General features: G+C 73.0%; 55 protein-coding genes (2 of these 55 cut by a window edge). 26 read left to right on the top strand and 29 right to left on the bottom strand.

The features are described from left to right. The 4 genes from SVTN_RS43065 to SVTN_RS04405 all read left to right on the top strand — a co-directional run. A protein-coding gene (locus SVTN_RS43065) for a serine/threonine-protein kinase (RefSeq protein ID WP_099055159.1) crosses the window boundary here: on the top strand, window positions 1–894 show its 3' portion. The gene continues 711 nt to the left of window position 1, outside the view; the window shows 894 of its 1,605 coding nt (coding positions 712–1,605); the start codon falls outside the window, past its left edge; it ends in the stop codon at window positions 892–894. A 91-nt stretch (window positions 895–985) separates the two neighbouring features. Beyond that, window positions 986–1,294, top strand: coding sequence for an agmatine deiminase family protein (locus tag SVTN_RS04415; protein WP_052498962.1), 309 nt, complete (start codon window positions 986–988; stop codon window positions 1,292–1,294). An 88-nt stretch (window positions 1,295–1,382) separates the two neighbouring features. Beyond that, window positions 1,383–2,768: a sensor histidine kinase gene (locus tag SVTN_RS04410; protein ID WP_159026415.1), complete on the top strand. Its 1,386-nt coding sequence runs from the start codon at window positions 1,383–1,385 to the stop codon at window positions 2,766–2,768. A 10-nt stretch (window positions 2,769–2,778) separates the two neighbouring features. Beyond that, window positions 2,779–3,438 carry a response regulator gene (locus SVTN_RS04405; protein ID WP_041127872.1) on the top strand — a complete coding sequence of 220 codons (660 nt, stop codon included), beginning with the start codon at window positions 2,779–2,781 and terminating at the stop codon, window positions 3,436–3,438. Window positions 3,439–3,616: 178 nt separating this feature from the next. On the opposite strand, the gene SVTN_RS04400 is transcribed toward SVTN_RS04405, so the two are convergent. Together SVTN_RS04400 and SVTN_RS04395 are read right to left on the bottom strand one after the other, a co-directional pair. Further along, entirely contained in the window at window positions 3,617–4,480 is an 864-nt protein-coding gene (locus tag SVTN_RS04400) for a sugar-transfer associated ATP-grasp domain-containing protein (protein ID WP_041127871.1), read from the bottom strand. Further along, complete coding sequence (locus tag SVTN_RS04395) at window positions 4,477–5,667, bottom strand: 7TM domain-containing protein (protein ID WP_041127870.1); 1,191 nt, start codon at window positions 5,665–5,667, stop codon at window positions 4,477–4,479. Before SVTN_RS04395 ends, SVTN_RS04400 begins: the two co-directional genes overlap by 4 nt. Window positions 5,668–5,818: 151 nt before the next feature. On the opposite strand from SVTN_RS04395, the gene SVTN_RS04390 reads away from it, so the two are divergent. Beyond that, on the top strand, window positions 5,819–6,400 hold the full coding sequence (locus SVTN_RS04390) for a TetR/AcrR family transcriptional regulator (protein WP_041127869.1): 582 nt from the start codon (window positions 5,819–5,821) through the stop codon (window positions 6,398–6,400). A gap of 858 nt (window positions 6,401–7,258) precedes the next feature. On the opposite strand, the gene SVTN_RS04385 is transcribed toward SVTN_RS04390, so the two are convergent. From SVTN_RS04385 to SVTN_RS04375, 3 genes are all read right to left on the bottom strand, one after another. Then, window positions 7,259–7,552 (bottom strand): hypothetical protein, encoded by a 294-nt coding sequence (locus tag SVTN_RS04385; protein WP_041127868.1) that lies wholly within the window; start codon window positions 7,550–7,552, stop codon window positions 7,259–7,261. Between the two features lie 38 nt (window positions 7,553–7,590). Then, window positions 7,591–8,052 carry a hypothetical protein gene (locus SVTN_RS41805; protein WP_052498959.1) on the bottom strand — a complete coding sequence of 154 codons (462 nt, stop codon included), beginning with the start codon at window positions 8,050–8,052 and terminating at the stop codon, window positions 7,591–7,593. Window positions 8,053–8,387: 335 nt separating this feature from the next. Further along, the gene (locus SVTN_RS04375; protein WP_041127867.1) at window positions 8,388–9,548 is read right to left on the bottom strand and encodes an agmatine deiminase family protein; all 1,161 of its coding nucleotides are present in this window, start codon (window positions 9,546–9,548) and stop codon (window positions 8,388–8,390) included. 387 nt (window positions 9,549–9,935) lie between these two features. Between SVTN_RS04375 and SVTN_RS04370 the strand changes: the two genes are divergently transcribed. The 8 genes from SVTN_RS04370 (at window position 9,936) to SVTN_RS04335 (ending at window position 19,081) form a co-directional block, all read left to right on the top strand. Further along, the gene (locus tag SVTN_RS04370) at window positions 9,936–11,282 is read left to right on the top strand and encodes a lysine N(6)-hydroxylase/L-ornithine N(5)-oxygenase family protein (protein WP_078908199.1); all 1,347 of its coding nucleotides are present in this window, start codon (window positions 9,936–9,938) and stop codon (window positions 11,280–11,282) included. Beyond that, window positions 11,275–11,616 (top strand): cupin domain-containing protein, encoded by a 342-nt coding sequence (locus tag SVTN_RS04365; protein WP_052498957.1) that lies wholly within the window; start codon window positions 11,275–11,277, stop codon window positions 11,614–11,616. Before SVTN_RS04370 ends, SVTN_RS04365 begins: the two co-directional genes overlap by 8 nt. Beyond that, entirely contained in the window at window positions 11,613–12,905 is a 1,293-nt protein-coding gene (locus tag SVTN_RS04360; RefSeq protein ID WP_159026414.1) for an ATP-grasp domain-containing protein, read from the top strand. The genes SVTN_RS04365 and SVTN_RS04360 overlap by 4 nt, the downstream gene beginning before the upstream one ends. Beyond that, window positions 12,902–13,732 (top strand): SAM-dependent methyltransferase, encoded by an 831-nt coding sequence (locus SVTN_RS40880; RefSeq protein ID WP_052498955.1) that lies wholly within the window; start codon window positions 12,902–12,904, stop codon window positions 13,730–13,732. Before SVTN_RS04360 ends, SVTN_RS40880 begins: the two co-directional genes overlap by 4 nt. Then, complete coding sequence (locus SVTN_RS04350; protein ID WP_041127866.1) at window positions 13,722–14,870, top strand: FAD-dependent oxidoreductase; 1,149 nt, start codon at window positions 13,722–13,724, stop codon at window positions 14,868–14,870. Before SVTN_RS40880 ends, SVTN_RS04350 begins: the two co-directional genes overlap by 11 nt. Before the next feature lie 71 nt (window positions 14,871–14,941). Next, window positions 14,942–16,537 (top strand): class I tRNA ligase family protein, encoded by a 1,596-nt coding sequence (locus SVTN_RS04345; protein ID WP_041127865.1) that lies wholly within the window; start codon window positions 14,942–14,944, stop codon window positions 16,535–16,537. 71 nt (window positions 16,538–16,608) lie between these two features. Continuing rightward, the gene (locus SVTN_RS04340) at window positions 16,609–17,889 is read left to right on the top strand and encodes an ATP-grasp domain-containing protein (RefSeq protein ID WP_078908195.1); all 1,281 of its coding nucleotides are present in this window, start codon (window positions 16,609–16,611) and stop codon (window positions 17,887–17,889) included. After that, a complete protein-coding gene (locus SVTN_RS04335) occupies window positions 17,879–19,081 on the top strand; it encodes an MFS transporter (protein WP_041127864.1) in 1,203 nt (400 codons plus the stop codon). Before SVTN_RS04340 ends, SVTN_RS04335 begins: the two co-directional genes overlap by 11 nt. Here SVTN_RS04335 and SVTN_RS04330 read toward each other — a convergent pair. Further along, window positions 19,058–19,540 carry a glycerate kinase gene (locus tag SVTN_RS04330; RefSeq protein WP_052498953.1) on the bottom strand — a complete coding sequence of 161 codons (483 nt, stop codon included), beginning with the start codon at window positions 19,538–19,540 and terminating at the stop codon, window positions 19,058–19,060. The genes SVTN_RS04335 and SVTN_RS04330 overlap by 24 nt on opposite strands. On the opposite strand from SVTN_RS04330, the gene SVTN_RS44145 reads away from it, so the two are divergent. Continuing rightward, a complete protein-coding gene (locus tag SVTN_RS44145) occupies window positions 19,541–19,741 on the top strand; it encodes a hypothetical protein (RefSeq protein WP_041127863.1) in 201 nt (66 codons plus the stop codon). It begins immediately after the preceding gene. 9 nt (window positions 19,742–19,750) lie between these two features. Here the strand turns inward: SVTN_RS44145 and SVTN_RS04320 are convergent, their stop codons facing one another. The 7 genes from SVTN_RS04320 to SVTN_RS46550 form a co-directional block, all read right to left on the bottom strand. Then, window positions 19,751–20,971 carry a metallophosphoesterase gene (locus tag SVTN_RS04320; protein ID WP_041127862.1) on the bottom strand — a complete coding sequence of 407 codons (1,221 nt, stop codon included), beginning with the start codon at window positions 20,969–20,971 and terminating at the stop codon, window positions 19,751–19,753. A 59-nt stretch (window positions 20,972–21,030) separates the two neighbouring features. Beyond that, window positions 21,031–21,804 (bottom strand): alpha/beta fold hydrolase, encoded by a 774-nt coding sequence (locus SVTN_RS04315; protein ID WP_041127861.1) that lies wholly within the window; start codon window positions 21,802–21,804, stop codon window positions 21,031–21,033. 101 nt (window positions 21,805–21,905) lie between these two features. Next, complete coding sequence (locus SVTN_RS04310) at window positions 21,906–23,096, bottom strand: MFS transporter (protein WP_041127860.1); 1,191 nt, start codon at window positions 23,094–23,096, stop codon at window positions 21,906–21,908. 56 nt (window positions 23,097–23,152) lie between these two features. Next, entirely contained in the window at window positions 23,153–23,698 is a 546-nt protein-coding gene (locus SVTN_RS04305) for an SgcJ/EcaC family oxidoreductase (RefSeq protein WP_041127859.1), read from the bottom strand. A gap of 163 nt (window positions 23,699–23,861) precedes the next feature. Continuing rightward, complete coding sequence (locus SVTN_RS04300) at window positions 23,862–24,515, bottom strand: hydrolase (RefSeq protein ID WP_052498952.1); 654 nt, start codon at window positions 24,513–24,515, stop codon at window positions 23,862–23,864. Between the two features lie 288 nt (window positions 24,516–24,803). Then, window positions 24,804–27,698, bottom strand: coding sequence for a LuxR family transcriptional regulator (locus SVTN_RS04295; protein ID WP_281192296.1), 2,895 nt, complete (start codon window positions 27,696–27,698; stop codon window positions 24,804–24,806). Between the two features lie 106 nt (window positions 27,699–27,804). After that, on the bottom strand, window positions 27,805–29,502 hold the full coding sequence (locus tag SVTN_RS46550; RefSeq protein ID WP_425428944.1) for an HIT family protein: 1,698 nt from the start codon (window positions 29,500–29,502) through the stop codon (window positions 27,805–27,807). Between the two features lie 22 nt (window positions 29,503–29,524). On the opposite strand from SVTN_RS46550, the gene SVTN_RS46545 reads away from it, so the two are divergent. Then, on the top strand, window positions 29,525–29,908 hold the full coding sequence (locus SVTN_RS46545; RefSeq protein ID WP_425429042.1) for a DUF4232 domain-containing protein: 384 nt from the start codon (window positions 29,525–29,527) through the stop codon (window positions 29,906–29,908). Here the strand turns inward: SVTN_RS46545 and SVTN_RS46540 are convergent. Then, complete coding sequence (locus SVTN_RS46540) at window positions 29,815–30,114, bottom strand: hypothetical protein (RefSeq protein ID WP_078908192.1); 300 nt, start codon at window positions 30,112–30,114, stop codon at window positions 29,815–29,817. The two genes, SVTN_RS46545 and SVTN_RS46540, sit on opposite strands and share 94 nt — an antisense overlap. Before the next feature lie 343 nt (window positions 30,115–30,457). On the opposite strand from SVTN_RS46540, the gene SVTN_RS04280 reads away from it, so the two are divergent. The 3 genes from SVTN_RS04280 to SVTN_RS04270 are packed head-to-tail and all read left to right on the top strand — an operon-like array spanning window position 30,458 to window position 34,257. Then, entirely contained in the window at window positions 30,458–31,762 is a 1,305-nt protein-coding gene (locus SVTN_RS04280; RefSeq protein WP_245727438.1) for an esterase/lipase family protein, read from the top strand. 15 nt (window positions 31,763–31,777) lie between these two features. Continuing rightward, complete coding sequence (locus SVTN_RS04275) at window positions 31,778–32,803, top strand: alpha/beta hydrolase (protein WP_041127856.1); 1,026 nt, start codon at window positions 31,778–31,780, stop codon at window positions 32,801–32,803. Beyond that, window positions 32,800–34,257, top strand: a complete 1,458-nt coding sequence (locus SVTN_RS04270; RefSeq protein WP_041127855.1) for a carboxylesterase/lipase family protein — start codon at window positions 32,800–32,802, stop codon at window positions 34,255–34,257. The genes SVTN_RS04275 and SVTN_RS04270 overlap by 4 nt, the downstream gene beginning before the upstream one ends. 20 nt (window positions 34,258–34,277) lie before the next feature. Here SVTN_RS04270 and SVTN_RS04265 read toward each other — a convergent pair whose 3' ends face one another. Both SVTN_RS04265 and SVTN_RS04260 read right to left on the bottom strand, forming a co-directional pair. Beyond that, window positions 34,278–34,859: a DUF1707 SHOCT-like domain-containing protein gene (locus SVTN_RS04265; RefSeq protein ID WP_041127854.1), complete on the bottom strand. Its 582-nt coding sequence runs from the start codon at window positions 34,857–34,859 to the stop codon at window positions 34,278–34,280. Beyond that, entirely contained in the window at window positions 34,856–35,485 is a 630-nt protein-coding gene (locus SVTN_RS04260) for a TetR/AcrR family transcriptional regulator (RefSeq protein ID WP_041127853.1), read from the bottom strand. The genes SVTN_RS04265 and SVTN_RS04260 overlap by 4 nt, the downstream gene beginning before the upstream one ends. Window positions 35,486–35,645: 160 nt before the next feature. On the opposite strand from SVTN_RS04260, the gene SVTN_RS04255 reads away from it, so the two are divergent. Beyond that, on the top strand, window positions 35,646–36,425 hold the full coding sequence (locus tag SVTN_RS04255) for a class I SAM-dependent methyltransferase (RefSeq protein ID WP_041127852.1): 780 nt from the start codon (window positions 35,646–35,648) through the stop codon (window positions 36,423–36,425). Window positions 36,426–36,497: 72 nt separating this feature from the next. On the opposite strand, the gene SVTN_RS04250 is transcribed toward SVTN_RS04255, so the two are convergent. The 3 genes from SVTN_RS04250 to pdxR form a co-directional block, all read right to left on the bottom strand. Continuing rightward, window positions 36,498–36,899 (bottom strand): hypothetical protein, encoded by a 402-nt coding sequence (locus tag SVTN_RS04250; RefSeq protein ID WP_342669651.1) that lies wholly within the window; start codon window positions 36,897–36,899, stop codon window positions 36,498–36,500. Next, entirely contained in the window at window positions 36,890–37,495 is a 606-nt protein-coding gene (locus tag SVTN_RS04245) for an RNA polymerase sigma factor (RefSeq protein WP_078908191.1), read from the bottom strand. The genes SVTN_RS04250 and SVTN_RS04245 overlap by 10 nt, the downstream gene beginning before the upstream one ends. Window positions 37,496–37,761: 266 nt before the next feature. After that, window positions 37,762–39,174, bottom strand: coding sequence for a MocR-like pyridoxine biosynthesis transcription factor PdxR (pdxR, locus tag SVTN_RS04240; protein ID WP_041127851.1), 1,413 nt, complete (start codon window positions 39,172–39,174; stop codon window positions 37,762–37,764). 55 nt (window positions 39,175–39,229) lie between these two features. On the opposite strand from pdxR, the gene SVTN_RS04235 reads away from it, so the two are divergent. Next, window positions 39,230–40,411, top strand: coding sequence for an MFS transporter (locus tag SVTN_RS04235; protein ID WP_041133559.1), 1,182 nt, complete (start codon window positions 39,230–39,232; stop codon window positions 40,409–40,411). A gap of 47 nt (window positions 40,412–40,458) precedes the next feature. Here SVTN_RS04235 and SVTN_RS04230 read toward each other — a convergent pair whose 3' ends face one another. Then, window positions 40,459–40,812, bottom strand: coding sequence for a PRC-barrel domain-containing protein (locus SVTN_RS04230; RefSeq protein ID WP_041127850.1), 354 nt, complete (start codon window positions 40,810–40,812; stop codon window positions 40,459–40,461). A 144-nt stretch (window positions 40,813–40,956) separates the two neighbouring features. Between SVTN_RS04230 and SVTN_RS04225 the strand changes: the two genes are divergently transcribed. From SVTN_RS04225 to SVTN_RS04210, 4 genes are all read left to right on the top strand, one after another. Further along, window positions 40,957–41,361: a hypothetical protein gene (locus SVTN_RS04225; RefSeq protein ID WP_041127849.1), complete on the top strand. Its 405-nt coding sequence runs from the start codon at window positions 40,957–40,959 to the stop codon at window positions 41,359–41,361. A gap of 81 nt (window positions 41,362–41,442) precedes the next feature. Beyond that, entirely contained in the window at window positions 41,443–42,138 is a 696-nt protein-coding gene (locus SVTN_RS04220; RefSeq protein ID WP_041127848.1) for a DUF6766 family protein, read from the top strand. Window positions 42,139–42,249: 111 nt separating this feature from the next. Then, window positions 42,250–43,119 carry a YhjD/YihY/BrkB family envelope integrity protein gene (locus tag SVTN_RS04215; RefSeq protein WP_052498950.1) on the top strand — a complete coding sequence of 290 codons (870 nt, stop codon included), beginning with the start codon at window positions 42,250–42,252 and terminating at the stop codon, window positions 43,117–43,119. 101 nt (window positions 43,120–43,220) lie between these two features. Next, window positions 43,221–44,642: an amidase gene (locus tag SVTN_RS04210; protein WP_041127847.1), complete on the top strand. Its 1,422-nt coding sequence runs from the start codon at window positions 43,221–43,223 to the stop codon at window positions 44,640–44,642. Here the strand turns inward: SVTN_RS04210 and SVTN_RS04205 are convergent. From SVTN_RS04205 to SVTN_RS04180, 6 genes are all read right to left on the bottom strand, one after another. Further along, on the bottom strand, window positions 44,593–45,102 hold the full coding sequence (locus tag SVTN_RS04205) for a hypothetical protein (RefSeq protein ID WP_245727437.1): 510 nt from the start codon (window positions 45,100–45,102) through the stop codon (window positions 44,593–44,595). The genes SVTN_RS04210 and SVTN_RS04205 overlap by 50 nt on opposite strands. Continuing rightward, complete coding sequence (locus tag SVTN_RS04200; RefSeq protein WP_052498949.1) at window positions 45,099–45,620, bottom strand: RNA polymerase sigma factor; 522 nt, start codon at window positions 45,618–45,620, stop codon at window positions 45,099–45,101. The genes SVTN_RS04205 and SVTN_RS04200 overlap by 4 nt, the downstream gene beginning before the upstream one ends. Continuing rightward, complete coding sequence (locus SVTN_RS04195) at window positions 45,607–46,047, bottom strand: DUF3995 domain-containing protein (RefSeq protein WP_052498948.1); 441 nt, start codon at window positions 46,045–46,047, stop codon at window positions 45,607–45,609. Before SVTN_RS04195 ends, SVTN_RS04200 begins: the two co-directional genes overlap by 14 nt. Window positions 46,048–46,204: 157 nt before the next feature. Continuing rightward, the gene (locus SVTN_RS04190; RefSeq protein ID WP_041127846.1) at window positions 46,205–47,452 is read right to left on the bottom strand and encodes a vWA domain-containing protein; all 1,248 of its coding nucleotides are present in this window, start codon (window positions 47,450–47,452) and stop codon (window positions 46,205–46,207) included. Continuing rightward, window positions 47,449–48,696, bottom strand: coding sequence for an AAA family ATPase (locus SVTN_RS04185; protein WP_041127845.1), 1,248 nt, complete (start codon window positions 48,694–48,696; stop codon window positions 47,449–47,451). The genes SVTN_RS04190 and SVTN_RS04185 overlap by 4 nt, the downstream gene beginning before the upstream one ends. An 81-nt stretch (window positions 48,697–48,777) precedes the next feature. Further along, complete coding sequence (locus SVTN_RS04180; protein WP_041127844.1) at window positions 48,778–50,229, bottom strand: hypothetical protein; 1,452 nt, start codon at window positions 50,227–50,229, stop codon at window positions 48,778–48,780. 214 nt (window positions 50,230–50,443) lie between these two features. Between SVTN_RS04180 and SVTN_RS46345 the strand changes: the two genes are divergently transcribed. Further along, window positions 50,444–53,008: an MFS transporter gene (locus SVTN_RS46345; RefSeq protein ID WP_052498947.1), complete on the top strand. Its 2,565-nt coding sequence runs from the start codon at window positions 50,444–50,446 to the stop codon at window positions 53,006–53,008. A 114-nt stretch (window positions 53,009–53,122) separates the two neighbouring features. Continuing rightward, complete coding sequence (locus SVTN_RS04165) at window positions 53,123–53,731, top strand: hypothetical protein (protein WP_041127843.1); 609 nt, start codon at window positions 53,123–53,125, stop codon at window positions 53,729–53,731. Window positions 53,732–53,833: 102 nt separating this feature from the next. Here the strand turns inward: SVTN_RS04165 and SVTN_RS04160 are convergent, their stop codons facing one another. The 3 genes from SVTN_RS04160 to SVTN_RS04150 all read right to left on the bottom strand — a co-directional run. Continuing rightward, window positions 53,834–55,210, bottom strand: coding sequence for a DEAD/DEAH box helicase (locus tag SVTN_RS04160; RefSeq protein WP_052498946.1), 1,377 nt, complete (start codon window positions 55,208–55,210; stop codon window positions 53,834–53,836). A gap of 112 nt (window positions 55,211–55,322) precedes the next feature. Further along, window positions 55,323–55,526 carry a cold-shock protein gene (locus tag SVTN_RS04155; protein ID WP_015031667.1) on the bottom strand — a complete coding sequence of 68 codons (204 nt, stop codon included), beginning with the start codon at window positions 55,524–55,526 and terminating at the stop codon, window positions 55,323–55,325. 144 nt (window positions 55,527–55,670) lie between these two features. Then, on the bottom strand, window positions 55,671–55,861 hold the 3' portion of the coding sequence (locus tag SVTN_RS04150; RefSeq protein ID WP_078908189.1) for a DUF817 domain-containing protein. Its footprint extends 625 nt past the window's final position; 191 of the gene's 816 nt are visible here — the last part of the coding sequence; its start codon lies beyond the right edge, outside the window — the gene reads right to left on this strand; its stop codon occupies window positions 55,671–55,673.

Below are 55,861 nucleotides of genomic sequence, written 5' to 3'. Positions count from 1 at the left end.
GTCCATGAGCAGCCCGACCTCGCCCGCGTACCGCACGACCTGCGCGATCTGCTGGCCTGGTGCCTGGCCAAGCGGCCGGAGGACCGCCCCACGACGGCGGACCTGATCGCCGCCGTCCACGCCCATCCCCTGGTGGGGGGCCGCCCGGAGTTCGCCGAGGGCTGGCTGCCCCAGACGGTCAGCAGCGAGGTGGCGGGAAGGGGGGCGCGCCCGGCACCCGTCCACGCGCAGCCCACTCTCGCGTCCCCGGCCGCGGTCTCGACCCCCACCCCATTCCCGGCCGCGGCCGCGGTCTCGACGCCGGCCCCATTCCCGGCCCCGGCGCCTCCGTCTCCGCGGTCTGGTGCCGCCGACGCTCCGGTCGAGCCCTCGCGGCGCCGGGCGCGGAAGGGGCGGCGGCGCCTGATCGTGGCGGTTCTCGCCGTGCTCGCGGTCCTCGGGGCGGCCGGAGGCGTCGTCCGTTTCCTCGGTGCCCGGGCCGACGACGCCGGCTACGGCCCCTCGTATCCCCCGGCGGACTCCTACGTGTCCGGCGGCAAGGAGGTGGAGCTGACCCTGCCCGACGACACCTACGAGTTCGACTTGAAGTCCGGGAAGGTCGTTCCCGCGGACACCGCCGCCTGGTACCTGGCGCGCGACCGGTCGGAGTTCGTCCTCCCGGAGGACAGCGACGCCTTCGTCTCCCCGTCGGAGGAGCTCAGCCCCGCCGACTGCGTGCGGGGCATCGACACGGACCCGGCCACCCGGATCGCCTTCGCGGACCTGGCCGACGAGCGGCCCTTCTGTGTCCGCAGCTCCGACGGGAAGGGGCTCGTCGTCGTGCGGCTGATAGAAGCCCAGGCCGATGGCGGGCGGGTCACGGCGGCCTTCGAGCGCTACCGCAGTGATCAGTAGGGGGCATGGTCCCGAAGTGATCATTGACTGAATTTTCAGTCTGCGACATTCTGCGTGCAACACCCGCCCCCTCCTCCCAGGCAGGAGTCCCATGGACACGCCCACGACGTCCCGCCGCCTGACCGTCACCGAACTGCCCGGCCCGGACCGCAAGCGCATCCGCGGCAAGGACAGGGGCAGCGCCTTCCTGTCCAGCTACACCAACTACTACACCGCCAACGGCGCCGTCCTCGTCCCCCAGTTCGGCGACAGCGCCGCCGACACCGTGGCCTCCGACATCCTCGCGGCCGCCTACCCCGGCCGGACCATCGTCCAGCTCGACATCGACAACATCGCGACCGGCGGCGGCGGCATCCACTGCGCCACCCAGTCCCAGCCGGTCGTTCCCCCGGCCGTCTGACCGGACGACACCGGACGAACCACCGGTCGCCGCCCACCGGCGGCGACCGGCCCTCTTGGAGAGTGGAATGCGGAACCGGGTGTTTCCGTTGATCGCCGATCTTGTACTGATCGCCGTGACCGCGGCGACGGTCGCGGCCCTGTTGGACTGGGACAGCTGGAGCTCCGAGCAGAGCGCGCTCCTGGGAACAGCGGGCCAGCTCACCGCGGCGGCGGGGGCGGTGTCGGCGGTGCTCGTCCGTCGGCGATGGACCGCGACGGCACTGGTCTCCGCCGCCGTGATCGTGGCATTCGAGCCGCTGACCGGCGGAGCCCTGACCGCCGTGGCCTACACGGCCGGCCTGAGCTGGGCCCGTCTCCACCACCGCGTCCTCCTCCTGACCGTGTCCGTGACGGTGCCGGTGGTGGTCACGGCGGCCAACTCGGCCGCGGAGCCGGCGCCGATCCTCGAGTACGACGTGATGGTCGTTCTCGTCACGGCCATCGTGTGCGGGGTTCTGCCCGGCCTCGCCGGTGCGCTCGCGGGGCAGCGCGAGCGGTTGGTCCAGGCCCTGGAGGAGCGCAACGCCTTCCTGGAGAGTGCCCACCGCTCGGCGGAGGAGCAGGCCAGATCGCGCGAACGTTCGCGGATCGCGGGCGAGATGCATGATCTGCTCGGCCACCGGCTGAGTCTCATCGCCCTGCACTCCGGCGGCCTTGAGATGGCCAGCGAGACGGGTGACCCCGAGGTGCACCGCAGCGCGCGCCTGGTGCACAGCACGGTGCGTCAGGCGATGGCCGAGCTGCGGGACGTCCTGGGGGTTCTGCGTGCGGGGGATCCGCCGTCAGGCACGTCGGAGCCGCTGACCGCGAATACGGGCACCCACGCCGAGGTCGCCGCGCTGGTCGCCCAGTCCCGTACCGCCGGGATCGCCGTACGCCTTGAGTGGAGCGGCGAGGACCTGACGGGGGAGAGCCCGACCGCGCGGCGCGCCGTGGACAGGGTGATCCGCGAGGCCCTGACCAACGTGCACAAGCACGCGGCCGCGGCGGACGTGCAGGTCGTCGTACGCAGAGAAGCCCGGCAGGTGCGGGTCGATGTGCGCAACGGGCCCGAAAGGCAGGCCGCACGGGCGGCCAGGCTGCCGGGCGGCGACCTCGGACTCGTCGGCCTCCACGAGCGGATCCGTCTGCTCGGCGGCACCCTGCGCGCCGCACCCGCGAACGACGGCGGGTACGCGGTCGACGCCCACATCCCTCTGGGCGCCGGCCCCGCTGTGGCGAGCACGCCCGCCCCGGCCGGACGGCACGTCGTGGCGGTGGCGCGGACATGGCCGCACCGGCTCGTGAGCGCTGCCGCCATGGCCCTCGGTGTGGTGGGTGTGGTCGTCCTGCAGTTCGTCACCCTCGCGTTCGTCCCGTACCCGGAGGTGGACGAGATCTCCGACATCGACGGGGCCGCCGTTTCCATGACCTTCCTCCACTCCCCGACGTGAGGCTTCCGCCGTGATCCGTGTTCTCCTCGCCGACGACCAGGAACTGGTTCGCGCCGGCATCAGACTGGTGCTCAAGCACGCCGACGACATCGAGGTGGTGGCCGAGGCGTCGGACGGGCACGAGGCATTGCTGCTCGCCGCCCGGCACGAGGTGGACGTCGCGATGCTCGACATCCAGATGGAGGGCATCGACGGACTCCTGGCGGCGGAACGGATCGCCGAGCAGACCCCTTCGGTCCGTGTGGTCATGCTCACGACCTTCGGCGAACACGCCTACGTGGAGCGCGCTCTGAAGGCGGGGGTGACGGGATTCCTCCTCAAGGACAGCACCCCGCAGGAACTCATCCAGGCTGTCCGCAGGGTCGCCTCCGGCGCGCCGGTCGTGTCCCCCCAGATCACCCGGCACCTCATCGACCGCTACCTCGACAGCGACGAGGAACCGGCCGATCCGCGCCTGGACCGAATCGCCGAACTCACCAGCCGAGAGCGCGAGGTGCTCGCGATGGTGAGCACCGGCGCCTCCAACGCGGAGATCGGCAGGGAGCTGCATCTGGGGGAGGGGACGGTCAAGGGCTACGTGAGCCGCATGCTGACGAAGCTGCGCTGCTCCAACCGAGTCCAGGCGGCCATTCTGGCCCACGACGCCCGACTCCTTCAGGGCGAGCGGTGACCGGCTGTCGGTGAAGGACTCGGAAGGGGAGCGGTGGGGCGCCCGTCCGCCGGCACCTCTCTGCCGGGGTCCGCGTCGGAAGCCTGCCGTGGCGGCTGTACGCCCGCGGCACTGACCGCGAGGAAGGCTCCGGCCGTCCCGGCGACGACGAACTTGGATACGAGTGCGGTCCAGCGCATCAGGGACTCCCCGGGTGGGTGGTGGCGGTCATCAGGCCCTGACCGGTGACGTTCTGGATCTGGAGCCCCGGTCGTGCGTTGACCTCCAGGATCAGCGGCCCCCGGTCGGCGTCGACCACGATGTCCGCGCCCAGGTAGTGCAGGCCGGTCGCCGCCGCGCACCGGCTCGCCGCGTCGAGTACCTCCGCCCAGTGCGGAACGATCGAGCCGATCAGCCGCGCGCCGGTGTCCGGGTGGGTCTCGGTCGGCTCCTTCCCGACGAGGGCGTGGGTGATCCGGCCGGTGGCCAGATCGACGGCGGCGCCGATGGCCTTCTGGTGCAGGTTGGCCCGCCCGCCGCTGAACCGGGTGGGCAGCCGTAGCATCGCCAGCCGGGGCCTGTCCCGGTCGCAGATCACCCGGATGTCCGGCAGCCCCTGGTGGGACAGCCGGGCCAGGCCGGGGTGGGCCCGGATCAGGGGTTCGAACATGGCCCAGTCGGTGGGGCGCGGGGAGAAGTCGCCGTCCAGGATGCGGCGCAGCTGGTCGGCGACCACGTCCCTGGTGATCCGTTTGCCGGAGGAGGACGTCCAGTTCCGGTGACTCCGGCCGAAGGCCAGCAGGATGCCGTTGCCCCCCAGGCTCTGGTTCGGCTTGAGCGCCCAGCAGTCGGGCAGACCGTCCCAGTCCAGGGAGGCGATCTCCCGGCGCGAGCGCAGCAGGGCCAGGGTGGGGGAGGTGGGGGCGCCGACCTCGGCGAGCGCCTCCTTGGTGGCGTACTTGTCGTTGACGAGCCGGATGGCGGCCGAGGAGTTGTGCCGGGAGATCCGGGCGTTGCGCAGGTTCATGCCCATGACCGGGTCCCAGCCGCGAAGCCGTATCACGCCTTCGCCCCCTGTGCCTTCGCCGCCGGCGCGAATCGGAAGAGCTCGCTCAGCCGCAGCCCGCGGTACGTTCCCACGATCGACGTCCAGACCGCGCACACGAGCGCGAGTTGGAGGGGCACCGCCTCGGCGACCTCGCGCACGTACGGTGTCAGGAGGAGCAGCGCCACCAGGACGGCCGTGCCCATGGTCAGGGCGGCCCCCGTGGCGGCGGCCCTGACGCCGTCGAGATCCCATGCCTCCCACAGGCGCTCGGTGACGATCGCCGTGACGACGACCGGCAGCGACATCCCCCACGAGTCGGAGAGTCCGAAACTGCCCAGGGCGAGCTGGGCGCCGATCAGGCCCGACGTGACCACCCCGATCAGTACGCCGAGCCGGGCGACCCGCGGGAGGTGCAGTCGGCGCAGCAGGGGCTGCAGGGCGAACCCGAGCGCGAACATCACGAGCGTCAGCGGTACGCCGAGGGGAAGGCCGGCCTGCGCGTACGCCAGGGCCAGCAGCACCGGGCTGAACGTGCCCAGCGTGTTCAGCCCGACGACCACCCGGAGCACCACGATCAGCAGGGCCGCCAAGGGCAGCAGCGCCATCATCGACACGGGGTCGATCGCCGGTGCCTTGGCGAACAGGATGCGCAGGGCCGACGGCGCGGCGGTCGAATCGGGCTGCGTGAGCAGCCTCTTGCCCACCGCCACCTGAAGACCCTGCACCTCCTGCCGGCCGAGCAGGACGGGGGTCTCGCGCTTGGAGCGGTTGTTGACGCTGAGCTTGGCGACGAACGACCGGCCGGCCAGCCGCACGGTGCTGTCGACCACCGGGCGCCTCTCACGGCCGAGCGCCGAACCCACGGTGATCCTGGGCGCCGCGTCGAGGTCGAAACCGAGCTCCTTCGCCAGCGACGTGTCCACCGACGACGCAGACGCACCGGTGTCGATCAGGGCGAGGACCTCGACACTCCGTCCCGCCGGCCCGCTGATGCGCACCATCTCCCGTTCCCCGATGACCTCGGACGACCCGCTCAGGGGCCGGTCGGGGGAACCGAGCACCCCCATCAGCAGGAAGCCCAGACAGGCCACGGCCGCCAGGACCTTCACGAACACGGGTACCCCCGTGCGTCCCGCGCGACGGGCGTCGGCCGCCCGGTCCGCGCTGTCCGCACTCTCTTCGTACTTCTGCAGGTCATGCATGGGAAAAGCCTTGGACAGGGGACCGGCTGCCAGTAGTACCGATCGGCCCGAAGAGGGCAACGAAAGTTACCCACGCACCGCCACCGATCCCGCCCTTCCCCTCGGCAGGGCCGTGATCCCGCCGACCCATGGGCCCGGTAAGGTTCGGGTCATGGCGTCTCGCAGCACTCAGCTCCTCGAAGCCGCTGCCCGGGTGATCGCCCGGCGCGGGGTCCGCGGCCTGCGCGTGGAGGAGCTCGCCGCCGAGGCGGGCGTGTCCACCGCGCTGATCTACTACCACTTCAAGGACCGCGCCGGGATCCTGAGCAAGACGCTGGAGTTCATCAGCGACCGCGCCGAGCGCTACACGACCCACCGCGACCCGGACGCCGAACCGCTCGGCCCGCGTGAGGAACTGGACCAGACGCTCCTCCTCGAACTCCAGGACTCGACCGAGGTCAGGGAGAACAGCACCGCCTGGGGCGAGTTGAGGGCGAGCGCCGTCTTCGACGACCTCCTGCGCGAGGACCTGGCGCGCGCCACCCAGGTCTGGATCCAGGAGGTGGCGGCCCTGTTGGGGCAGGTCCGGCCGATGGCCTCGGCAGCTGCTCTGGACGCGGCCGCGGAGCGGCTCACCGCCCTCCTGGAGGGCCTGAGCATGCGCTGGCTCAGCGGCACGCTCCAGATCGCCCACGCCCGGACCCTGATGAGCGAGGCCATCGACGCGGAGACCGAACGGCTGGGCAACCCGTGATGCGGTTCCTGCCGGTGCGCCTGCGCGCCGAAGCGGGGGTTCACCGGTTGAAACCCACTGCCCGACAGGTGCCGCGTCCGGGCAGCACCGTGAGGAGCACCTTCGTCTGATCGCCGCGGTCGACGGGCAACTTGAGCAGGTTCCGGTGGACGATGATGCGTCGGGCCTGCCTGTCGCCTCGATCGAGCCGCTGGGCTCGTCGTGTCCGAGTGCGTGGGCGGTGGTCGGCGTCGGCCCGGCGGGGCGGTGGCCGACCGCCGGCGGCTCGGGGGAGAGACCGGGCCGGAGAAGGTGGCATGCCGCCGAGCTGCGGGGAACGGTGGGCGAGCCCCGCTTCCGGTCCGCCGAGCCGGAACGAACTGCCGTCCACAGTGCTGCACCCGCGCGGAAGCGGGGTTCCTCGTTGAAGATGCTCGACCAGTGGTGCCGCAGGATGATCGGCACGTTGTCCAAGCTCGCGAGCCTTCCGCCGCCATGAGCTCGGGGGTAGGCGTTCGCGCCATGCGCGTCGGCGACGAGCGTGAACTCCTCGTCCGTCGAGGTAGTCGCCATGACGCCCGCCCGGGAGGCCGCACGGTGGAGAGGACCGTGTCGTGCCCACCTGCTTTGAGGCTCTTGAGAAAAATTCTCACGGAACGTGATGATCTCCGACTTCCGCCGACCGGGTCACGGGCCGGTCGTGCCGCCAGGCACGTCGCCGCCTGCGCCGATCGACCGGACCTGCCGAGTGCGGACATTCGCCGCCGCATACACCGTGCCGCGGTACCGGGCACCGGGTGAGTCCGTCGAGGAGGTCCAGCCGCAGATCTGCGCGCGATGTGCGGCCCCGAAGACGCTGGTCATGTGCAGGTGACCTCGTCACCCGGTCGCGCGTTCGTCGACGCGAAACCCATGGGGCCAGTGGCCCTCTCCCACGGTGTACTCGTGCACGCAGAACCCCTCTGGAGTGCTCCTGAAGCCAGGAAGGGACCGTGCTCGCTCGATGCGTTCCTCGGCCAGCTTCCTACTGGAATACAGCCCCAGGACTTTGATGTTGTCCTCGCTGTCGTCCCAGAAGAGCGGTTCACCGTCTTCCATGAAATCAGCGGCGCCGTCTTCGGGGTCGAGGGAAAAGTGATGTCTGTGCACCAGGAGATACAAGGTCTGGTTCATCGCATGCCCTTTGCCGTGCAGGTTCGGCCCGTGTCGATTCAGTCCTGCTGTCGTCCGTCCGGGTACACGGTGACGTACCCGTCGACCCACTCGTCCTGATCGATCACCATGGGGGAGATGTCGAAGCAGTGGGGCTCGTCCCGAAATCCCGGAAGCCGGATCACAGCCTCTTTCCGCGCCTCGGCCGCCGCCCTGTCGGCGTAGACGCCGACGATTCTCCATTCCTCCTCATCCAGATGCATCTCACCGTCCGGATCCCGGTGGATCGTTCGGCCGTCCTCCTCCAGAACGAGATGTCGGGCATGCCACAGTACGAACACCTCGTTTTCCCCGGCATAGGTCCGTGCCCCGCCTTCCGCCCCGGCGATGGCCTGGTCCCTCGAGACGGCGTGCCGCAGAGTCAGGCGCTCCTCGTAGGGTGTGCCCTCCCAGGCATCCCACCGGAACACGCAGCGAGCCGCGTACCAGGACTTCTCGTCCGGCATGTCCGCATTGGCCATGGTGATCTCCTTGGATGACACACCGCGCTGGGCACGGTCGACCGGGTGTCCAGGACAACGAAACCCGGTTGGCCCGGGACGCTGAGGGAACGACTGGTCGCGCGTCCCGACCCGCGCTGCCGTCGAGGCCGCCGGCGCTTCCTGCCGGGTGTGCTGCCGGTGGCCGTCTCGACGGTACGGGCCGGTGCGCGTTCCTCACCCGCGATCGGGCAGTGGGCTGCCGTCCCTCCCACCACGTACTGGTCCGCCCCGGCGACTCGCGGCGCTGTACGGGGTGAGTGGGTGGTCACAGCAGAGGGTCCCGGTCACCACCCACGTCGTCTTGCGTCCGGGGGTCAGACCGCCGCGGGTACGACCGGCTGGGACTGGGTGGAGCAGTGGATGCCACCGCCGCCGCTGGCGATGTTGTCGATCTTGACCTGGACGACGGTCCGGCCGGGGTACGCGGTCCGCAGGATGCCGTAGGCCACGTCGTCGGCGTAGCTGTCGCCGAACTGGGGCACGAGAACCGCGCCGTTCACGGTGTAGTAGTTGGTGTAGCTGGACAGGAAGTCCGTGCCCCTTCCTCGGATGTACCGCCGGTCCGGTCCGGGGAGTTCCGTGATGTCCAGTCGGCGTCCCTGGGCGTCGGTCGCGCTCTGCAGGACCTTCTTGGTCTCGTTGTAGACGGCGACCCACTTGCTGCTCGTGCCGGGGCCGGGCTGGTCGAGGATCACCTTGCCGGGTGCGACGAAGCGGGCGAGGCAGTCGATGTGGCAGTCCGTGATGTCCTGGCCGGCCAGGCCGGGGACCCAGATCACCTTGTCGATGCCGAGGGCCCACTTCAGCGACTGCTCCACCTGGTTCTGGGTCATGCCCGGGTTCCGGTTGCTGTTCACCAGGGAGCTGACCGTGGCGAGCAGAGTGCCCTGACCGTCGGTCTCCAGCGAACCGCCCTCTCCGACGAACGGAGCCTGGATCCTGTTGACCCCGTACCGACCCAGCAGCGTCGTGGCCGCCACGGCATCGTTGGCGTAGGGCTGGTAGTAGCTTGTGCCGGTCTTGCCCCAGCCGTTGAAGTTGGTGTCCACACCGGCGATGGCGCCGGGGGCGACGACGAAGGTGGGGCCGAAGTCGCGGATCCAGAGGTCGTCGTTGGCTATCTCGACGACTTCGATGCCGTGGTACGCACCGGGGCCGCAGATGTACCGGGCATCGGCGGCCTGAGAGGGGCGCGCCAGGACGACGACCGGCTCGAATCGGGAGATGGCGTAGGCAACCCGCGCGATGTCGTCGCGGACGCCGTTGAGCTGCGTCGACCAGACCGACGAGAGCGCGGGCCAGGCCATGAAGGTACGGACGTGAGGGTCGGTCTCCGCGGGGATCCGCAGAGTGGCCCCCGATCCGGCAGTGGCGGCGACGGCGGGCGTGGGCATCGCGGACCCGAGGGCGGCGAGGGGCACGGCGGTCGCACCGAGCTGGAGAAGCCGGCGTCGGGACGTGAGGGGGGTGGTCATGGGACTTCCTTGGTGAGGGACGGGAGGACGTCGCGCCCATCCTGGCCCGGACTGAAAATTCAGTCAAGATCCTTGAGCGCCGTGCCGTGCCGTGCCGTGTCGGGGCGCGGTGTCGGTGCGGCCGGCGGCCGGGCGGTTGAGTCTCGGGCGGTCTGCGCCCACGTGACCCGACGGCAATCTTCTCCGGCATCGGTCAATGCGCCTTTCTGTCAGGAATTCGTGCGCGGTGCTCCGAACCGGCAGGGGCGGCGCGCTGGATGATCTCTGTTGACTGTGCCTCCACGCCGCAGCGCGGCAATCGCCGTGGTGACAAGGACACCCGTATGTCCAGGGGGAGTTGACTGACGTGCGCACAATCGCTGCAAGGACCCGCGAGAAGGGGGTTCGGTGAAAGGACAATTGACGGATCATCACTGTGAGCATCGCGATCTGGTCGGTATCGGCATCGGGCCGGCCAACCTGGGACTGTCAGCCCTTCTCGATCCCGAACTTGGTCTCACCACAAGGTTTTTCGAGCGTCGGTCCCGCTTCACGTGGCACGACGGGGCGATGCTTCCCGAGGCTGGTCTTCAGGTGTCACCCCTGAAGGATCTGGTCACTCTCGTCGACCCGACATCCCGATTCTCTTTTCTGAACTTCCTCGCCGAACACGGCCGTCTCTACCGGCACTTGATCGCCTCACGCAGCGGGACCCCGCGGGAGGAGTTCGAGCAGTACTACCGCTGGGCCGCCGGTCTGATGCCTCAGCTGACGTTCGGATCCGAGATCACCGAAGTCCGTCCGGACGGAGACGCGTTAGTCGTTCGGGGCGTGACCGGACCCCTCGCGAGAACCCGGAACCTGGTGCTGGGCAGCGGTCGGGCTCCGTACGTGCCGGGGTGCGTCACGGCCCGCGGCGAGGGTGTCGTGCACTCCGCGGAGATCATGCGTCGACCGCCCGATACGCTCGGCAGACGAGTGGTCGTCATCGGCGGAGGCCAGTCCGGTGCGGAGATCGTCCACTGGCTGCTCGGCGACAAGGACATGCTTCCCTCCTCCCTGGTCTGGTCGACCCGGAGGGACGGCTTCCTGCCCTTGGACGATTCCGCCTTCAGCAACGAGTGGTACTTCCCGGGCTACGTCCGTCACTTCACCCGTCTCTCCGCCGAGCGACGCGCCGAGCTGCTCCGCAGGCAGCGGATGACCAGCGACGGCGTGTCGGGTGAACTCCTCGACGCGATCCACGCTCAGCTCTACCGCCTCGACGCCCTGCGGCCCGGCAGCTGCGCGTACCGTCTGAGCCCGGGACAGGAGCTCCTCGCCGTCGACGGAGCGCCCGACGACGGCCCCCTCAGCGTCGTGACCCGGGACATGGACACCGACAGCGTCCGGCGGGAACGCGCCGACGTCGTCATCCTGGCCACCGGCTACCGCAACCGCATCCCGGCCTACCTCGGTCCCCTCCGGGACCTCATACCGCTCGACGACACCGGGGCCTTCCGGGTGCGGCCCGACTACGCGATCGAGTTCGACGGGCCGCCCGGCTGCCGGATCTTCGTGCAGGGCGCGGCCGGCAGCACTCACGGGGTGGCCGACGCCAACCTCAGCCTCATGGCGTGGCGCAACGCGGTCATCGCCAATGCGGTGGCGGGCCGTGAGCTGTACCGGACGGAGCAGGACACCACCACGGTCGCGTGGTCCCGGGAACCGGCACCGTACACCCCCACCCCTCAGGAAAGGATCACCCATGCCTGACCCGAACGCCCGCAGCGGCGGACCGGTGACATGCCTCCCGGACCTGCCGGGACCCGACGGGATCGTGCTGAGCGAGCACGACCTCTCCGGCATCCCGGCGCCCTTCTCCTCCTCCGTCTTCGTCCTTCCGCCCGGCACGTCGACCGACGTCGACCTCCACGACGTGGTGGAGACGTGGTTCGTCGGATCCGGCGAGGGGCGTCTGGAACACGAGGGCAAGGCCCACCTGGTGGTCACGGGCGACTCGTTCCATTTCGCGAGCCGCGAGCCGCACCGGGTCCACAACACCGGATCCACCCCGCTGACCGTCTTCTCGGTGTGGTGGTCGGCGTGAGCACGGTACTGATCCTGGGCGGCGCCGCCCCTGCCGGCGCCGGACACGGACGCGACCTGAGCCTGCGCGCCCTGACCCAGTTCAAGGCGCGGGGCAGCCGGATCGTCGTCACGGACACGGCCGAAGCGCTCGCCGCAGCCCCGGAGTACGCCTTCCTCGCGGACGAGACGCACGCCGTCGACTACACCGACCCCGAGGCCTGCGTGGCCTGGGCCCTCGCATACGCCGAGCGTCACCCGGTGGACGCGGTGACGGGCTTCCGCGAGTACTCGGTCGTGGCCGTCGCCGAGGTGGCCGCCGCCCTCGGACTCGCGGGCAACCGGCCGGAACTCGTACGTACCGTGCGGACCAAGGATCTGTGCCGCCTCGCGCTGAACGACCTCGGCTTCCGGCAGCCGGCCGTCTCCCTCTGCTCGTCCACCGCGGACATCGAGGACTTCCTGGCCCGGCACGGTGGCCCCGCCGTGGTCAAGCCGAGGGACGCGGCGGGCAGTGAAGGCGTCGTCCGCGTGGACGGCCCCGGCGAAGCGGCGGCCGCGCTGGCCCTGGCCGGCGGGGGCGGGGACAGCGGCCCCGTGCTCGTCGAGGAGTTCGTCACCGGTCCCGAATTCAGCGTGGAGGGCGTCTTCGCCGGCGGCACACCGTACGCCCTGGCCGTGACCGGGAAGATTCTCGCCCCCGGCACCTTCGTCGAGGCCGGGCACGTCACGCCCGTCGAACTCGCCGACGGACGCCACGAGGAGATCACCCACGAGGCCACTCGGGCCCTGAAGGCGCTCGGGCTGACCCACGGGATCTTCCATGTCGAGTGCTGGCTCACGGCCGAAGGCCCGGTTCTGGGCGAGGTCCATGTACGGCCCGGAGGGGACTGGCTCCACGCGATGGTCGAGTGGGCCCATCCCGGTCTCGAACTGCTCGGCTGCCTCCACGACGACCTGCTCGGCCTTGCGGTGTCCCTCCCGGGCAGGCCGGTGCGGGGCGCCGCCGTCCGGTTCGTCCTGCCCGAAGCGGGCGTCGTCACGGCCATCGACGGATGGGAAACGGTCGCCGCCCATGACGGACTCATCCACGCCGAACTCGCCTTGGCACCCGGCGACACCGTCGTCACCGCCGCGTCGTCCGGCGACCGGGTCGGCACGGTGTGCCTGGGAGCCGAGAGCACTCGTGCGGCGGCGGACCGCGTCGAGGCGCTGCTCGCCGGCCTGAGGGTCCGCACCGTACGTATCGGAGGCTGGGACGACGACACGGACCGGCCCGCGGAAGACTTCGAAGAAGAGGACAAGCGATGACCAGCGGAACGCCCACCGGCTCCTCCTTCGCGGCGATCGCCGAGGAGTGGGACTCCTATCAGGAGATCCCGGCCATCGACGCGGCCTACGAGGAGGCCCTCGGCGACCAGTTCGCCGGGCAGTTCAGCGGCGCCACCCCGGACTACCTGGAGCGGCTCGCGACCCGGCTCGGCTGGTCGCCGCTCACCCGGGTGCTGGACGCCGGCTGCGGAACCGGCGGGCTCACCGCGGCGCTCGCGGCCCGCACCGGCTGCGAGGCCGTCGGCCTGGACGCCAGCCCGGCCGCCGTGGGCGTGGCGCGTGCCCGGCTGGCCGGACGCGAGGAGGCCGGTCGCGTGACCTACGCGGTGGGGGACATGGCGGACCCCGGATTCCCCGCTCGCTCGTTCGACGCGGTCCTGTCGATCGGATCCGGGTACTGGTCGGACCCCGTGACCACCACGCGGCGCTGGCGGGAACTGCTGCGCGGTGAGCATCCGGCAGTGGTTCTCGTGATCAGCCGCGTGCTGCGGCCGCAGTCCCCCCGCGACGTCGAACTGACCCTTCAGAAGGGGCTGTTCACGCCATGCCCGGATTGGGAGGGTGCCCTGAGCGCGGCGGGCTTCGACATCGAGACGACGGATCTGACGGAGTCGGACGCCGACTGCGTGGAACGCCTGCACGGCGCGCTCGCCCGCCGACTGCCGGAGCTGCGGACGCAGATGGGGGAGGAGGCCGGCGAGCGGTACCTGGCCGAGGTGGAGGTGCTGCGCGACGAGCACCGGGCGGGGCGCATGCGGCGCACGGAGATCGTGGCCGTACTCCACGGCGGTCGCGATGCCGGCTGACCGGACCGGACGCGGCCGTGCCACGGACGCGGATCTGGCGGTGGTCGGCGGCGGGATCGTGGGCGCCGCCATCGCCTTCGGGGCGCTCACCGACCGTCCCGGCGGGCGCGTCGTGATTCTCGACCAGGGCGTGCGGGACACGGCCACCCGGTGGTCGCTGGGCGTCCTGGCGCCTTGGGCGGCCACGCCCGGGCAGAGGGCGCTGCTGGAGCGTGGTGCGGCCCGCCGTCACGACCCCGCCGTCCTCCGGCTGATCCGCCCGCATCTGCGTCAGGTGCCGGTTCTGGTGGTCGCGGCCGCCGACACCCTGGAGGGGCTGGCCCGCTCCACGGTGGGAGCGGCCATGGAGCCCGCGTCCCCCGCACTGGTGGAGACGGCCCGCGACGCCTGCGGCGAACCGGCCCTCAGGCCGGGAGACGGGCTGGCGACCGTACGCGGCGGAATGGCGGTGATGGACACCCCGGCGGCGACCGCCTCCCTGAAGGACGCGGTGGCCGGCACGGGCGGGAGCGTGCTGAGCGACGCGCGGGTGGTCCGGGTCGAGGCCCACCCCGCAGGCGGACAGCGCCTGACGCTGACCGACGGGACGGTGATCACAGCGAACAGCACGGCACTGGCCACCGGCCCGTGGCCGGGCCCGGAGGTGACCCCCGGCCATGCCTCCGCAGGCCCGGACGTCGTGCACGGGCCCGGAGCCGACGGGCGGGGACGGCAGGCCTGGCGAACCAAGCGGATGGCGGCGCTCCATGTCGATCGGGACCTCCCGCCCCACGCGCCGATGGTCTGCTTTCCCGACGACGACCTCTTCCTGCTGCCCGCGGGTGCCGGCGCGGGCCTCCCGGGCGGCGCCTGGGCGAGCTTCCGGAGCGACCGGTGGGACCTCGCACCCGACGACGGCGGGGCCGCCTTCGACGACCACACGCTCGACGAGGGGCTTCGCGTACTGCGTCGTCGCCTGCCGGGGCTGGGGGCGAGTGCGCGGGCGGGCCGGCTGGGGATCGACGGCTACACACCCGACCGCACACCGCTCATCGACCGACCGGCCCCGGGCGTCGTGCGCGCGACGGCCGCGTCCGGCGGCGGCGCCCGCTTCTGCTGGGGCATGGCGGACCAGGCGCTCGAAATCCTCTCCCGCTGACCCCCGGGCGTGCCACCGCTCCTCCTTCGCCAACCCCTCTTCCCCCTCTCGAATGGATGCACGGATTTCGCATGACCGATCATCTGATTCTGGCCGCCCTGCCCACCCCCAACGGCGAACTCCATCTCGGGCACCTCGGCGGCCCCTTCCTGGCGGCCGACGCACTCGCCCGCCACCTGCGCGCCGAGGGACACCGCGTCACCACCTTCTCCGCCACCGACGGCTGGGAGTCGTACGTGCTCGACGCCGCCCGCCGTGAGGCCCGAAGCCCCGAGGACACCGCTCGCGACCACCACAGCAGGATCGAGGCGGCGCTGACCGCGACCTCGTGCCGACCCGACGTGTTCCTCGACGTCCACGAGGAGGAGGTGGCGTCGGACCACCGCGACTGGCATCACGGGCTCGCCGAGAGGCTGGTCGAACGGGGACGGGTCGAGATACGCCGGGAACGCCTCCTCACGGACGCCGACACCGGAGAGGAGCTCGTCGCCTGTTGGCTCGCCGGGCGCTGCCCCGACTGCGGTGAAGAGGTCGCCGGGTACACCTGCGAGGCCTGCGGCATGTGGTTCCAGCCCGCGCATCTGCGCGACCCGCGCCCCCGGCACCCGCGCGGCGGTGTCGCTGTGACCGAGACCGCCTCGGCGTTCCTCCGGTTGGACGCGCCGGTGCTCCTGGACATGGCGCGGGAACGCCGAGTGCCCGAGGACTACGTCGACCTCATCCGCCGCTACCTGGAACTCAACGGGCACGTCTGGCGGTTGACCCACCCGCTCGGCTGGGGCATCCCCTGGACGACCGAACTTCCCCCGGCACCTCGGCAGGTCCATTCGACCTACGGCCTCGGAACCACCGCGATGTTCCTCCTGGCCGGCCGGCAGCACGCACGACTGCACGGCCTACCGGGCAATCCGCTGTTGCCCGACGGGACGGCCCGGCCGCGCTTCACCCTGTGCTTCGGGATGGACGGGGCGCTCCCGCTGCTGATGCAGCTCGCCGTCCAGGAGGCCGCCGGGATACCTTCCGCCCCGGACGAGTACCGCTTCAACCAGTTCATGACGCTCGACGGAGAGAAGTTCTCCACCAGCCGGAACCACGTCATCCGGGTGCTGGACTACGTCGCGGCCGGCCTGGACCCCGACGCGCTCCGCTTCCACCTCGCCCGGCTCAGCCCCGGGGAGAAGCCCACCGACTTCTCCCCGGACGCGTTCGCGGCGGATGTCACGGTGACGCTGGCGGGACGGCTCTCCCTGCTGCTCGACGCCTGCGAGAACATGTACGGACCGCCACCCTGCCCGGAGCCGGTGCACGTCCTCGGCCGGTTCGAGGAGGCCGCCGCGAGACACCGCAGGGCCTTCGCCACCGGCGACCTCGCCGCAGCCGCCGAGGCCGTGGACGACTGGCTGGCCTTCGCGGCCGGCGCGATCGACACCGCCGACGCCCCCGGCCTCCTCGCCGCGCTGGCCGCACTCGCCGCACCGCTCATGCCGCGCTGGGCCGACCTGGTCTGGAACCGGCTGGAGATCCCCGGTACGCCGGCCCTCACCACGGCAGCCCGCGTGCTCTCCTCCGGAACCGTGCCCCTGGCCTCGCCCACCCCCGGGAGCCTGCCCCGCTTCGCGCCGGTGAGCGCAGCCGAGGTACGGGCGCTCACCCAGCGGTGCCACTGACGGCCGCCCTCCCCTCCACCACCTCACTGTCGCCCTTCCCTCACCCAGACCCAGAGTCTTCCGGAGCGCTCATGCCATCCGTGCTGTTCGTGAACACCCGCCGATCCCCGCTGGAGGTCAACGCCACCGCGCTCGCCGCCCACCGGCTCGGCTACGACGTCGTGGTACTCGCCGACCGCGAGCCGCCCTTCGCGTCCGAACTCGTCGCCGAGACACACGTCGTGGACACCTTCGACACCACGGCCGCACGCGAGGCGGCGCTCGCGCTCGCCCGCCGCCATGCCGTCCACGGAGTGGTCACCTGGGGGGACCGCGACGTCGAGTTCGTCTCGGCCCTGACGACGGAGCTCGGCCTGCCCGGCCTCCCGCCCGCGGCCGCCCGGACCGTACGCAACAAGTTCCTGACCCGCGAGGCCCTCGGGGCGGCGGGGAGGCCGGACCTCATGCCCGCGTACGCCCGGGTCCACGACGAGAGCTCCCTGCGCTCCGCCGCGGACAGAGTGGGGTACCCGGCCATCCTCAAGCCCACCAGCGCGTCCGGAAGCCGGGGCATCCACCGCATCGACAGCGCGCGCGACCTCGCCGGCGAGTACGAGCTGCTGCGGGCCTTCACCCGCCCGGAGCGCGACCCGATCTTCCGCGCCAGGCCCGGTGAACTGATCTACGAGGAACTGCTCGGCGGAACGGAGCACAGCATCGAAGGTCTCGTGGTCGGCGACGAGGTCTGGATCGTCGGCATCACCGACAAGTGGGTCGCCCCCGAGTACTCCATCGAGTATCTGCAGGTCCATCCCACCGGCCTGGAGCCCGCCCGGCAGCGTGCCCTCGAGGAGTTGACCACAGAGACGGTGCGGGCGACCGGAATGCGCGACTGCGTCTTCCACCTGGAATGCCGTCTGCTGCCCGACGGCACGGCCCGGCTCCTTGAGGTCGCCGGGCGGATCGGCGGCGGCTACATCACCTCGCACCTGATCCCGCTCGCCACCGGAATCGACTTCTACGCCGCCACGATCGCCGTAGCCACGGGCAACGCCCCGGATCTCACCCCGCGCACCGCCTTCTCCGCCGGATCCCGTCAGCTCATCAGCCCGCGTGCCGGTACCTTCGCGGGGTTCAACGGACTCAACGCCGTGCTCGAACTCCCCGGGGTGGAGCACGTGGCCCTTGACCAGGCCGTCGGCACCCGGGTGGCGCTCCCGCCCCAGGACTACATGAGCTGTGTCCTCGGCTCGGTCATCGCCCGGCGCGGCAGCCACACCGCCGTCCGCGAGGTGCTGGAACAGGCGGCACGGGCAGCGGACCCCGGCTTCACCCAGCCGGCCGAACCCGCGACGGCCGGCCATGGGAACTGACGTCCTCGCACGGCCCCGCGGGGCGGGCAGGGCGGCCGGGGCCGCCGTACTCGCCCAGTGGACACTGGCCTGTTGCGCCGTCTGGGCACTGCTCACCGTGCTGCCGCTCCACCTCACCCAGGGCCGTCACTCCGCCGGGACGGTGGCGGCCCTGGTCACGGAGGGAGTCGTCAGCCTTCGACTCATGCGCATCGTCGCGGGACCCGCCCTGGGCAGGCTCCGCCCGGGCACCGCGATATCCGTCGCGCTGGGACTCGGCACGGTCGCGTTCGGAGGTCTCGCCGCGACGGACGGACACCCGCTGGCCCTGGCCCTCGCGCTCCCCGTGATCGGGCTCGGGTTCGGCATGAACGCCATGGCACTCAAGCTCATCGCTGCCGCCGCGCCCGCCGAGGGACGCGCCAGGGGCTTCGCCTCCCAGGCGGTGGCCGTCAACCTGGGCATGGCCTTGGGGCCACTGGCCGGAGTGGCCGTCCAACAGCGTTTCGGCATGGCCGCCTTCTGCGCCTCCGCGGCCCTCGTGAACGCGATGGCACTGTGTCTCGTCCTGGTCGCCCGCCCACCGGGGAACCGCGGGCCCACGGCGGCCGGCACCCTGCGCGCGCAGTGGAGTGTCCTCGCACAGGACCGAGACCTACGCATCCCGCTCGCGCTGACCGCCCTCGGATTCGTTCTCTACACCCAGCTCTTCGCCACACTCCCGCTCTACGCGAAGGAAGTCCTCGGCGGTGGACGTTCCCTGGGAACCGTCTTCCTTGTCAACGGACTTCTGATCATCGCCCTGCAACTGCCTGTGACCCTCCTGGCCGGCCGCCTGCGGGTGACGCCGAGGGCGCTCTGCCTCCTCGGCTTCGGATGCTTCGCCGCGGCCTTCGCCTGCCTGGGCACCGGCCGGAGCGTCGGGTGGCTGTTCACCGGAGTCGTCCTGGTCACCTTCGCGGAGATGCTGCTGATGCCCGCCCTGGACGTACTGGTCGGCTCGGCCGGCCCCCCGGAGCGCCACGCCGCCTATTTCTCCTTCGCCGCCCTCGCCACCGGTATCGGCGAGGCCGTCGGCAGCTTCAGTGGGGTGCGCGTCGCGAACGCCCCGGGGCTCGGCGTCGCGTGGCTCTACACCGGGCTGGCCGTCGCCACGACGGTCCTCGTCCTGGCGACGACAGCGGTGTGGCTACTCCGCCGCGATCGGAGGTAGCTCAGCGACGGGACCCGCATGGGCCGGCAACCGCAGAGGAACGGCGCCGCGGTTTCTTCCCTTACCGATGGGCAGGACGGCGGTGGCGCCCCGCCCATACAGGCGGTCCGCGTCCGGGGTGAGGGTTCCACCGAGTACGACACAGGGGACGGCGGCTTTCGCGCAGGCGTCCACGACGGCGCTGATGGTCTTGCCCGCGTCGGTGCCGGCGTCCACCTTGCCCTCCGCGGTGAGGCAGAGGTCGGCCGTGCCCGGCCGGCTGTCGAAGTGCGTCAGTTCGCGGATCAGAGGGGCGCCGGGCGTCATCTCGGCGCCGAGGGCGAGCAGCGCGGCGCCGACGTCGCCGGCCGCACCGCCACCGGGGGCCGAGCCGACCCCCGGCAGGGGAGCGAGTCGTCGCAGCCACTCGTCGAGGAGCTCGACAGTCGAGGGGAGGGCGCCCTTCTGGGGTCCGAACACATGGGCGACTCCGTCTGGACCGTACAGCGGGCTGACAACGGCGGCGTTCTCGACCCGAAGCGCACCCGCATCCTGCAGAGCTGCATCGAGGACCTGGACCGAGTCGTCCCTCAGATCACCGAACTCACAGGAACCCAGTACTACGAGCGCCTGCGTCAGCTCGCCCTACTCGTATCAAGGGCTCTCTCCGGCACCAGATGAGACGACCTCTCAGGGCGAGGTGGGCTGCTGCGGGGAGCGGAGCACGAGCAGCGTGATCTCGCTGGGGGCGAAGACGCGGAAGGGCGGGCCCCAGAAGCCTGTGCCGCGGCTGGTGTAGAGCAGGGTGCGAGCGCCGTGGTGGCTGAGGCCGGCGACGGAGGGCTGGTCGAGGCGGACCAAGTGGTGGAAGGGCCAGATCTGGCCGCCGTGGGTGTGGCCGGAGAGCTGGAGGTCGATGCCGTGGGCCGCAGCCCGGTCGATGAACTTGGGCTGGTGCGCGAGGAGGAGGACGGGCAGGTCGGGATCGGCGCCCTGGAGGGCTCCGGCGAGGTGGGCGCGGTGCCCCGCCAGTCCGGAGGACTCGGCGGTGACGTCGTCCACGCCCGCGACCACGAGGGTGTCACCCCCACGCTCGAGCAGGAGGTGGCGGTTGCGCAGCGGCTCCCAGCCCAGCTCGTCCATCAGGTCGACCCAGCCCTGGGCCTCGCTGTAGTACTCGTGGTTGCCGGTGACGTAGACACGGGCCCGCGTCGCCCGCACGGTGCCCAGAGGAGCGGCCTGGGCACGGCGGCGTTCGGCCGTGCCGTCCGCGATGTCGCCGGTGTGGCACACCAGGTCCGCCTCCAGAGCGTTCACCGTCTCGCAGACCCGGGCCGACCAGCGGGCGCGGTCGAGCGGACCGTAGTGGGTGTCGGTGATCAGGACGACTCGGGTGCCGTCCAGCCCCGACCCCAGACGCGGGAGCCGCACCTCGAGCCGGCGCACGCGCGGCACGCGCCGGGCCTCGAAGTACCCCCATCCGAGCAGTACGGCGGTCAGGCCGAGGACCGCCCAGGTGACGATACGCGCGCGGTCGTGGCCGTCACCGACACCGGCCGCGGTCAGCGCGAGCCGCAACAGAACGCCGAACAGCACCGACCAGGTGAACAGCACCCAAGCGCCGCCCAGCAACGTGTCGCCCACGATCGCGGCCCAGTCCTGCTGACGCCGCCCGTGGCCGCGCACCATCGCGAGCGGCATGGCGACAAGGCCGAGGGCGAACAGCGCGGTGCCGCCCACCGCGACGGGCAGAGGCCAGTGCTGTCCCGCGTACAGGAGGATCCAGCAGGGCACGGACCACAGAAGGAGGGGCGCGATCAAGGGGATGTACCGCATCAGGCGCTGCAACCCGCTCCGTGACGCCCCGGGCGCCTCCCCGGCGGCAGATCGGGTGTTACTGGTGTCAGCCATACGTCCTCCAGAGGTTCTGTCCGGCGGACGGATCGTACGAGCAGCGGACCCGGGTGTCGTCAGCGGCCCGATCGTCTCGTGACGTCCTCGATCGCGGCCGCGACGAGCCGGGCGTCGCGGGTCAGGACTCGCGTGTGTTCATTGTTCGTGGTGCCGAAGACGGTCACGTGGTCGTTGCGGGCGGCGGCCTTCGCGACGGCGGCGCGGATGGCGTGGTCCTGCCGGCCGGTGGCACCGGGGAGTTCACCGTGTCCGACGACGAACGTCGTCGGACACGGCAGGGCCGCGAGGTCGGCCTCCAGCAGGCCGTTGACCTCGTCCGTTCCGATGACGACGTCGGCGGCCTGCAGCGGGGTCATCCGGGTCGAGCGTCCGAGGAGGGCCAGGACACGTGCGAGCGGTCCGGGACGGCGGAACCGCGCACGTACGCGCCGGCTTCCTGCCTCGTCCAGCAGGGCGAGGGGGTAGGCGCCGTCGACGAGTACGAGCCCTGCGATCAGGTGGGGGTATTCGACGGCGCAGCACACGGCGAGGGTCGCTCCGTGGGACCAGCCGACCAGGATCGGCCGGTCGAGCCCCGTCGCTTCGATCACGCGGTCGACGTCGTCGATCTGCGCCCGCAGGGAACAGTCCGCGGATGTACCTGAGCGTCCGCGTGCCCGGGCGTCGAAGGTGACGGTCCGGTGGGTCCCGCCGAGACGGGCGAGGACGTGCCGCCAGCTGTGCCGGGTGGCGAAGCCTCCGTTGAGGAACAGCAGCGGCGGCCCCGCGCCGGGGGTGTCGACGCCACGAAGACGCGTATCGGGGGCGTCGACGGTGAACTTGTGTGACATGGAGGGTCTTTCGTGACCGGGGAAGGGGAACGGGCATGACCAGGAAAGGGGACGGGGTGTTGCGTCGGTGGCCGACGGTGGCCGACGGTGGCCGACGGTGGTCACGCCCGGCGCGCGCTCCTGACGGCCAGAGAGGTGACCGAGGTGAGGGCGGCCCCGAGGGCGAGGACACCGCTGAGGGCCAGGTGGTCGGCCACGACTCCGCCGGCCAGCGCCCCGAGGGCGATGGCCAGGTTGAACATCGCGGTGTTCAGCGCCGTTGCGGCCTCGGCCGATGTCGGAGCCGACGTGAGGATCCAGGTCTGCACGCCGACGGGGACTCCGCCGAAGGCCAGTCCCCACAGGGTCAGCAGGATCGCGCCGCCGACCGGGGTGCGGCCCGCGAGAGGGAACACCGCCAGGACCAGGGCGAGTACGGCGGCGATGGTGATGACGGTGGCCCGGACGTTTCGCTGCGCCGCCGCGCCGGCGAGGAAGTTGCCGACGATGCCGGCCACGCCGAAGCCGAGCAGGAGCGGGCCGGTCATGCCCGCGTCGAACCCGGAGATGTCCCTGAGGATCGGGCTGACGTAGGTGAAGGCGGCGTAGTGCCCGCTCACCAGGAGGAAGGTGGCGACGATGCCGGCGCGCACGACGGGGTCGCGGAACTGTTCCGGCAGCGTGCGCAGCCGCACCGGCCGCTCCGGGGGCAGGGACGGCAGGAGCCGGAGCAGCGCGGCGAGGACGAGGACGCCGAGTGCGCCCACGGCGGCGAAGGCGACGCGCCAGTGCGCGAGCGCGCCGATCAGCGTTCCGGCCGGGACGCCCAGGACGTTGGCGGCGGTCGCCCCGCCGAAGACGATCGACACGGCACGGGGAACATGACGCTCCGGAACCAGGCGGACGGCGAGTCCCGCCGCCAGCGCCCAGAACCCGCCGATGCTGATGCCGATCAGGAACCGCGATGCCAGCAGGACCGCGAAGTCGGGTGCCAGGGCCGAGAGCGCGTTCGCCGCCACCATCAGGACGATCAGGCCGAGCAGGACGGCCCGGCGGTCGGCGCGTCGTATCGCGACGGGAAGCAACGGTGCGGTGACGGAGGCGACAAGGCCGGGGACGGTCACCATCAGCCCTGCCGTCCCCTGTGAGACGTCGAGGTCCTTGCCGATCGGGGCGAGGAGTCCGACGGGCAGGGACTCGACGGTGACGAGGGCGAAGGTGCCGACGGCCATGGCCACGACGGCGAGCCGGCTCCTGAGAGGGACACGGTCCCCGCCCTTCGACAGGGGAGGGAGGGAGGTGGTGACACTCATGGGGTACTCCAGGCGGGTAGGGGTCCGGCCGGAAGAGCCGGACGGGAAGGGGAGGTTCAGGCGGCGGCGAGGCCGTCGGGCTCGATGGCGGTGGTGTCCTGGGCGACGGAGATGCGCCAGCGCCCGGCGGACTTCGTCAGGACGTACAGGGAGGTGTCGGGCGCGGCAGGGGGGAGCGTGGCCACGAGGGAGGCCCAGCGGCGCACGTTCGCGCTGGAGCCCCGGCATCCGCTCCTCGTGCCCGGGGTGTCGGGTCGGCGGAGCAGGTCGTCGAGAAGTTCCCCGTCGCGGGTCACCGGCCGCTGCCTGATCTTGACGGCGGCCACATCGGGGCGCAGGAAGTGGATGTACTCGGTCTCGTACGTGGAGGTCAGCGGCTGATCGGCCGTGGCGGGCAGCACCCGGCGGCAGAACGCGCCGATCTCCTCGAGGCCGGTCACGGGCGTCCCGTACGGGAGCGACCACAGGGCATCGGGCCGGAACAGCTCGACGAACGCCTCCGGCAGCGCGTTCTGCTGGGCGTGCTCGACCTCGGCGACCAACGCCACGATGGCGTCCACGTCCTCCGGGGGCATGTCCACGCCGGCGAGTCGTGGCTTCATCAGTGGTCTCCTCATGGGTGTCTCGGTTCTGGTGGTCGAAACCGGCCGGTGCACGGCGGTCGTACGGGTGCCGGGGCGGCGGAGGGGCTCGAAGGCCGCCGGGGACCGCGTCGTGACAGCTCCGCCCGACCGGCACGACACCTCTCGGCCGTGAGTGGCCCGGTCACGACGCCGCCTGCCCCGTGCCGCGGACGGTGCCGTCGTGGCCGATGCGGACGCTGCGGCCCCACGTGCCCGCGTGGGCGTGCAGGATCGCCTCGACGGCGGCGTGCGTCTCCGCACCGGCCCAGTCGCGCTGGAACTCGCCGAGCAGCTGGAGCCAGGTGAGCGGGACGCCACCGGCCTGCGTGATGCGCTGGAGGCCCAGCTGGTGGGCCTGTGCGCTGGTGCCGCCGGAGGCGTCGGCGACGACGTACACCTCACGCCCCTCCTCCAGCGCGGACAGCGCGGGCAGGACGACGCCGACCTCGGACCACAGGCCGGCGATGATGATCTGCCGGCGGCCGGTGGCCAGCACCGCGTCCCGCACCCGCTTGTCGGCCCAGGCGTTGATGAGGGTGCGGCAGATGATCCGTCGGTGCGGGAAGACGTCGGTGAGCTCGGTGAGGAGCGTCCCTCCGAACTCCTCCGGGGCGATGCCGGTGAGAACGGTCGGGACGCCGAAGGCGTTCGCCGTCCTGGCCAGCCCTGCCACGTTGTTGCACAGCGCCTCGCGTTCACCGGGGGTGCCGCCGGCCATCATCCGAGGCTGGTGGTCGATCAGGACCAGCACGCTCTCGTGCGGGCTGAGCAGGGTCTTGTACGCGTGCGAGGTCATCGGTGTCTCTTTCCGTGCCGGGAGGATTGGTTGGTGCGGCGACAGGAAAGAGCTTCCGATGAGGCGACCCGCACGGTGACGACGTGATCACGTGATCGCGACGGCGGGGTCACGTGATCCCTAAGGCCGCCCGCGGGGGTCCTGGTGAGACCGCGTTCGGCGGACCGGGTGACCGCCGGACGGACCTCATCGGTGAGGGGGGTCGTTCAGCGGCGGGATGGACGAGACATCGGGCCTGGGGTCGGCCGGGCCCCGGCGGCCCGGCCACGGCGTGATCCGCCGGCCCGGTCAGGACCCGCCGACGGAAGTCCCCTCGGTGACGTCCGCGCCCGGCGTGCCCGGCGCGCCCGTCTCGGCCAGGTGCACGGCCGTCAGGCGCGCGAGCTCGACCCGGCTCGAGACGCCCAGTTTGGCGAAGACGTTGCGCAGGTGGGCGTCCACGGTGTGGCGGGACAGGAACAGCCGGTTGGCGACCTGGCGGTTGGTGAGTCCGTCGGCCACGAGCCGTACCACCCGCATCTCCGACGGTGTGATCGCGCCCCAGCCTTCCGCCTGCCGGTCCGCCGACCGCGGCATCCTGCGGCGTACGCCCAGGACGCGCAGTTCCTGTCGTGCCCGCGCCGCGCCGCGCCGGGCGCCCGCGGTGCCGTAGAGGGTGAAGGCCTCTTCCCACAGTGCCAGGGCCTCGTCACGGTCCGCGGTGACCTTCGCCGCGTCTTCCAGGGCCGCGGCCAGGGCCAGGGGGCGCGGGGCCGAACGCCACAGTCCCACCGCCCGCCGCAGCCCGCCGGGGCCGCCCGACAACAGTGCGTCGACGTGCACGGCGGCGGCCTGGGCCGACGCCAGCCGCGGGCTGCGGACGGCGAGCAGCCGGGACGCCTCCGCCGCGCGCTCGGCCTGCTCGGGCAGCCCCGCCCGCAACGCGATCCGCACCAGCTCCGGCCCGAGCCCGGGCTCGTAGCACAGGGGGCGGATCCAGTGGGGCAGGATCGCCCACAGCCCGTCGCCGGGGTCGGCGGCCTCCTGATCGCCGGCGGCCTGCGCGTCGCGCAACAGCACGTCCGCAAGCAGCAGTTCGTCGACGGCGACCCGCACCCCGCCCTCCGCGAACTTCCGCGCGGTGGTGAGCAGGGCTCGGGCTGAGGCGAGGTCGTCGCGCCAGATCGCCAGGCGCGCCAGCAGCGCGCGGGTCGCCTGGGCCGTGGGAGGAGTGCCCAGGGCGAGGGCGCTGTTCAGCGTCGCCTCGGCCTCGGCGGTGGCCTGTGCGAGCCGTCCCGCGGCCAGCCACAGCCGCGAGCGGTGACCACGAAGCCGGGGTACGGCCCAGGGCACGCCGAGCTGTTCGGCCTCCCGCTGGCCCAGGTCGAACGCGGCCTCGGCCTCGGCGAAACGCTCGGAGACGGCGAGGGCCTCGCCGAGCCATCTCCGGGGCGCGTGCCAGCGCGCCTCACCGCCGCTGTGCTCGGCGACGGCGGTCGCCCGCTCGGCGAGGACCACGGCCTCCTCGACCCGCCCGGCCGCGAGAGCGGCCCGCGAGCGGGCGGTGTACCCCGACGTCACGGCGGCCGGCACCCCTGCGGCTTCGCCCAGCCGGACCGCTTCGTCCCCGGCCGCGTCGGCGGCCGCGCAGCCCGGGTCCTCGCCCGCCGCGAGGCCGCCGTCGACGAGGGTGTGGGCGCGCAACGACCACAACTGCGCCTGATTGACCGGGGGGACACCCTCGTCGGCCAGGGCGAGGTCCACCAGCGTGAGGACCTCGGGAGTCCGGCCGGCGAACTTCAGGGCCGCCGCGACACCGTGCCGTACCGTGGCCAGGGCGGTCGGATCCGGCGCCGCCGCGAGCTCGGCCTCGCCCAGTTCCATCGCCTCGTCCATGCGCCCGCTGAACGACAGGGCGGCCAGCGCCTTGCAGACGTGGTCGGGACGGTCCGGGTCACCGGGGTCGCCGAGCTCGACCAGCCGGATCAGCAGATCGGCGGCGGTCCCCGGCGCGGCGCCCACGATGCCGTCGGCCGCGTCCCGCAGGACCCGCAGCGCCTGCGCGTCCCCCCGCCGGGCCCCGAAGGCGACGTGCGTCGCCGACTCGGCCGCCGGTCTGCCCTCGGCGGCCAGCACCGAACCCGCCTCGCGGTGCAGCGCGTGCTTCACGGGCGTCGTGAGGTTGTCGTACACGGCCTGCCGGAACAGGTCGTGCCGGAACCTGAGCAGCGGGCCCTCCGCGACGAGCTGCCCCTGCGCGACGGCCTCCTCGGTGGCCGCGGTCATCTCCCGTACCGGCACGCCCATCACCCCCGCGGCCTCGTGCACCGTGAACGGCCGGCCCAGGACGGCCCCCGCCTCGGTCAACTGCCTGGCGGCGGGGGACAGGTGCCGCCACCGGCGGGCCACCCGGGCCCGGAATCCGTCGGGCAGCGCACCGGGCGTGACGCGGGCGACGCCGTCCTCGACCAGCACCCGCCCCTGCTCGCGCAGCGCCCACAGCAGCTCCTGCAGGAGGAACGGGTTCCCGGCCGCGCCCGCCACCCAGTCCCGCAGCCCCTTGCCGGGGCGGGCACCGAGCGTGTGCGTCGCCAGCTCCTCCACGGCCTCGTCGGACAGCGGACCGACAGCCAGGGACCGGGCGCCGTCCTCCACCAGTCCCTCGACCGCGGCGCGCATCACGGACGCTTCTGGCAGGGGCCGCCCCCCGAGCAGCCACAGCACCCGGGCGTCGGAGAGCGCGGGGACCAGGGAACGGACCATCAGGGCCGTGACCTCATCGGCCCATTGCACGTCGTCCAGGACGATCAGCAGCGGCCGGGAACGGGCGTAAGCGGCGATCCGCTCGCTCAGCAGGGCCGTCTGCCGGTACGGGACGGCCGACCGCGCCGCGAGCTCGGCCCGGTCGGGCTCGTCGAGCACCGGCGCGGTGCCGCTGCCGAGGGCGGTCACCAGGGTGATCAGAGGGGAGAGCCGGTCGAGTTCGGTGGCCCTCCCCTCGGCGACGGCCACGCCCCGCGCGGCGGCCTCCCGCGCCGCTTCGGCGAGCAGGCGCGACGTACCTATGCCCGCCTCACCGGACACCACGAGACACTGGCCCGCTCCCGCCGCGGCCGCGCCGACGGCCGCCGACACGATTTGAAGAGCGTGCCGGCGTCCCACCAGCGGAGCCGGTTCCCGGTCACGGCCCGGCGTGCCCACCATGTGCGTTCCCCCCTCGCGCAGGGCCGGTGCGCCGGCCGATGCCTGTCGGCCCATGATCAACGGGGCGGAAGGAAAACACCATGCGGGAGGAGGCCGGCCGCGGGGATCAGCCGCCGGACGCCTCCGCGTCGGCCCGACGGCGCCCTCCCGCGGAGGCGACCAGCGCGTCCGCGACGAGCGCCGCGTCCGCCTCCGCGACGTCCGCCGGATACTCCGGCAACAGGTCGTCCCACACCGGCAACCACGAACCGTACAGCTGGGCCTGCCCCGCCGGTCGGGCGAAGAACCAGATGTGCAGGTGCGCCCCGCCGTCCCCGATCCGGTACACGTGAGCGCGCGAGATGTGCTCCAGAGCCTGCACGTGACGGACGATGTGCGTGGTCAGTACGCCCAGCTCGGCCGCCAGCTCGTCGGGCAGGTCGGCCATGTCATGGTGGTCGAGCGGATGCAGCATGAGCACCAGCGGCACCCCGACGCCCGTGATCCGCGTCAGCCGCCAGTTGTCGTTGAACCAGATCCCCTCACCGCGCCGGCGGCAGGAATCGCAATCGGACGGATCCTCGCCGTGCCGCGCCGGCTCGGGCAGGACGGGAGGCCGCAAGGGCGAGACCCGCAGTCCGTCCTCCTCGAACGGGCTGATGTCCCAGCCGGTCATCCGCGCCAGCGGAAGCCGGCGCTCGGCGTCCGAAGCCGCGAGCGCGTGGTCGTAGAACTCATCAGGTCGCAAAGCCATGGTGCGAAGACTAGTTCGAGCGGCGGCCGTCGGTGTGCTCACGGTTGCTCCGGCGGCCGGAGCCGACTCCAACGGCTCCGGCACCTGATGGGGACCCGGCCCCGCTCCTTCCGCGTCGGGTCGGCTACGGGGTACGCACGGGGCGCGGCAGGCCGGTGCGGGTTCGACGCAGACGGTGGCGGAGTCGGTGCTGTCGGCCGGGCCGGGGTCCTTTTCGACGGCGGTGACGGTGGCCGTGACACCGGTCGCGGGACTGGGACCGGCGTTGTGGACGGTCAGACGGTGGGTGACGGTCTGTCCGACGGTCACGGTGGTGGGGTCGGCCGCCTTGGTCACGCCCAGGTCGGCGGCCGGCCTGACTACGGTCACGGCCTCGTCGGACGTGGACGTCAGCGGCTCCGGGGTGGAGCCGCGCCGGTTCTCGTACAGGGGAGGAAGGGATGAATCCAAGGTGCTTGGGTTGACGCACGTACGTTCCAGGAGTGGTGTGTCGGACGGCCGCTCCGGGCCGGTGGCAACTCCGGCCGGACTGTGCGGACGCGTACGCGCACGCCGCCCGGGTGAGACCGGACCGTGGTGCTGAGTACGAGGGCGGGCGTACGGTGGAGACATGGTCGTGCCCAGTTCAAGCCTGCCCGGCAGGAAGAGCGAAGCGGACCCGCGTGGGCGGGGACGATGCGGGAAGCCGTCGTGGACGGCCCGCAGGGGGTGGAGCGCGGCCGCCCCGGAGTCGCCGCGGCCGAGGTCGTGGAAGCGCAGGGCTGCGCTTCCGGTCGCCGTCCTTGCCATCGCATCGTCGGCGATGACGGCCTGTTCGTCCTCTCCCTCTCCGGCACCGACCCCGTCCACGTCGGCGACCGCGCCCTCCGGCACCGCGGGCTCTCCGTCGGCCACGCCCGCACCTTCCGGCACCGCCGGTTCCCCGTCGGCCACGCCCGCGCCTTCGGGCACCGCCGGTTCCCCGTCGGCCACGCCCGCACCCTCCAGCGGTGCCGGCTCCCCGTCGGCCACGCCGTCGCCGACCGGGAGCACCCGGTCGACCGGGCCGGGCCGCCCGTCCCGGGAGTGCACGACCGGCCGGCTCTCGGCAGCCCTGACCAGGCCCGAACCCGCCGCGGGTTCGATCTACGCGACCCTGGTGTTCACCAACAGATCCACCGCCACGTGCACGATGACCGGTTACCCGGGCGTCTCCTACGTGGCCCAGAACGGCGTGCAGTCCGGCAACGCCGCCGTGCGCCAACCGGGGACGATCACCACCGTCACCCTTCCACCCGGCGGACGGGCCAAAGCCCAACTGCGCGATGCCAACGGCATCAGCGGCTACGACCCGGCGCGGTGCAAGCTCTCTCCCGCCGAGGGCCTGCGGATCTACCCGCCCGATCAGACGGCAGCGCTCTTCGTCCCGTGGAAGACCGAGCACTGCGCGGGCCCGACCGTGCACTCGCTGACCATCGGACCGGTCCAACCGGGCTGACCGCACCCGCGACCACCGGGTCGGCGACGGGGAGCGAGGAGTTCCTGCGCCTCCTGCTCGTCCTTGTGATGAGCCGCGAGGCGACCGAGGCGCCCGGGGCCCGGCAGACCGTGGTCGAGGTCCTTGCCGATGCCGGCTTCCAGGGCCGAGCACGGGATCGCCCATCTGAAGAACCGGCGAGCCAGGACCTCGGGCGGTACCCGCATCCAGCCGATCCCGGTCCGGTGACGCCGTTCCGGGTGCGTGGGCGGGCCGTGGGCCGCCTGCGGTAGAGATCACTCGCAGGCAGTGGCCCCGGCGTTCGCCGTGACGAGACGAGCAGCGTGCGAAGCAGGGGGGCGGCGCAGGCGGGACCGGGGCCGGGTGACGAGGGTGCCATCGAGTCCGCTCGCCCCGGCTTATGCATCCCCCTGCACCATGCGCACGGCTTCCTTTGTGTGGCCCGCCCCTATGCCCCGGGTGGGCGCGTCCGCCTACCGTGTGCGGATCCAGTGCCGGGACGGGCATCGGGTGGACGCGCCGAAGGCGCACGAGCGGGGGAGGCCGAACGTGAGCGACAGACGGAGCCCGGGGCGGCGGTGGCGGCTGCGCGCCGCCCGGGTCATGGCGGTGGTGGGGGTCGTCGCGGCGGCCGTGGTGGTGTCGCCCGCCGCCGCGAGCGGGACGGCGACGGCCCCCTCGTACCTCACCCTGGAGGCGAGCTACGGAGCCGGGACCGTCACCAACGGCTGGGAGCGCGTCGAGCGCTATCTCGACACGACCACCGGGTTCCGCACCGAGGGCTACCCGGCGGACGGCCGCGGCGACCAGGACGGCAAGCGCGTCACGTACTTCGGCGGCGTCTCCCGGCCCTCCTCGGGCCGGTTCCTGCTCTACTCGGCCCCCGGCTGGAACACCGGCAGCCGCACCACGCCCGTCCTCCTCGTGCACGGCGCGAACGACACCGCCGACCGCGCCTGGGCCAACCCCGGCGAATCGGGCGGCTACGGCTGCGGCGCCGCCTCCTGTCCGTCCACCGGGCTCATGCAGTACCTCTCCGGACGCGGCCACCGCGTCTTCGCCGTCGGCTTCGCGCACAAGCAGGGCGACAACCTGATGCAGGCGCAGGTCGTCGGCGACGCGATCGCCCTCGTCAAGGCGAAGCTGGGCGTCGACAAGGTCGATCTGGTCGGCTGGAGCAAGGGCGAGATGTCGACCCGCGCGTACGTGTCGTCCCTGAAGCCGAGCTGGGGACGGGCGTACGCCGGAGACGTACGACGGCTGATCACCCTCGGCGGCCCGAACGGCGGCTACGACTACCCGTACGCCCACGGCTGGGCCCACGACTTCTCCATCTGGCCGGAGTGCGGAGGCAAGATCAACGCGCCCTCCCCGCACTCCCACATGACCTGCTACGGCCTGTACACCGCCCACCCCGAGTTCTCCATGACCCCCTCCGGCGGCCAGGACAACTACCCCGGTCAGCGCCAGATGCTCGCCCGCTGGGACGGGGTGTACGGAGTCGACGGCGCCGCCCAGGACTGGTACACGACCTACTACGGCGGCCAGGGCTTCTACACCGCCGGCAGCGGCATCCAGGCCGCCATCGACGCCGGATCGCTCATCGCCCCGCTGCACAGCGCCGGAGTGCCCGCCTCCGTCACCACCTACCTCCTCGCCGGCGGATCCGCCGACATCGTCGGCATCTTCAACGAGAACCGCGGACCCAGCGACGGCGTCGTCTTCATCTCCAGCGCGCTCGACACCACCGGAATCCCCACCGTCGGCGGCAAGGCCACCATCGCGACCGCCAACCACCTCGAACTGGGCTGGAACAGCGCAGCCGCCGCCCAGGTCGCCACCTGGCTCTCCTGAAGGACCGGAAAGAACATGACCACGCTTCACACCCGCCGTGTCGCCACCGGCAGACTGACCCAGCAGATCACCGAGGCCAGGGCCGACGGCGAGCCCGTCGTGTTCGTCCACGGCAACGTCTCCTCCTCCGCGTTCTGGCACACCACCCTCGCCGCGCTGCCCGCCCCCTACCGCCCGATCGCCGTCGACCTGCGCGGCTTCGGCGGCACCGACCCGCTGCCCGTCGACGCCACGCGCGGCCTGCGGGACTACGCCGACGACCTCGCCGAGCTGCTCGCGGCCCTCGGCATCGACCGGGCCCACCTGGTCGGCTGGTCCATGGGCGGCGGCGTGGTCATGCAGTACCTGCGCGACCACCCGGCCGCCGTGCGCTCCCTCACCCTGGTCAGCCCGGTCTCCCCGTACGGCTTCGGCGGTACGCACGGAGTCGACGGCACCCTCAACTTCCCGGACGGGGCCGGATCGGGCGGCGGGACGGTCAACCCGGACTTCGTCCGGCTGCTCGGCGAGGGCGACCGCGGCGCCGGCTCCCCGGCCTCGCCGCGCTCCGTCCTGACGTCCTGCTACGTCAAGCCGCCGTTCCGCACCGAGCACGAGGACGCGTACGTCGAGGCCATGCTCGCCACGCGCCTCGGCGACGACCACTACCCGGGCGACAGCACGCCGTCCACCGCCTGGCCCGGCATCGCGCCCGGCACCCGGGGCGTGCTCAACTGCATGGCCCCGACCCACTTCCGCGTCGACGACCTGCACGTGATCGAGCCCAAGCCGCCGGTGCTCTGGATACGCGGCGAGGACGACATCATCGTCTCGGACACCTCGATGTTCGACCTGGCGCACCTGGGCGCGATCGGTGCGGTTCCCGGCTGGGAGGGCACCCCGGCACAGCCGATGCTCGCGCAGACGCGCCACGTCCTGGACCGCTACGCGGCCGCCGGCGGGAGCGTGCGGGAGGTCGCCGTGGCCGACGTCGGGCACGCCGTCCACCTCGAACGCCCCGAGGAGTTCGGCAAGGCGCTCCTGGAGGTCCTGTCGGCATGACCGTGTGCCGTACCCGGCAGGGGGAGGTCCGCGGCCGGACCTCCCCCGACGGCGTGACCTCCTTCCTCGGCGTCCCGTACGCCGCCCCGCCCTTCGGCGCGCGACGCTTCCGGGCGCCCGCCCCGCCCGAGCCCTGGACGGGCGTACGCGACGCCACGGCCCACGGGCCGACGGCACCGCACGCCCCCTACGCCCCGCCCTTCGACGCCCTCATCCCGGAGCACGACATCCCGGGAGACGACTGTCTGAACCTCAACGTCTGGACCCCGGCCCCGGAGCCGGGCGCCGGCCTCCCCGTGATGGTGTGGCTGCACGGAGGGGCGTTCACCAACGGCTCGGGCTCGGCGTCCGCGTACGACGGAAGCGCCTTCGCCCGCGACGGCGTCGTCTGCGTCACCCTCAACTACCGCCTGGGCGCGGACGGTTTCCTGCGCCTTCCGGGCCGCCCCGACAACCGGGGCCTGCTCGACCAGATCGCCGCCCTGACCTGGGTCCGGGACAACATCGCCTCCTTCGGCGGCGATCCGGACCGGGTGACCGTCTTCGGCGAGTCGGCGGGCGCGATGAGCATCGGCGCGCTCCTGACCACCGACGCGGCCCGGGGCCTCTTCCACCGGGCGATCCTGCAGAGCGGGGCCTGCCACCACTTCCTGCGCCCCTCGTCGGCCGAACTGATCACCGCCCGTCTGGCGGAGAAACTCGGGATCGAGCCGACGCCCGAGGCCTTCGAGGCCGTCCCCCTGAAGGAACTCCTCCCGGCCCAGGCCGAGTTGCGGGCGGAGGTGGGCGCCGACCCGGACCCGGCGCGATGGGGCGAGGCGGTCCTCAACATGATGCCCTTCGAGCCGGTCCACCAGGGGCTCGCCCTCCCCGGCCCGGACTGCGGCGTCGACCTCCTGATCGGCAGCAACCGCGAGGAGTACCGCCTCTTCCTGGTGCCGACGGAGCGCCTGCACGTCTTCCCCGAGTCCTCGCTCCACGCCATGACGGCGGCCTACGGCCTCGACCCGGCCGAAGCCCTCCCCGTCTACCGGGCCGCCGCCCGCCCGGGCGCCACGCCGGGTGAACTCCTCGGCGCGGTGGCGACCGACTGGTTCTACCGGATCCCCGCCATCCGCCTGGCCGAGTCCGTCCCGGGCTCGTACCTCTACGAATTCGCCTGGCGCTCCCCGCAGTTCGACGGGAACCTCGGCGCCTGCCACGCCCTGGAGCTGCCCTTCGTCTTCGACCGCCTCGACGACCCCTCGTACGCCCCGATGCTCGGCGACCACCCGCCCCGGGCCCTCGCGGACGCCGTGCACCGGGCGTGGGTCTCCTTCGCGAGGACGGGCAGCCCCGGCTGGGAGGCGTACGACAGGACGACCCGTACGACGATGACCTTCACCACCCCCGCGTCCACGACGGTCGCCGACCCCCGCGCGGAGCAACGGCTCCTCTGGGAGGGCGTGCGCTGAGGGCGTGTGCTGAGGGGGCGCTACCCCTTGCCGCGGGTGACGACGGCGCTGCGGGTGACGACGGCGCCGAAGAGGGCCAGGCCCTTGATCACGACGCGCGGTGCGCCCGGCTTGCCGATCCGCCGGGCGGCACGCTTGCCGAAGACGCCGAAGAGGCCGAAGCCACGCACCTCCACCTCGATGTCCTCCGGGACGACGATCTTGGTGCCGCCCCACAGGGCGACGGCGCGGATCTCGGTGTCCTGACTGCTGAAGCGCGCCTCGGAGAGGTCGAGCTTGCCGCCGCCCCACATCGACCAGACGGTCATGCGGGGCGGCACGATCCAGAGGCCCTTGCGCTCGAAACCGCCGAAGACGCCCGCGACGAAGCCGCGCGAGGTCGCCGGCCGGTCCACCACGAGCGCGTCGCGCGGGCCGGGGCGCGGCAGGCCGCGGCAGGCCTCCTCCAGCTCTCCGCGGGTGCGGGAGGCGTGCACCTCGTCGAGGCGTGCCGACAGATCGGTCAGCGGCAGCCGGCCGTTCTCGACGGCGGCCCGCAGCCGCTCCTCGGCCTCGGAACGCTCACGGTCCGAGGCGAGGATGTCCAGGTCGTACTGGGTCATAGGGGCAACCCTCCGAGATAGGCGGCGAGGACGGTGGACAGGGTGGTGCGATAGGCGGCGTCGTGCTCGGGCCGCTCGGGGTCGTGCCCGAGGTCGGCGAGCCAGTAGCGCCGGCCGAGGGCGTATCCGTACGCGCCGGACATGGCGAGCAGGACGACCTGCTCGATCCGCGCCCGGTCGGGGCCTTCGGGCGGGGGGAGTACCGAGCGGACGCCCTCCTCGATCACGTCGACCAGACGGGAGAGGTTCGTGGGGGAGTCCGGGGCGGCCCCGTCGTCCAAGCCGTGGAGCTGGGACCACGTCCACAGTCGGACGTAGCGCTCGTCGGCGAGGATCTCGAAGAGCACCTCGGTCATGCCGGCCGCGTACGGCACGCTGTCGTCGGCCCGCATGCGTTCCCGTACGAGCTCCCGCTTGCGCTCGTTCTCGCGTTCGAGCACGGCCCGCACCAGCGCCCGGTAGGTCCCGAAGTAGTGGGTGACGAGCCCGTGCGTCACCCCGACCGCCTCCGCGACCCGGCGCAGGCCCACACCGTCGGGACCGTGCCGGGCGATGAGCTCGGTGGCGGCGTCCAGGATCTCGGCGCGTGCTTGGTCCGGGGTGCGCCGGCGTCGCGTGGGAGGCATGGACCCTTCCCTGTTGGCAGAGTGGACAATATCTTGTTGTCCACTCTGCCAACAGGCTGGGGTGTCGGTCAACTCGCCGCGCGCCGCCCGCAGATGGCCGACGTCGGGGCGCGGGGAGGTGGGGTGGACGACCTCCGGAGGCGCCACTAGCGTCGCCCGCATGGATCAGAACGAACGTTCACTTCACGCCTCCTCGTTCGGCGCGGCAGCGGTCGCCTACGCCGAGCACCGTCCGGACTACGCGCGGGCGGCGGTGAGCTGGGCGCTCGCATCCGCGCCCGGCCCGCGAGTGCTCGACCTCGGCGCCGGAACCGGCAAGCTGACCGCCACCCTGGTCGCGAGGGGCGCCGAGGTCGTCGCGGTCGAGCCCGACCCGGCGATGCTCGCCGAGCTGCGCCGCGCGCTCCCGGACGTCCGCGCCCTGCCGGGCAGCGCCGAGGCGATCCCCCTGCCGGACGGGTCCGTCGACGCCGTGGTGGCCGGCAACGCCATGCACTGGTTCGACATGGCCGTCGCGGGGCCCGAGATCGCCCGGGTCCTCGCGCCCGGCGGCGTCCTCGCCGGGCTGTGGAACGTCATGGACGACGGGGTCGAGTGGGTCGCCGGGCTCGCGGAGGTCAGCGGGACCGCGGCGATCGGCCCGCGCGACACGCCCGCGAGCTGGCGCGCCGAGACGGCGGACATGTACCTCCCCGGGACCGGCGGGGCCGCGCGGTTCGGATCGCCGGAGCAGGACCTGTTCCCGCACGGGCAGCGCCGTACCGCCGAGTCGCTCGTCTCGACCCTCGCGACGCGCGCGGGGGTCCTGGTCCTGCCGGAGCAGGAGCGGGAGGCCCTGCTCGGCCGGATCCGCGCGTTCCTCGCGGGCAGGCCGGAGACCGCCGACGGCGAGTTCACCCTCCCGATGCGGACCGGCGTGCTGCGCGTCCGCCGGCTCTGAGACACGACCCGGCGACACCACCCTCCCGGGCACGGTCCCCGGGAGGGTGGAGGCCGGGCCGGGGCAGGAGGTTCAGTGGGTTTTCGCCTCCGGCTGCGCCTTGGTGAGGGTGCAGACGCCGTCCACGCACCGGCGCTCCAGACGGCCCCGGGAGACGGTCTGCGCCAGGCCTACCATCCAGCAGGTGGGGCAGCCGCGGAAGGCGACCAGGGCCAGCGGGGCCGCGAGCAGGGCGGCCGGGCCGGCGACGGGCACCAGGGCGATCGAGCCGATGATCAGCCCGAAACCGATGACACCGCGCGCCAGATGGCGCGGGACGGACTTGCTGGCGAAGTTCGGCGCCGGGGGCGGTGCGGATGCCGCGGACGGTGCGGACGCCACGGAGGGCGCGGACCCCACGGAGGGCGCGATGACCGGGGCCTTCGCGTCCTCGGGGGGCTTCGCGATGTTCAGGGTGGTCATGGTCATGGCCATGGTCGTGAGTCTCCTTCGACTGGTCTGTCGACGGCTTGATCTGATGACTGGTCGGTCGCTTCCAGCGCGTGACGCAGTGCCGCCCGTGCCCGGTGCAGCCGCGACTTCATCGCGGCGGTGCTCAGACCGAGCGCATGGGCGACGGTCCTGCCGGACAGGCCCTGGACGTCACGCATGATCAGGACCTGTCGTTGGTCACGGGGAAGGGCGCTGACCGCGGCCGCGATCCGCTCCACCTCCAGCCGGTACAGCACCGCCTCCTCGGCGGACGGTTCCGCACATGCCTCCGGTTCGGCCGACGCCTCGTCACGTCGTGCGACGAGCAGCCGTACCTGCCGGAGGCACTCGTTGCGCACGATCCGGAACATCCATGAGGCGAGCGCACCGGTGGCCCGCAAAGTGCCGATCTTCCGGTAGAGGATGATCAGCGCCTCCTGTGCCGCGTCCTCCGCGTCCTGCGGCGAGGCGCACAGCGAGAGGGCGAACTTGCGCACGTGCGGCTGCGATTCCATGACGACGGTGGTGAGCGACGTGACGTCGCCGTTCTGAGCGGCCTTGATGAGCCGCTCGTCGGGCCAGGGGAAGCGTTGGTTCATGCGCTACTCATATCCGAAGGCGCCCCGCGCGCAGGCGCCGGTCAGCTCCGGCTCTTGTTGAAGCGCCGCATCAGGTGCCAGCTGCACGTACCCACGAGCACCACGCCGACCACGATGAGGGCAGTGACCATGATTGCTGTTTCCTCCCGGTTCCGTCCGGTCCGTTCGACCGGTACGCACATAAGAGACGGGGAGGTCCCGAGAGGATTCGCCTCCCGGCGAAGTTTTTTCGAACCGCTCCGAGGGCCCGGCCGCCGAAGGACGGACTAACGGCCCCTGAGCAGGTCGCCGACCGCCGCGACGCCCGCCGCGACGGCGCGCTCGCCGACGTTGCCGAAGCCCAGGACCAGCCGCACCGGCCCCGGCTCGGCCGCTCGCGAGGCGCGGCAGGCGCTCATGCCGTAGAGGCCGACCGACCGGGCGCGGGCCGCGGCGACGAGGGCCTGCTCGTCGGCCGGTCCGGCGAGGTGGGCGACCGCGTGGAAGCCGGCCGCGAGACCGGTCACCCCGACCTCGGGGGCGTGCTCGGCGAGCGCCGCCACCAGGGTCGTGCGCCGTGCCGCGTACGTCGCCCGCATCCGGCGCAGGTGCCGGTCGAAGCGGCCGGACTCGATCAGTCGCGCGAGGGCGAGCTGGTCGAGGGTGGGCGAGCCGCGGTCGCTCAGCTGCTTCTGCTCGACGATCGTCCCGGTGAGCGCAGCGGGACAGAGCATCCAGCCGATGCGCAGCGCCGGCGCGAGGGACTTGCTCACCGTGCCCAGGGAGATCACCCGGTCGGCGGCGAGTCCCTGCAGGGCGCCCACCGGCACCCGGTCGTAGCGGAATTCGGCGTCGTAGTCGTCCTCGATGATCACCGCGTCCCGGCTCCTGGCCCACTCGATCAGCGCGAGCCGCCGCTCGGGCGCCAGGGCGACGCCGGTGGGCCACTGGTGTGCGGGAGTCACGACGACGGCGCGGGCATCGGTCGCGGCGAGCGCCCGTACGTCGACGCCGCGCTCGTCGACCGGTACGGGGACCGCCGACATGCCCGCCCAGGACGCGGCGGAGGAGACCGTGGCCGGTGAGCCCGGATCCTCGTACGCCACCGTGCGGACGCCCGTCCCGGCCAGCGCGCGCAGGGCGAGACCGAGGCCCTGCGCATAGCCGGAGCAGATCACGGTCCGTTCCGGATCCGCCGCGGCGGCGCGCACGCGCCGCAGGTATCCGGCGAGTACGTCGCGCAACTCCGCGCTGCCGCGCGGGTCTCCGTATCCGAGCGCCGACGTCGGCATGGCGCGGCCCGCCTCGCGGGTGGCCCACAGCCAGTCGGCGAGCGGGAAGGAGCCCAGGTCCGGGACGCCCCAGGTGAAGTCGGCCAGGAGGCGGGGCGGCGCCGAGGGCGGTGACGCGGGCGCCGGCGGTGCCCCCGCGCCGGTGGCGACCCGGGTGGCGGAGCCGACGCGTGTCACGAGGTATCCCTCGGCCTGGAGCTGGGCGTAGCACTCCTGCACGAGCCCGCGCGACACCCCGAGCATGCGGGCGAACTCACGGGAGGACGGCAGCCGTTCGCCGACCCCGAGCCGCCCGGTCCGGATCGCGTCCCGCAGCCCGAGTTCCAGCTGGGACCGCAGGGGCTCGCCGCTGTCCCGGTCGACGACGAGGAGCAGCTCGGGCGACAGACCGGACCACTCCAGAGGCATGGAATCGGATCTTACCGACGACCAGCCGGGACCATAGCGTCGTCGGGTGACCAAGATGCTCAACTCACAAGCGGAGGGCGCCGGTTCGCGGCCGCCCCTGGTGACGCGGCCCCTGCTGCTGCGTTTCGTCTCGATCATCGGCGCCTCGACGAGCTTCTATCTGCTCCTGTCGGTCGTCCCCCTCTACGCCGAGGAGGCCGGCGGCGGCCACGGCAGCGCCGCCGGGCTCACCACCGGCGCGCTGATGCTGGCCACCGTCGGGGGCGAGCTGGCCACCCCCCGGTTCGTCGCCCGCTTCGGCTACCGCCTCGCGCTGGTGGCGGGCCTCGTCCTCCTCGGGGCGCCCGCGTTCGCGCTCTCCGCGTCCGGGAGCCCGGTCTGGATCACGGCGGTCTGCGTCCTGCGCGGCCTCGGCTTCGCGTTCACGGTCGTCGCGGGCGGAGCCCTGACGGCCTCGCTCATCCCGGCCGAGCGCCGCGGGGAGGGGCTGGCCCTGGTCGGCATCGTGTCCGGGGTGCCGTCCCTGGTGGCGCTGCCGCTGGGGGTGTGGCTGGCGGCGCACGTGGGGTACGGGCCGGTCTTCGCCGCCGGAGCCGTGGCCGCGCTGGCCGCCGTCGTCTCGGTGCCGGGCCTGCCGGACCGCGAACCGGCCTCGGAGCGGGCGATCGGGGTGACGGCCGGGCTCCGGACGGCCGCGCTGTCCCGGCCCACCCTCGTGTTCGCGGCGACCGCGCTCGCCGCCGGAATCCTCGTCACCTTCCTTCCCCTCGCCGTCCCTTCGGCCTCCGCGGGCGTCGTCGCGGCGGCCCTGTTCGCCCAGTCCACGGCATCGACCGCAGCCCGCTGGGTCGCCGGCCGGCACGGCGACCGGCACGGTCCCGCCGTACTCCTCCTGCCCGGCCTCGTCGCCGCGGCCGCGGGGACGCTGCTCACCGCCCTGACCCACAGTCCGGTGGCCGTCGTCGTCGGTGTGACCCTGTTCGGAGTCGGCTTCGGCATCACGCAGAACGCCACCCTGACGCTGATGTACGCGCGGGTCCCCGCCTCCGGATACGGAACCGTCAGCGCCCTGTGGAACTTCGCCTTCGACGCCGGCATGGGCGTCGGGGCCGTCGGCTTCGGGATCCTCGCGGGCCGGACCGGCTACCCGGCGGCCTTCGCCCTCACCGCCGCACTGATGCTCACGGCTCTCGTGCCGGCCTGGCGCGACCGGCGGACGGAGGGCTCCCGCGCCTGACGCACCCCGGCCGGCGCACCCTCACCCTGCCCGCCCCCGTCGACACCTCACATGTGCGGCTGACCGTAGTACCGGGCGAACTGCTCCAGGTAGGCGGGCTCCTCGGAGTACTTCGCCTCGTCGAAGTCCGGGGCGTCCTTGATCTGGTCCTTCGTGCGGTCGACGTACACCTTCTCCTCGGCGGTGTCGATCAGCTCGATGGTCCCGGCCGGAAGGAGCACGCGCCGGCCGAAGATCCAGGCGCCGACGTCGACGACCAGATGGGACGAGTCGACGTCCTCGGTGTGCCGGTCGACCTTCCCGATGGTGCCGTCCGTGGCCTCGACCTTGTAGCCGACGAGATCGACCCCCTGCCGGTACCCGGTGCTCGGGCGGTAGTTCCAGATGTCGAACTCACTCATGGCGGCACCTCTCCTCCGCCTCCATGGTCTCGTGCGCCCCCGGCGCCCGCACGTCGTCATCCACGGTGACCCGAACAGGTGAGGCGTCCGGCCATTCGGCCGCCCGGCCCTTGCCGCCGCGGCCCGCACGGGCAGGCTGGGAGCGTGAGAGTGCCCCTGTTCCTCGGAGTGACGACGGCCGTGGTCGTCCTGTCCGCCTGCGGCGCACCACAGGCCCGCCTGGACGGTGCGACCGGTGCGGGCAGGTTCTTCGAGGAGTCCCTCGCCGCCGGAAACTTCGCCGTCGCGTGCGGACTGCTCGCCCCCGAGAGCCGCGAGCAGCTCGAAGAGGGGGAGAAGAAGCCGTGCGCGAAGGCACTCCCGTCCCAGGGGCTGCCGCGCGGCGGCGCCGTGCGGAGCGTGGACGTCTACGGCCGGCAGGCGCTGCTGCGCCTCGACGGCGACGTCCTGTTCCTCTCGGAGTTCGACGAGGGCTGGCGGGTCACCGCCGCCGGATGCACGCCCGAAGAGGGCGACATGCCGTACCACTGCGCACTGAAGGGGGCGTGACATGAGGACGCTGTTCGTCGTGTGCGTGGTGACCATCGTGGGCGGACTCGCCTACTTCAGCGCGATCGGAGCGCTGCACCGGTGACGGCCGACCGGGCCCCGAAGGGCGGATTCTGGCGCTCGAACAGCCTCACCCTCGGTTTCGGTCTGGCGTTCCTGGTCGTCCTGGGCGCCCAGGCGGTCGCCGGGCGCGCGGAGTTCAACGAACAGCTCGCCGTCGAGGGCCTCCAGCAGATCGGCCTCGGCGCGTACCTGGCGTCCTCGGACTTCGCCGTCGACGTCACCGAGAACTGGCAGTCGGAGTTCCTGCAGTTCTTCCTCTACATCTTCGGCACGGTCTATCTGCTCCAGCGCGGCTCCCCGGAGTCCAAGGAGCTGCACAAGGCGGGCACGGAGAGCGAGCGCGAACAGCACATGGGTGACCACACCCGGCCCGACTCGCCCCGCTGGGCCGGTACGAAGGACTGGCGGCAGGCCCTCTACTCCCGGTCACTCGGCCTCGTCATGGCCGTCTTCTTCCTGCTGTCCTGGCTGGCGCAGTCGATCTCCGGCACCGCCGCCTCCAACGAACTGCGGCTGCGGCAGCTCCAGGCCCCCGTCAGCTGGCACTCCTACCTCGCCTCCGCCGACTTCTGGAACCGGTCCCTGCAGAACTGGCAGTCGGAACTCCTCGCCGTGGCGGCCATGGCCATCCTCTCCGTCTACCTGCGCCAGCGCGGCTCGCCCGAGTCCAAGCCCGTCGGCGCCGCGCACGAGGCCACCGGCATCGAGGGCTGACAGGCGGGGCCGGACACCCGAGCGGCGGCGGACCGGCCGAGCGGTGGGGGCCGGACACCCGGGCGGGGCGACCGGCTGGTTGGCGGGGCGGCGCGGTTCTACCGTGGAAGGATGGCTTTCCGTCCCGCCGGGCGATGGCCCCGGGCCGGGCGGATGCGCAGCGCGATCCGCCGCTTCCGGGCCGGGCACCGGTGGGCGCCGGTCAGGGACCTCGATCTCTGGCAGCGTTCGCTGGGGTTCGCGGCGCTCGCCTTCCTCACCCTGGTGCCGCTCCTGATCGTCGTGTCGGCGGCGGGTGCGGGCGGCGGGAAGGGCTTCGCACAGTGGCTCGGTGACGGCATCGGGGTCTCCGCGCCCGCCAGGGCCGAGATCGAGCGGCTGTTCGCGCTGCCGGGCCAGGTGCGGCGGACCACGACGGCGCTCGGCCTCGCCCTGCTCGCCGTCTTCGGCCTCACGTTCGGCACGGTGGTGCAGAGCGGTTACGAGAAGGTCTGGGACCTCGCTCCGGCCCACTGGCGGGCCCGGTGGCGGCAGGTGCTGTGGCTCGCCGTGCTCATCGGGGTCCTCTACCTGTTCGCGGTGGCCCCGTTCTGGCACGGGGCCCCGGTCGACGGGGTGGTCCCCCTGCTGAGCGGCACCCTGTTCTTCTGGTGGTCGCAGCGACTGCTGCTCGGCGGCCGCATCGCGTGGCTCGCCCTGCTGCCCGGAGCGGTGTGCACCACGCTCGGACTGCTCGGGCTGAGGATCTTCTCCCGGCTCGTCTTCTCCCCGCTGATCGCGTCCAGCGCCGTCACGTACGGCCCGTTCGGCGCGTTCCTCGTCATCCAGACCTGGCTCGTCGCCGTGGGCGTCGTCGTGTTCGGCGGCGCGCTCGTCGGGCGCCTGGCCGACGGGGAACTGCCCCGTGTGACGCGCGTACGGAAACGGCGGGGAAACGCCCGTTGGGGTCACCGCCGCCGGGTGAAGACGCCCCGTAGGTGAAGACCCTCCATGGGCGCCGACCCCCGCCGCCCCCTCGCCTGTTACTTACCGGTAGGCAATGATGGGGGTGACCATCCACACGGCCGGGGGCTGAGGCAACGGTGACGACTTTCGACGCAAGGACCAGGGTGCACGCCTTCCGGGACGACACCCTGGGAGAGCACGACGCCGTCGGGCTCGCCGAGGCGATCCGCCGCGGCGAGGTCGGCGCCGCCGAGGCCGCCAGGGACGCGGCCGAGCGGGTGCGGGCCGTCGAGGAACGGCTCCACGCCGTCCAGGTGCACGCGGACGCCCCGGCGCACGGCACCGGGACGACGGGCGGCGCCTTCGCGGGCGTCCCGACCTTCGTCAAGGACAACACCGACTACCGGGGACTGCCCACCGGCCACGGCAGCGCGGCCTTCACCCCGGGACCGGCCCGACGGCACGCGCCGTTCGCCCGGCAGTTCCTGAGCAGCGGCGTCACGGTGCTCGGCAAGACCCGGCTGCCCGAGTTCGGCTTCAGCCCGTCCACGGAGTACGAGGCCGCGGAGCCCGTCCGCAACCCGTGGAACACCGGCCACTCGGCGGGCGGTTCCTCGGGCGGCAGCGCGGCGCTCGTCGCCGCCGGCGCGGTCCCGATCGCCCACGCCAACGACGGCGGCGGCTCCATACGCATACCCGCCGCCTGCTGCGGACTCGTCGGCCTCAAGCCGACCCGCGGCCGGGTCGTGCCGAACGACCAGAGCCGCCGACTGCCCCTGGACCTCGTCGTCGACGGCGTCGTGAGCCGTTCCGTACGGGACACCGCCGCGTTCCTCGCCGCCGCCGAGACGCACTGGCGCAACCCGAAGCTGCCGCCCGTGGGCCTGGTCGAAGGCCCCTCCGGACGACGCCTCCGCATCGGACTCCTCCTCGACTCGCCGAACGGCGTCGCCTCCGACCCCGCCACCCGGGAGGCCGTCACGGAGACGGCGACGAGGCTCGAACGGCTCGGCCACACCGTCGAGCCGGTCGAGGTGGCCATCGACCCGCGCTTCACCGAGGACTTCCTCACCTACTGGGGGATGCTGTCGTTCCTCCTCGGCGCCACCGGCCGGACCCTCGGCCCGGAGTTCGACCGGCACCGCATGGACGGCCTCAGCCGCGGGCTGCGCGCGACGTACCTGGAGAACTGGCGGCGCACCCCGGGCGTACTGCGGCGCCTGAAGCAGACCAAGGTGGCGTACGCGGCGGCGTTCCGGGGCCTCGACCTGCTCCTCAGCCCGGTCCTCGCCCACCCCGCGCCGCCGATCGGCCGGCTCGCACCGACCGTCCCCTACGCGACGCTCGTCGAGCGGATCCTCGCCTACGTCACGTTCACCCCGGTCGACAACGTCGTCGGCACCCCGTCGATCTCGCTGCCCAGCACCCGGGCGACGGACGACGGGCTGCCCATCGGCGTCATGTTCTCCGGCCGCCCCGGCAGCGAACGGACCCTGCTCGACGTCGCGTTCACCCTGGAGGCGGACCGGCCGTTCCGACGGATCCAGGACGACGCCTAGCCTCCTGCTGACCGTCGACCCGTTCGGCCAGGCGCGCCATGGCCCGCTCCAGCTCACGGCGCGCCCCGAACGGGACCAGCGCGGCCCGCCCCGGGACGCGGACGCCGCCGGTGAGCGCCACCCGGGTCGAGCCGCCCTCGGCCACCGCCGCCATCCCGATGACCAGGAACCGGCTCTGCAGCCAGCACCAGCCCGGCCGCAGGACCCCGTGGAGGCGGGCCCGGAACCCGTAGCGGCTGCGGGCGAGGGCCTCCACCCGCTCGCCGTCCCGGCGCAGCACCCGCACCGACCGCATGTCGGGCTGGAACTCCCCGAAACCGCCCTCCAGATCGCCCATGACGGCCCACACCGCGTCGAGCGGCACGGGCAGCACCCGCTCCACGATCCGTGCGCCCCGGACGGCGGCGCCCATGACCCGAAGGCGTCGCACGTCGTCGATCACTGCCTCTTCGTCGCTCACGCGGACCACGCCCTTCGGAAGCTCTGCCGTGCCCGGTGCAACCGGGACTTCGCCGTGCCGGCCGGCACCCCGAGGAGCGCCGCCGCCGACTCCTCGTCCATCCCCTCGACGTCCCGCAGCACGAGCACCGCCCGGTGCGCCGGCGACAGCCGGGCCAGGACGTCGCCGATGTCGGCGGCCAGCAGCGGATCGCCCCGCTCCGGCACCTCGGGGAGCTCCGCCGGCCGCGCCCGCGCCGCCCGCCTGGCGACCCGTACCGCCTCCCGTACGGAGATCGCCCGCACCCACCCGTACAGCGCCTCGGGCTCCCGCAGCGACCGGAGGGAGGTGAAGACGGCGACCAGGGCCTCCTGGGTGGCGTCCGGCCCGTCGTCGAGGGCGATGGGCCGGCAGATCCGGGCGATGTACGGGGTGAGGTGGTCGAGCAGATCGTGCAGGGCCAGGGTGTCGCCGCGCCGGGCGGCCCGCACGAGCGCCACGCCCCGGTCGACGGGACCGGCGGCCTCAGCGGGCGGCACGCAGGGCCGTCCAGCCGAAGACCAGGCTCAGCGGCGTGTAGAGCAGCGCGTTCAGCCAGGGGAAGGCCGCCCCGGAACCGTCCCGGCCCAGCACGATCCACACCAGACCGGCCGCCCCGCGCAGCAGCATCCCGCCGGCCACGGCGTACGTGACGAGGCGCGGGATCCGGCGGCCGAGGACGCCGCGCGCGTGGGCGGCCACCGCGACGGCCGCGCACCCCTCGACCACCGCGAGCGGCAGCACCACCGCGGGACCGAAGGACACGACACTGCCCAGGACGGCGAGCGAGAGGCTCCGCTCGTCAGCGGCGGGCCAGGTCAGGCCGGTCGCCCAGTAGACGTGCACAAGCGCGAGAACGGCCAGCAGGACGGCGACGGCACGCCCGCCGCCGACCGTACGGGGCCGCTCGATGTCGATGACCGCCATGGGATCCCCTCCGTGTCGAGGCCGGCGCCGAGGGACACCGACACCTGAAGGAGGACCCGAACCGGGCAGGGGTTCCCTGTGATCCACATCACGTACAGCCGGAGCCCCCGCCATCACGTACGGCCGGAGCCCCGTGCCATCACGTACGGCCGGAGGCCTACCCACCGATGTCCACCACCCGGGCCCACTCCGGCGGCCCGGCCGGCACGTGGTCGGGGTCGTCCTCGTTCCAGGAACGGAACCGCCGTGCGCGCGGGAACAGGCCCACCACCGTCCGGCACGCCGGCCGCCCGGCCGGCCACGGCGTCTGACCGTCGGTCAGGACCACGAGCACGTCCGGGCGCGGGCGCGCCCGCAGGGCCGCGGCGAACCCGGTCCGCAGATCCGTACCGCCACCGCCCAGGAGCGGGATGCCCTCGGCGCGGCACAGCGGATGGACGATCCGCGCCGCCGCGTCGCACGGCAGCACGGTGACCAGGTCGCGCCGCCCGCCGAGCGCCCGGGAGATCGCCGTGACCTCCAGGAGCGCACTGCCCAGTTCGGCGTCGCTGACCGACCCCGAGGTGTCGATGACGACGGAGACCCGGGGCGGACTGCGCCGCAGACTCGGCAGCACCGCGCCGGGCACGGAGGCCGAGCGCCGCGACGGACGCCCGTACGAGTAGTCGTCCCCGGCACCGGAACCGTACGCCGCCGACCTGACGGCCGCCCCCAGCAACTCCCGCCAGGCCTGCGGCGGATGGAACGCCTCCTCGGCCCACCGCCGCCACCCCGCCGGAGTGCTCCCCGGCCGCCCGGTGATCGCCTGGGCCACCCGGAACCGCACGGCGTCCTGCTCCTGGGCGCTCAGCCCCTCGGCGCCGTCCGCCCCCAGGTCCCAGGTCCGTTCGAGGCCGTCGGCGCCGCTGCCGCAGTCCAGCCAGCCCGCGTCCCGGGTCCGCGGGCCGAGCTGGAACTGCCGCAGGTAGTCCTCCATGAGCTCCCCCTCGGGAAGCCCCAGCATCTCCGGATGGACGGCCCCTTCGGGCCTCGGCAGCCCGTCGCCGAACACGTCGTCGTTGATCTCGCAGTCCGCCGCGATGTTCATCCGCAGCCGCTCGCCCGAACCCGTGAGACCGCGCTCCCGGGCCACCCGGTCGCTGCGCCCGTGGTGGTCGCGGAGCAGATGCGTCACCTCGTGCACCCACACCCCGGCCAGCTCCTCCACCGGGGTCCGGTCGACGAACGCCGGCGAGACGTAGCAGCGCCAGTGCCGGTCCACCGCCATGGTCGGCACCTTCCGAGACTCCACGGTGTGCAGGGCGAACAGCGCGGTCGCCAGATACGGCCGGACGCGTACGGCGTGCAGGCGGGCGGCGTACAGCTTCTCCAGGTCCAGGCCCGGTTCCTTCACGTCCGGCCTCATCGCCCCGCGCCCGCCCCCGCGGCCGCCGCCACCCGGTCGCCCGCCCGGTCCGCGCGCCGCGACAGGGACACGACCCCGGCGAGCCGCTCGATCGACGCCGGAACGTCCCAGTCCTCCCGGCGCAGCCCGGCAAGCGTCGTCGCCGGTACGACCACCAGGTCCGGCGCTCCCGACTCCAGCGCACGGGCGAGCAGCGCCCACGCCGCGTCCCAACGGGCCCTTTCCGGGCGCCGGGCGACCGCCTCCACGACCCCTTCGAGGGCCGCCTGGCGACGGTCCCCCCGCTCGGGCAGCTCGGCCCCCTCGGGGTCGGCGAGGAGCAGTTCGGGATCAGGCAGGTCCATCCGGTCGAGCCAGGCCAGGAGTTCGAGCCCCGGACCGTCCCCGACGACCCCCCTGACCAGCTGCGACAGCACGTCCCGCGAGACACCGGCGGCGGTCGCGAAGGCGATGAGGCGCAGCGCCATCTCCCAGCTCCGGGGCGAGGGCCAGGGACCGCCCCGCAGCGCCTCGCCACTGGGCAGCCGGTGCACGAGCGCCGGACGGGCCGTCAACAGCCCGCAGACCGCCCGCCGGGCGACGTCCACGGCCTCCGCCAGCTTCTCCGGGGCGAGCCGGGGGAGCGTGGCGCGCGGCCAGACGCCCCCGAGGCCGCGCACCACGACCTCGGCGTCGTGGGTCCACCGCAGATGGACGAAACGGTTGGCGAGCGGCGGGCTCAGCTCCCAGCCGTCGGCGGCCGAGGACCGCGGATTGGCGGCGGCGACGATCCGCACGTCGGGCGGGAGGACCAGGGTCCCGACCCGCCGCTCCAGGACGAGCCGGAGCAGGGCCGCCTGGACGGCCGGGGGAGCGGTGGACAGTTCGTCCAGGAACAGCAGGCCCCGGCCGGCCCGCACCAGACGCACGGCCCACTCCGGCGGGGCCATCGGCACGCCCTGCTCCGAGGGATCGTCCCCGACGATCGGCAGCCCGGAGAAGTCGGTGGGCTCGTGCACGCTCGCGATGACCGTGGTCAGCGGCAGGTCGAGCGAGGCGGCGAGCTGCGTCAGGGCCGCGGTCTTGCCGATGCCCGGCTCGCCCCACAGGAGCACCGGCAGGTCGGCGGCGACCGCCAGGGTCAGCGCCTCCAGCTGGGGGTCGGGGCGGGGTTCGGTGCTGGTGTCGCGCAGGAGGGCCAACAGGGCGCCGGCGACGTCGAGTTCGGTGGACGGGGACGCGGTGGAGGACACACGTGTGGGCACGGGAGATCACCTGAGGAAGGAAGGAGGGGAGACGGGGCGTCCGTCAGCGGGGGAGGAAAGGGAAGTGGACGGAGGCGCCCGTCAGCGGGAGGAGGAAAGGGAAGCGGGCGCGGCGTGACGTGGGCGGGCGCCACGCGTGCGCGTGCGGCGGCTGTCGGGGCGCGTCCCGCGGGTGGGTCCGGGTGGGGGCGGCGCGAACTTCCGGCCGGGCGCGGGCCCGAAGAGCCCGGCCCGGTAGAGCCCGTACGTGACGCGCCGCTCCGCCGCCGCCTCGAGCGCGTCCCGGAGGGCTCCGTCGCGCAGCAGCGCGGCGGGGCCGAGCAGGCCCTCGACGACGGCGAGCGCACCGGCGATGTCGCCGTGGTCGAGCCGCTCGCGGACACCGGTGAGACAGTCCGGACGCCGGTGTGCCTCGTCGACGGCCCGTACGCAGGGGAGCGGGGTGCCGGTCAGGGCGACGAGGAGCTCCTCGCGCCGGAGTTCGGCCGGGTCGTGGTCGAGCGGCGTCAGCACGCCGTCGACCAGGCCGATCCGGTGCAGGGCGCCCCGGCACTCCACGAGGTGCGGCGCGCCCGCCAGGTCGGGCGGCCGCGGCGGACCGGTCGGTACGTGACCGGGTACGAGCGCGGCGGCGACCAGCGGATGCAGCTGCCCGGCCTCGACGAGACCGGCCCGCAGCAGCTCCAGATCGGGCAGCAGCCAGGTGGCCGCGTCCGGCAGGACGGGCACCGTGGCGGAGGCGCGCCGGGCGGCGCGCGACGGCGTGCGGGGCGGTTCCCCGGACGGGTCGGCGTCGAGGAGCAACCGGTGCCTCCTGCCCAGGCGTACGGCGACGGGGCCCGCCGGCCGGCCCTCGGCGCGCAGCAGGATCGCCGCCTCGTCCGCCCACCGGTCCACGGCGCAGCGGAGTCCGCCCTGCGGCAGCTCCGGATCCGGCGCGGACAGGCCGGGCGGTGGCCCGTCGGCCCCGGAGCGCGTGCGCAGTTCACCGGCCCGGCTCGCGTCCCAGAGGTGGCGGTGCAGGTCGAGCCGGAACCGGGGATGAGGATGGGGATGGGGAGGGCAGTAGGGATGCACGGCGCCGACGCCGGAGCCGGATCCGGAGGGCGACCGGTCCCAGAGCGCGAGGCTGATCCGCTGCCCGGCGTCCACCCAGGCGGGCGCGGTCCGGGCCACCAGGTGCACGGGGCCCGTGCCGTCGCGTCCCCCGGTGTCGTACCGGGCGAGCGCGACGGTGAGGCCCGGGCGCAGCAGCCCGTCCGGGGCGATCCTCGGCATGTGCCAGCGCAGCAGGTCCGGGGCGAGCAGGCGCAGATCGGCCCGCACGCGGGCCGCGAGTTCCGTGCCGTGGCTCCGTGCCAGTGCGCGGAGGTCGAGATCGACGTCGACGTGTGCGGCGGCGCAGGCCCCCGCCCAGTCCCCGGCCTGACGGCGGGTGGTCGCGGTCTCGATCATGGAGGGCGGCACGGCGAACTCGCGCACGCGCAGCCAGCGGGAGAGGTGGGAATCCTCGTACGCGGGGGGAGTGGCCATCAGCACTCACCTTGCGCGGACGGGACCCCCGATCTGTGAAGGAGGTGAGTCGTCATCGCGATCATCGTACGACCTCCCGCGGGTGACGGCACGGGCTTTTCCGCCGGCGGTCCCAGGCGCAGTGGATGCCGGACCTGCGTGATGTCGCAGTGATGTGGCCCATGGTTCGGGTGATCCCGCGCGAGGCGACGCGTGCCTCAACTATGTTTCTGCTGTGGACCAGTTGATCACCGAAGACCCGACGCGCATCGGCCCGTACCGCCTCATCGCCCGGCTGGGCGCCGGCGGGATGGGACTGGTGTACCTCGGCCGGTCCGAAGCCGGGCGGACGGTCGCCGTGAAGGTGGTGCAGGCCGAGTACGCCAGGGAGCCCGAGTTCCGCCGTCGCTTCGCGCGCGAGGTGGAGGCCGCCCGGCGGGTGGGCGGGGAGTGGACCGCGGCCGTGCTCGACGCCGACACCGAGGCGTCGGTGCCGTGGGTGGCGACCCAGTACATCCCCGGACCCGACCTGACCGCCGTGGTGGCGAAGGACTTCGGCCCGCTGCCCGAGCACTCGGTGCGCGTCCTCGCCAACCGGCTCGCCGTGGCGCTGCAGTCCGTGCACGCGGCGGGGCTGATCCACCGCGACCTGAAGCCGTCCAACGTCCTTGTGACCGTGGACGGGCCGCGCGTGATCGACTTCGGCATCGCGCGGGCCATGGACGGCCTCGGCGGAGACAGCCTGCACACCCGGACGGGCATGCTGATCGGCTCGCCCGGCTTCATGTCGCCCGAGCAGGTGCGCGGGCTCGAACTCACCCCGGCCAGCGACGTGTTCTGCCTGGGCGCCGTCCTCGTGTACGCCGCCACCGGGCGGCTCCTCTTCGGCGCCACCGACACCGGGCTCAGCGCGCACCTCTTCCGGATCGCGGAGGACGAGCCGGACCTCACCGGCGTGCCGGACTCGCTGCTCGATCTCGTACGGGAGTGCCTGCACAAGGACCCGACGCGGCGGCCGACACCCGCCGAGGTGGCGGCGCGCACGGCGACGGACCGGGCCGAGGAATGGCTGCCCGGCTCCGTACTCGCCCAACTCGGACGTCATGCCGCCCAGTTGCTGGACTTCGCCCCCGAGACGCGGGCGGCGATTCCGGACCCGCGGATCCCCGCGCAGGCCCCGCCGCAGCCCGCCTACACCCCGACCACGCCGGCGGGCGGAAACCCGCCGCCCGGGTTCGGGCCCGTCGTGGACGCCTCACCCGGAGCGTGGGGCCCGCCCACCGCCCCGGCCGGCCAGGCGGGTCCATCGCCCCGGCGGTGGGACGGACTCGCCGTCGCCGTGCTGGCGCAGTTCCTGGTCCTCGTCGCTTCGACGAGCACGAACGCGGCGCTGCCGGTGATCCAGGCCGACCTGGCCCTCTCCGTCGACGACCTCCCGCTGCTGCCCTTCGCGTACGGGATCGCCTTCGGCGTCCTGCTCCTGCTCGGCGGGCACCTCACCGATCTCCTGGGCCGCAAACGGGCGGCGATCATCGGCCTCGCCGGCTTCGCCGTCGCCTCCGTGCTCGGTGGAGCGGCCCCCGCCACCCCCGTGTTCCTCGCGGCGTACGCCCTCCAGGGCGCGTTCGCCGCGCTGCTCTCCTCGGCCGCGCTCGCCCTGGTGGCCGGCGGCTTCACCGACCGGAAGGAGCGCGGCACGGTCTTCGGGGTCTATGCCGTCTTCGCGGGCGGCGGCCTGGCCATCGGCGCGTTCACGGGCGGCTGGCTGGTCGAGACCCTGAGCTGGCGCTGGTGCTTCTACGCCGCGGTCCCGCTCGTCCTCGCCACAATGATCCCCGCGGTCCGGCTGGCGGACGACCGGTCCGTCCGTACCCAGGCCCGCCTCGACGTACCGGGCCTGCTGCTCGGCACCGGCGGGCTCGCCGCGCTCCTCTACGGCTTCCACCGGGCGGAGGCCGTCTACGGCAACGGATGGACCACACGCACGACCCTCCTCCTCCTGCTGCTCGGCGCGGCCCTCCTGGTGACCTTCGCCTGGTGGCAGACCCGCACGAGCAGCCCGCTCGTCCCGCCGGGTCTCTTCAGGAACAGTGACCGCGCCGGCTCCCTCCTCGCCCTTGCCCTCGTCGGCACGAGCACGCCCATCGTGTTCCTGGTCCTGTCCCTGTATCTGCAGGCCGGCCTGAGCTACACGCCGTCCCGGACCGGACTCGCCCTGCTGCCCCTGGCCGTCGCCGTCCTCGTGGCCGCCCAGGGCTCCGGCCGCCTCCGGGCCAGGTTCGCGCCCCGCCTGCTCGTCGTCCCGGGCCTGGTCCTCGCGGCCGCCGGCGTGGGACTCCTGGCCCGGCTGGAGGCCGGCAGCTCGTACGCCACCCTCGTCCTGCCCGGCATCCTCCTCCTCGGCCTGGGCCTCGGTCTGGCCCTCGGGCCGCTGCTCGACACCGCGACCGGCGCGTCCGGCCCGCAGGGCTCCGGCGGCACGGCGGGCACGGTCCTGGCGGCCCAGAGTCTCGGCGGCCGGTTCGCCGTCCCGCTGTTCGGCAGCATCGTCGCCTCGGGGGCCTCCAGCCGCCTGTCGGAGGTCGAGGGCTTTCCGCAGGCCCTGACGGACGCGGTCCGCCGCGGCGTCCTCATCGACGCGCACTACCTCCCGGCAGCGGCGTCCGAGGGCGTCGCGCAGGCGAACGCGGCCGTCCTGAGCGCCTACTCCGTCGCCCTCTGGTGCACGTCCGGTCTCCTGCTCCTCGCGAGCCTCCTGGTGGGCCTGCTGACCACGACGAGGGCTCCTGTGCAGGGCTGACGGGGCGTGCCCGGCGTCGCGCCGATTGGCCCTTCGACAACTCCGTGGTGTAGAAAGCCCCGTCGATCAATCATGATCACGACATCGAGCTCTCTCATTCGGGGGAATGGAAGAATGACTTCAACTCGCCGTGTCCTCAGCGCGATCGCGCTTCTCGCCGCGCTGAGCGGCATCGCCGCCTGCGGTCCGGAGGACCCCGACGCCCAGGGCACCACCGGAGGTTCCGGTGCCACCGCCTCGCCGTCGGGCGCGGCGTCCAAGACGTCGGACCCCGCCGAGGCCGGAGACGGAGCCCCGGCCGATGACGTCGACGGTGACGGAAAGGGCGGCGACTGCGGCACTCCGCCGACCCTGCCCGCCGGGCTCCTGAAGCTGAAGGTCCAGCTCATGCGGGACTCCGGCGGCTTCGAGGGCGCCGAGGCCAAGCCGCACTGCACGCCGAACGACTGGATCTACGGCGCCGAGCCGACGGACCCGACCAAGCACTACGTCCTTCCCCGGAACGTCAAGGCGTACCTGGCCCTCGGCCCCGGCCAGTCGAAGCAGGTCGACCACGAGCAGCTGGCGCTGCACATCGACCGCTGCCATGCCCAGGAGATCGGGGCTCCGACCGAGGACTACCCCAAGGTGGAGGCCCCCTACGGCTGCTACGGCAACGTCTACGAGGTCACGCTGAACGCCAAGGGCGAAGTGGCCACGATGAAGGAGATCTGGAGCGTCTGACGGCATCCGCCGGACCGGCCGGAAGTCCGGGCTCCCGGACGTCGGGCCGACAGGCAGCCGGGCTGCCCGTCGGCCCGACGGAGGACCCGTGAATCCGTTCGCTCAGCCGCCCCGGCGGACCTTCGCGGCCCGGCGGGCCTCGGCCGTCTTGCGGGCCTCGGCGGCGCGGCGGGACTCGTTCTTGGCGCGGCCCGGGCGGCCCGGGACGGTGCCGATGCCCCGGAAGGCCGCGCCGCCGCGCTTGGCGCCCTCCTGGCTCGGCGCACTGCCGTCGACCGGTACGCCCGAGGGCTTCCGGGCGCCGGTGATACGGGTCAGCTCGGCCTCGCCGGAGCGGACCCGGGTGACGCGGGGCCGGATGCCGGCGTCGGCCATGATCTTGGCCACGTCCTGGCGCTCCTCGGGGGTGACCAGCGTGACGACGACTCCGGACTCCCCGGCGCGCGCCGTGCGCCCGCCGCGGTGCAGGTAGTCCTTGCCGTCGGCGGGCGGGTCGACGTTGACGACGAGGTCGAGCGCGTCGACGTGGATGCCGCGCGCCGCCACGTCCGTGACGACCAGGACGGGGACCTCGCCGCTCCTGAACCGCTCCAGGGTCCTGGCCCGCAGCGGCTGCGACTTGCCGCCGTGCAGCGCCGCGGCCCGCACCCCGCTGCCGAGGAGGTGCTTGGCGAAGCGGTCGACGGAGGCCTTGGTGCGCAGGAACATGATCACGCGCCCGTCGCGGGCGGCGATCTCCGTCGCGGTGGCGAACTTGTCGGCGCCGTGCACGTGCAGCACGTGGTGCTCCATGGTGGAGACGGCGGCGGCCGCCGGGTCGACCGAGTGACCGGCCGGGTCCTGGAGGTAGCGCTCGACGAGCTGGTCGACGTCACGGTCGAGCGTGGCCGAGAACAGCAGCCGCTGGCCGTCGCCCGGCACCCGGTCGAGCAGCTCGGTGACCTGCGGCAGGAAGCCCATGTCGGCCATCCGGTCGGCCTCGTCGAGGACGGTGACGGCCACCCGGTCGAGACGGCAGTCCTTGCGCTCGACGAGGTCCATGAGCCGGCCGGGGGTGGCGATCAGCACCTCGGCGCCGTCGCGCAGCGCGCCGGCCTGCCGCCCGATCGACATGCCGCCGACCACGGTGGCCAGGCGCAGCTTCAGGACGTCGGCGTAGGGGGCGAGGGCGTCGGTGACCTGCTGGGCCAGCTCGCGGGTGGGGACCAGGACCAGGGCGAGCGGCTTGCGGGCCTCGGCCCGGCGCCCGGCGGTGCGGGCGAGCAGCGGCAGACCGAAGGCGAGCGTCTTGCCCGATCCGGTCTGCCCGCGCCCGAGGACGTCGCGGCCCGCGAGGGCGTCCGGCAGGGTGGCGGCCTGGATCGGGAAGGGCGCGTGGACGCCCTGGCGGGTGAGCTCCGCGAGCAGGTCGGCCGGCAGGTCGAATGCGGCGAAGGTCACGGCCGCCGGAGCGGCGTCCTTGCTGGGCGTGGTGGTCATGCGGCCCCTGGTCCGTCGAAAAGGTCTGGTCCGTCGAAAAGGTCTGGAAAACGCGACGGGCCGGGGCCCTCACCGCATGGGTGGGGTCCCGGCCGCGTCGGACGTGTCAACGTCAGGCGGGGAGGATGTTCTCCGCCTGCGGGCCCTTCTGGCCCTGCGTGACGTCGAAGGTCACCTTCTGGCCTTCCTGGAGCTCACGGAAGCCCGAGGTGGCGATGTTGGAGTAGTGGGCGAACACGTCCGGGCCGCCACCCTCCTGCTCGATGAAGCCGAAGCCCTTTTCCGAGTTGAACCACTTCACGGTGCCGTTGGCCATGACATATCTCCTTAACGGGGCGTACCCCTGGGAACCGCACTGTGCGGGTCCCGGTGTCGCCGTGATGATTGCCCCGTCCGGAAAACTGCACCGAAAACACATCAAGTGCCTGACGATGTCGAATCGTCGAAGGCACTTGTAAGTTCATTGGGAACCACGACTGCAACTGATCTCGACTGTAGCACGGTTTCGGCGCCCCTGCATGAAGAATGTCCGATTTGCCGCGAGGGTGAAGGTGACCGTGACGAGCAGCGCCCAGGCGCCGAACTTCGCGAGGGAGACCGGCTGCCAGCCGTCCAGCTGGTCCGGGTAGCTCCAGGCGCCGACGTACGTGG

Origin of the sequence: Streptomyces vietnamensis (assembly GCF_000830005.1) — a bacterium.
Classification (GTDB): Bacteria; Actinomycetota; Actinomycetes; order Streptomycetales; family Streptomycetaceae; genus Streptomyces; species Streptomyces vietnamensis.
This window is presented reverse-complemented; position numbering and strand designations above follow the sequence as displayed.

Excerpts from the sequence above, each read along its gene's own strand:
- SVTN_RS04165 (WP_041127843.1), top strand. The coding sequence starts at position 53,123 with ATGACTTCAACTCGCCGTGTCCTCAGCGCGATCGCGCTTCTCGCCGCG.
- SVTN_RS04305 (WP_041127859.1), bottom strand. The coding sequence starts at position 23,698 with ATGAAGCCACGACTCGCCGGCGTGGACATGCCCCCGGAGGACGTGGAC.
- SVTN_RS04310 (WP_041127860.1), bottom strand. The coding sequence starts at position 23,096 with ATGAGTGTCACCACCTCCCTCCCTCCCCTGTCGAAGGGCGGGGACCGT.
- SVTN_RS04295 (WP_281192296.1), bottom strand. The coding sequence starts at position 27,698 with ATGGTGGGCACGCCGGGCCGTGACCGGGAACCGGCTCCGCTGGTGGGA.
- SVTN_RS04395 (WP_041127870.1), bottom strand. The coding sequence starts at position 5,667 with ATGCATGACCTGCAGAAGTACGAAGAGAGTGCGGACAGCGCGGACCGG.
- SVTN_RS04415 (WP_052498962.1), top strand. The coding sequence starts at position 986 with ATGGACACGCCCACGACGTCCCGCCGCCTGACCGTCACCGAACTGCCC.
- SVTN_RS04190 (WP_041127846.1), bottom strand. The coding sequence starts at position 47,452 with ATGAGGCCGGACGTGAAGGAACCGGGCCTGGACCTGGAGAAGCTGTAC.
- SVTN_RS04195 (WP_052498948.1), bottom strand. The coding sequence starts at position 46,047 with ATGGCGGTCATCGACATCGAGCGGCCCCGTACGGTCGGCGGCGGGCGT.
- SVTN_RS04345 (WP_041127865.1), top strand. The coding sequence starts at position 14,942 with ATGACCGATCATCTGATTCTGGCCGCCCTGCCCACCCCCAACGGCGAA.
- SVTN_RS04340 (WP_078908195.1), top strand. The coding sequence starts at position 16,609 with ATGCCATCCGTGCTGTTCGTGAACACCCGCCGATCCCCGCTGGAGGTC.
- SVTN_RS04245 (WP_078908191.1), bottom strand. The coding sequence starts at position 37,495 with ATGAACCAACGCTTCCCCTGGCCCGACGAGCGGCTCATCAAGGCCGCT.
- SVTN_RS04375 (WP_041127867.1), bottom strand. The coding sequence starts at position 9,548 with ATGACCACCCCCCTCACGTCCCGACGCCGGCTTCTCCAGCTCGGTGCG.
- SVTN_RS40880 (WP_052498955.1), top strand. The coding sequence starts at position 12,902 with ATGACCAGCGGAACGCCCACCGGCTCCTCCTTCGCGGCGATCGCCGAG.
- SVTN_RS04250 (WP_342669651.1), bottom strand. The coding sequence starts at position 36,899 with ATGGCCATGACCATGACCACCCTGAACATCGCGAAGCCCCCCGAGGAC.
- SVTN_RS04230 (WP_041127850.1), bottom strand. The coding sequence starts at position 40,812 with ATGAGTGAGTTCGACATCTGGAACTACCGCCCGAGCACCGGGTACCGG.
- SVTN_RS04260 (WP_041127853.1), bottom strand. The coding sequence starts at position 35,485 with ATGCCTCCCACGCGACGCCGGCGCACCCCGGACCAAGCACGCGCCGAG.
- SVTN_RS04385 (WP_041127868.1), bottom strand. The coding sequence starts at position 7,552 with ATGAACCAGACCTTGTATCTCCTGGTGCACAGACATCACTTTTCCCTC.
- SVTN_RS04350 (WP_041127866.1), top strand. The coding sequence starts at position 13,722 with ATGCCGGCTGACCGGACCGGACGCGGCCGTGCCACGGACGCGGATCTG.
- SVTN_RS04270 (WP_041127855.1), top strand. The coding sequence starts at position 32,800 with ATGACCGTGTGCCGTACCCGGCAGGGGGAGGTCCGCGGCCGGACCTCC.
- SVTN_RS04365 (WP_052498957.1), top strand. The coding sequence starts at position 11,275 with ATGCCTGACCCGAACGCCCGCAGCGGCGGACCGGTGACATGCCTCCCG.
- SVTN_RS44145 (WP_041127863.1), top strand. The coding sequence starts at position 19,541 with ATGGGCGACTCCGTCTGGACCGTACAGCGGGCTGACAACGGCGGCGTT.
- SVTN_RS04155 (WP_015031667.1), bottom strand. The coding sequence starts at position 55,526 with ATGGCCAACGGCACCGTGAAGTGGTTCAACTCGGAAAAGGGCTTCGGC.
- SVTN_RS04255 (WP_041127852.1), top strand. The coding sequence starts at position 35,646 with ATGGATCAGAACGAACGTTCACTTCACGCCTCCTCGTTCGGCGCGGCA.
- SVTN_RS04160 (WP_052498946.1), bottom strand. The coding sequence starts at position 55,210 with ATGACCACCACGCCCAGCAAGGACGCCGCTCCGGCGGCCGTGACCTTC.
- SVTN_RS04235 (WP_041133559.1), top strand. The coding sequence starts at position 39,230 with ATGCTCAACTCACAAGCGGAGGGCGCCGGTTCGCGGCCGCCCCTGGTG.
- SVTN_RS04215 (WP_052498950.1), top strand. The coding sequence starts at position 42,250 with ATGGCTTTCCGTCCCGCCGGGCGATGGCCCCGGGCCGGGCGGATGCGC.
- SVTN_RS04315 (WP_041127861.1), bottom strand. The coding sequence starts at position 21,804 with ATGTCACACAAGTTCACCGTCGACGCCCCCGATACGCGTCTTCGTGGC.
- SVTN_RS04275 (WP_041127856.1), top strand. The coding sequence starts at position 31,778 with ATGACCACGCTTCACACCCGCCGTGTCGCCACCGGCAGACTGACCCAG.
- SVTN_RS04335 (WP_041127864.1), top strand. The coding sequence starts at position 17,879 with ATGGGAACTGACGTCCTCGCACGGCCCCGCGGGGCGGGCAGGGCGGCC.
- SVTN_RS04180 (WP_041127844.1), bottom strand. The coding sequence starts at position 50,229 with ATGGCCACTCCCCCCGCGTACGAGGATTCCCACCTCTCCCGCTGGCTG.
- SVTN_RS04320 (WP_041127862.1), bottom strand. The coding sequence starts at position 20,971 with ATGGCTGACACCAGTAACACCCGATCTGCCGCCGGGGAGGCGCCCGGG.
- SVTN_RS04265 (WP_041127854.1), bottom strand. The coding sequence starts at position 34,859 with ATGACCCAGTACGACCTGGACATCCTCGCCTCGGACCGTGAGCGTTCC.
- SVTN_RS04300 (WP_052498952.1), bottom strand. The coding sequence starts at position 24,515 with ATGACCTCGCACGCGTACAAGACCCTGCTCAGCCCGCACGAGAGCGTG.
- SVTN_RS04390 (WP_041127869.1), top strand. The coding sequence starts at position 5,819 with ATGGCGTCTCGCAGCACTCAGCTCCTCGAAGCCGCTGCCCGGGTGATC.
- pdxR (WP_041127851.1), bottom strand. The coding sequence starts at position 39,174 with ATGCCTCTGGAGTGGTCCGGTCTGTCGCCCGAGCTGCTCCTCGTCGTC.
- SVTN_RS46540 (WP_078908192.1), bottom strand. The coding sequence starts at position 30,114 with ATGCGGGTACCGCCCGAGGTCCTGGCTCGCCGGTTCTTCAGATGGGCG.
- SVTN_RS41805 (WP_052498959.1), bottom strand. The coding sequence starts at position 8,052 with ATGGCCAATGCGGACATGCCGGACGAGAAGTCCTGGTACGCGGCTCGC.